This window comes from Acinetobacter sp. F16, from assembly GCF_052712855.1.
In genome coordinates this window covers 115,344-173,014 of sequence record NZ_JBRATK010000004.1, presented here as the reverse complement: position 1 = coordinate 173,014, position 57,671 = coordinate 115,344, and the positions used below count along the sequence as shown (strand labels likewise).

Below are 57,671 nucleotides of genomic sequence, written 5' to 3'. Positions count from 1 at the left end.
TGCCGTAGCGATCTACAAAACGAAAAATACTGTCATGATTAAACTTATAGCCAATCCAATACAGTATCGCGGCAGCAAGCAGTGAGCCTATACAACCCGCGATAATCACGCCAACAAGAAGTAACTGACCTTGTGATGCAGAATAGCCAGCGGACGGCATAATGATTTCAGAGGGTATGGGAGGGAAAATATTATCGAGGAACATGAGCAGGGCAATACCCCAATAGCCCAATTGTTCCATAATGGAAATAATCCATTCAGTCAGATTCATAAGCTTATAAAAATAATAATGATATCTGAGCTATCCTAAAGTTTATTTATTGCAGGGTAAAGTATAGCCAAGTAATCAAATTTGTTTATTCCTGGCTATGTACCAATGTGTGAATGTAAACCTTTCTTAAACTGTACGACAGTGCAAAAGGAATCACACTCAGCACTGCATACTCTAGCAGGTTAGGTTCTAGGTGATACGCAATAAAGATAGATAAAATGCTTCCAATGACAGCACCTAGGATCACAATAAAAAGATGTGATTCTTGTTCTAGAGCCATTTTTATTTCTTCTAGTTTTTGATGGTTTTTTTCACGAATGGTGTGAAAACGTCTTGTATAATTGGCTGAACGGCTAAGCGATCTTGGCATAATTTAATTCCTTTTCACGTTATAAATGAATAAGTTAGCTATTTATTTTACCTTGAGTGTCAGATTATCAAATATTGAGTGACTTAATAAGCATTAATGGTGAAACTTGGTGATCTTTTCTTATCTATTGTTTATTTTAGGTAAATAAAAAGCCCTCTAATGAGAGCTTTTATATATAACTTTACAAATTAGAAATTATAGACGTTTGCGTTTAGCCGCTGCAATTTGAGACTGACGCATACGGAAACCGGCTTTTTGTTGTTCTGTGGTTTTTTCGATGCAATATTTGCAGGATACCCCATGTTCATAACTTGACAGTTCTACTTCTTCTGGAAGTAAAGGCCATCCACATGCATGACATTTAATGTTCTGACCTTCTTCAACACCATGGGTCACTGCAGTACGGCCATCAAATACGAAACATTCGCCTTCCCACATACTTTCTTCAACCGGGGTTTCTTCGAGGTATTTTAAAATACCGCCTTTCAGGTGATACACCTCATTAAAGCCTTCTTGAAGCAATAATGAAGTTGATTTTTCACAACGAATCCCACCCGTACAGAACATTGCAATTTTTTTGTCTTTATGTTGTGCAAGGTTTTGTTTTACATATTCTGGAAATTCACGGAAAGTTTCTGTTTTAGGATCAACCGCACCTTTGAATGTACCGGCTTTATATTCGTAGTCATTACGTGTATCTACCAGAATTACATCATCACGTGCAATCAGTTCGTTCCATTCTTTAGGATCGAGGTAGTGACCCACCAAGTCACGTGGTTTAACTTCCACACCTAAAGTCACAATCTCTTTTTTGAGCTTGATTTTCATTTTACGGAAAGGTTTTTCATCGCTATGAGATTCTTTGTATTCCATAGCGTTAAAGCCTTCATTCAGAAGAAAGGCATGAATCTGATCAATCGCTTTCCGGTCCCCAGCCACAGTACCGTTAATACCTTCACCGGCTACAATTAGAGTTCCACACAAGTTAATGCTGTTGACTAGGTCTAAAAGACGTTGTTGAAGATCGGCAGGATCTTGAACTTCTTTAAATTGATATAGTGCTGCAACAACCCAACTTGTGGTCGCTTGCTGTTCTACAGGTGCAAGCTGTTCTACAGTAGCGTTCATGGATAACTCCAAATGTATTATGATAGGACAAAATTCAAGGCGCGTATTTTAACGTGAATTGTATGAATAAGCGAGAAAACCATAACTAAAATATGGTTATTAAGCGAAAGATGCCGCTATAGGCTGCCCTTTATCATATCGACCTTGAATCAAAAGCGTTTGATAGATGATTTTTATTGATTTCTCAGTTGTGTAGGAGTGTGTTTTGAATACTGACCGTCGAATTGCATCTTTGACCCCATGTGCAGGGCGTTGTTCTACGGTATTTGGTGATTCGGTATGCCGTGGCTGCCGTCGCTTTAACCATGAAGTGATTCAGTGGAATACCTACACGCCTGAACAGCACACTGCGGTATGGAAGCGTCTGGATGCGCAGCTAGATCAAATTTTAGTACCGATGTTGCCGCATGCAGATTTGCGTCATGTGGAAGGATTTGTCTTATCTAAACGCGTTCGTTTACGTGATGATGCCTCCAAAGGGCGCAAGCTTTATCACGCACTTAAAATCTGTGAGAAAAATAAAAATTTAGCTGAAGACAGTGGTTTAGGCATTCAAGATAAACAGGTAAAACCACTCTGGCAGGAATTTGAACGTCGGGTACTGGCTTTGGCTACAGCAAGTTACGATTTCGCTTTTTTACGTGCAGATGGCATTAGCCATAATTTATTACAACTGGTGGAAGAAGATTAAATACATTATTTATATTTGAAATTTAAAAAAATAAATATAATTGCTAGAGAACTGGAAAAGTGAATATCGCAGAATACCTGTTGTACTGCATGGCTGTCGTCATCATGATTGCGACACCTGGACCCGTCATGATGCTGGTCGCCAGTGCAGGGCTTAAAGGTGGCTATCGTAAAGCCTTGCAAACCATATTTGGCACCAACTTTGCCTCACTCATTTTAATTACTGTTTCCATTTTGGTTCTGAAAGGTTTTCTGGATATTGCTGAGCAGTGGTTTAACAGCATTAAAATTCTAGGCTGTTTGTATATTGCCTATTTGGGCGTTCAGATTTTAAAAGAAGTATTTTTTTCCAAACAAGAGGGATCGCCTTCACAATTAAAATCCAAGTCAATGAATGGTGGTTTTAAACAGGGATTTTTGGTCGGCATTTCCAATCCTAAAGATATTATTTTCTTTTCTTCATTTTTCCCGCAGTTTGTGCAAATTACGCCGCATTTGAATATCAGCTTGGGGATTCTGACTTTAAGTTGGATTGTCTTGGACTTTGCCACTTTATCGATGGTTTATTTAAGTTTTAATCGTTTATCCAAATCTAGGCTTTACAATAAATTGCTCGGGGCTTGTGGCGCAGTTCTTATTTTAATTGCGGGATATGGCTTGTATTCGACATTATTCTAAATATTTCATTCTATGTATTTTGAAGAATAAAAAAGCCCTAGAGTAGGGCTTTTATTTTTTAAACTTAAAGATTATGCGCTAAGCGATACTGTGCAATTTCTTCAATGGTAATCACGGTTAAATGATGCGTTTGTGCATAAGATAGAACTTGAATGCCTGATGCCATGGTGCCGTCAGGATTGGTCAATTCACACAAAACCCCTGCAGGTTTTAAGCCGGCCAAACGTGCTAAATCAATCGTACCTTCAGTATGTCCACGACGGGTTAACACACCGCCATTACGGGCGCGTAAAGGAAAGACATGACCGGGACGATTCAGGTCGCTTGCAACTGCGCCGTCTTTAATTGCAGCTTTAATTGTGGTGGTACGGTCTTTGGCTGAAACACCTGTGGTTACGCCTATCGCTGCTTCGATGGTAACGGTAAACGCAGTTTTAAACTGGCTTGAGTTATCCGCCACCATCGGTGGAAGTTCCAAATGATTGGCCAGTTCATCGGTTAAGCATAAGCAGACAATACCTGAACCATCACGAATCATACGTGCCATGGTTTCAACGTTTAGTGTCTCTGCAGCAACAATAAGATCGGCTTCATTTTCACGGTCAAAGTCATCCATCACCAAAACCGGTTTGCCTTGGCGGATATCTTCTAATGCTTTTTGAATACGTTGTTCAGCAGGAGGAAGGGCTGAAAAGAAAATTTCGGGTTGAATCAAACTAGACATTGAAACGCTCTCGTAAAATAAAAATACGGTTGAACATTTCAGGACTGATGCAGAAATGGGGTCGCAGCGATATATCAAATCTAAATATCCGTTACGTCGTCTTCTTTCATCCGGACTATACCGTCGGCTTTGGTTTCTCACCAAATCTGCGAGTCAATCTTAAACATTGACAGGCTCGTGGGCTGATTAAATCTTAGCATTTTTGCTCAGTCTAACTTACCACCGGTGGGGAATTTCGCCCCGCCCTGAAGCGATGTACAATGATTATAGACCTGTTTTTAATCTAGGACGCAGCTTTCTATAGATCAATCAGTCATATGGATATTATTTATGTGAATAATAAAGTGAAAATTGGCAGACAATAAAAAAGCCCGCATATGGCGAGCTTTTAATATCTTTAAATTTTAAGCCACTTGAACAGGAATACAGTTCGCAGTGTGATTGACAGTATTGTTTGGATTGGCATAAACCAGACGTGGTTTATGAGCATTAGCTTCAGCTTCAGTGAAATCGCCAAATGTTGCGATAATCATCAGATCACCAACATCAGCTTGAAGGGCAGCGCCGCCATTCACTGAAATAATGCCTGAGTTTTCTTCACCACGAATTGCATAAGTGGTAAAACGCTTACCATTAGTCACGTTCCACATATGAATTTCTTCATATTCGCGGATACCGGCTAAATCCAATAATACGCCGTCAATTGCACAAGAACCTTCATAATGTAATTCTGCTTGTGTAACGACACAACGGTGAATTTTAGCTTTTAATAAACGAGATAGCATGGCTAGCGTCTCCTTAGTGGGCCTAAGATTTTATCTTATGGTTAAATCAAATCACTTCTTACTGGATCAGTAATCCGCAGAAAGCGCATTTTGCTCCGAAAAAAGCAACATGGCAAGCAGGATTTTTCAACAATTTATGGAATGATCAGTTTGGTTTATAAGCATTGATTTGATTCATGGCTTGCTGTATGTCACCGTTTACCAGCAATTGAATGCGGGATAAAGCGTGTGCAATGGCATCATCCATTAAATCCTGTTCGCTGCTTGGCGCTTTGCTGAGGACATGTCCGGATACACGTTCTTTTGAACCAGGATGACCAATACCAATACGCAGGCGATGGAAATTAGAACCTAGATGTGGAACGATATCGCGTAAACCATTATGACCACCGTGACCGCCGCCTGTTTTTAGGCGAATGACACCAGGATTCATATCCAATTCATCATGCGCAATCAGCATCGTTTCTGCGGCAACTTGATAGAATTTTGCGAAGGGCACAACACTTTTGCCAGAGGCATTCATAAAGGTTGTGGGTAAAAGCAGACGAACGTCTTGACCTTCAATATTACCGCGACCGCTAATTCCGTAGAATTTAGGATCCGCTTTGAGGGAAATGCCATAAGCTTCAGCAAGGCGTTCAACAAACCAGAAGCCTGCATTATGGCGGGTTTGGGCGTATTCCTTACCAGGATTGCCCAAACCGACAATTAGCGAAAGTTTTGACACTAATTATACCGTTAACACTTATGCGCGTTTAAAGTCAGCGTGCATAGGCGTGTTTTTAGCTGGGTGACGTTGTAAAGCTTGGATTTTAACGCTTTCAACTTTGTCGCCCACTTGAATTTCAATCACTTCTTCAAAGAAAGAATTGTCTTCAAGAAATTTAACAAGTTGACGAAGTTCTAAACTAACAGTTACAGGAGCAGCTTCGCCACCGTAAATGATTGCTGGAACTTTGTTTTCTAGACGAAGGCGGCGGCTCGAACCTTTCCCTTGTACTGATTCGTCACGAGCTACTGCATTTAATACGAAGTTTGCCATGATGACATTTCCTCATTGAGTTTAATTGACTGAACCTTCGACCAGTTCAGTGATAGAAAGCCCTACCAGAGGGCAGGGCTTTTAAAATTTAGCGCTGTATTATAGATAACTATCAAACATTGCGCTAATAGATTCTTCGTTGTTAATACGACGAATTGTTTCAGCAACCATACTAGCGACTGAAACCTGGCGAATCTTACCAAGTTCTAATGCTTCTTGAGAAAGCGGAATGGTATCTGTCACGACAAGTTCGTCGAGTACAGAATTTTTCAAATTCTCAAGCGCTTTACCAGAAAGTACAGGGTGAGTTGCATAGGCAACCACACGGCGAGCACCAAATTGTTTCAGTGCATCAGCAGCTTTACACAAAGTACCGGCAGTATCCACCATGTCATCCACGATTACGCAGTCACGATCTCGTACATCACCAATCAAATGCATCACTTGTGATTCATTTGCTTTTTGACGACGTTTATCAATGATTGCCAGATCGATATCACCCATTTGCTTAGCTACAGCACGCGCACGAACTACACCGCCAACGTCTGGAGAAACAACCATAAGATTATGGTGTTGCTGTTGACGTAGATCAGCAAGTAACGCAGGAGTACCGTAGATATTATCTACAGGAATGTCGAAGAAACCTTGAATCTGGTCAGCATGAAGGTCGATCATTACAACGCGGTCAATACCTACAGTTGTCAGCATGTCTGCTACAACTTTCGCAGTGATTGGCACACGGCTTGAACGAGGACGACGGTCTTGACGAGCATATCCGAAGTAAGGGATGACAGCAGTAATACGACCTGCGCTTGCACGACGTAAAGCATCGGCCATCACGAGGACTTCCATAAGGTTGTCATTCGTTGGGGCACAAGTAGGCTGTACGAGAAATACGTCTTTACCACGAACATTTTCAGTAATTTCGACAGCAATTTCACCGTCAGAAAAATGACCTACAGATGCTGCACCTAAAGGAATGTGCAGGTGGCTTACGACTTTTTGGGCGAATTGTGGATGTGCAGTTCCACTAAAAACGACAAGATTGGGCATGAAGCACCCTTGGCGGTTGGAATGTTTGAAAATAGATGGCAGGGGTAGCTGGATTCGAACCAACGGATGCCGAGATCAAAACCCGGTGCCTTACCACTTGGCGATACCCCTAATGCGGCAGAACTTTAATATTTTTGCGGGTCTATGTCAAGGTAAATTAACAAATGAACCGGCAAACTCTGTTCTGTCTTTTTTGAGAAAATGGCAGGGGTAGCTGGATTCGAACCAACGGATGCCGAGATCAAAACCCGGTGCCTTACCACTTGGCGATACCCCTAAATTTGATCACTGTAAGGTTTATTTAAACGATGGGTTTAAATGGCAGGGGCGGCTGGATTCGAACCAACGGATGCCGAGATCAAAACCCGGTGCCTTACCACTTGGCGACGCCCCTAATACAGCAATCTACAGATGAAATGAATGGCAGGGGTAGCTGGATTCGAACCAACGGATGCCGAGATCAAAACCCGGTGCCTTACCACTTGGCGATACCCCTATCATATAACCTTGAAATGACGTAATGGTGATTCATTTAAACTATTGACCAAGTAAGCTTTACAAGGTGAATGAGCTAAAATCTCATCAATATTCATATCGACAGTTACTTCAGTAAAAACACAAGCACCTGTACCTGTAAGTTTTGCAATACCGAACTGGTCTAAATACTGCATCGCTTCATTCACTTCAGGATATAGACTTCTGGCCAAAGGCTCAAAGTTATTTCCAAAGTTAAATGGCGTTAACTGATAGGCGCAAAATTTAGTAGGCTTCGTGTCTCTTGTCAACGTTTTTTGTGAAAAAAGCAGTTGAGTGCTGATAAAACAGTCAGGTTTTAACACAATGTATTGTTTTTGATCTAAGTCTATGAATGTTAAGTGTTCGCCAATGCCTTCAGCCCATGCATTACGACCATGTACAAAAATTGGAACATCGGCACCGAGTTTTACCCCCAGCTCAGCCAGTTGTTCAATACTTAAACCACACTGCCACAATTGATTTACCACAATCAGGGTAGTGGCAGCATTGGAAGAGCCGCCTCCAAGTCCTGCACCCATCGGAATATTCTTTTCGATGGCAATTTTTAAACCCGTTAGCTTTGTGGCAAAGGGTTTTAAAATTTGTGTGGCCTTATAGATTAGATTTTGTTCTAAATCGACACTGCTCAAGCCATCAATTGAAATCGTCAAGTCATCCGTTTGGCTAAACTCCAACCAATCAGTTAAATCAATCAGTTGGAAAATGCTTTGCAATTCATGATAGCCATTGTCACGACGACCTGTGATATGCAAAAAAAGATTGAGCTTGGCAGGAGAGGGAACACGAATCATAGAATTTTAAACTTTTTGAAAATTTAGCGATTTTGAATGACCATTGTAATACGGTTTTCCTGAGCGGATTCAAATGTCTGCTTTAAAACCAGTTTATTCGGTAATTGCGCTTGATCGTTATAGCTTAAATCAACAGTCCAGCCGTCTTCCACAAACTGAATTGGACGGTTTTGCCCATCTTTACTGATTTTTGCTTGTGTGGTTGCCGGTTTGGCTTGAACCCAATCCACCAGATGGGTGATCGGTGCTTGCCAGCCAGTGGCGCGTTGCAATAATTCTTCTGGGGTAGCAGCTTGAATGAGTCCGGTTTTGGCACTGTTTAAGGTGACCTGACCTGGCGTACCTGAGATTTGCGTTTTACCCACACCCAAAATTCCGCTTAACTCGATGTCAAATTCATCCTGCTGTTGTACCCAGGTGAAGAACGCACTACCAGACTGTCCCGGTGTTTTTACCCCGATTTTACCTTGCAGGCTGAAATTATTTGCAGCTTCTGGAGTTTGGGAAACGCTTGGAGCTTGAGGCTGGGTATAGCGTTGGCAACCTGTCAGCACTAATGTGCTTGTGGCAATCAGGATTAAGCTGAATTTTGAAAAAATACGCATAAAGATCATTAACTCTTTTTCAGGTGTGGCGGTAACAATAACGATTTCAGTTGTTCTAATTGAGGATCATTGGGGTGTTTTTTTTGTAATTGTTGTAACACATGATTAAATTTTGTCACATCGCCTTGCATGTAGAGGGCTTTTGCATAACGCACCCCAATTTTAACACTTTGACTCATCTCATATGCTTTTTCTAATACCCGCGCGGAGGTTTTAAAGTCATTCTGTAAAAAGGTGATATAGCCGAGCGTATCCAAAATGGACGCCTGTTCTGGTGCCAACTCCAAGGCATGTTCAACATACTGTCTAGCTTCATCCAAACGTCTATTTTGTAGCGCCAGCGTATAGGCATAGGCATTCAGGTAGGTTGGACTGTTTGGCTCAATTTCGAGTAATCTTTTCAATAGTTTATCAAGCTTATCCTGATCCTGATAAGCGTCGAGCAAAAGTACTTCTGAATAGATCAGTTCAGGGTCATCAGGGATGTTTTTGATGGCCTCATCGAGCAGGCGCATGGCTGCTTTTTTATTGCCCATACGTTTTAAAATATCGGCCTGAGCCTGATAGAGAAAACTGGCATGTTGCGGATAATTCACGCGTTCCTGGGTTAAAAACCGCAGTGCATCACTCAGCTGTTTTTGCTCTGAAAAAATATTAATCATGTTGCGGCGTGAAACCGTGTACAGGCTGCCATCTACCAAACGATAATAGGCTTTCGCTGTTTCAAAATGCTGTTTTCTTTCGGCATTCACAGCCAAGTAATAATAGGCTTCATTTTGATATTGGTTAGAATATCGAAGCTCAACCAGGAACTTTTCTGCCTTGTCGTATTCTTCTAAATCAATACTGGTTAAGCCTGCAATGAAAAGGGCTTCTTCCTCATGCGGCCATTTCTTTAAAATATTTTCGAGTTTATCCAAAGCTTCTTTAGATTTGTTCAGTTTAATCAGATATTTAATTTCGGCCAAGCGAACTTCTAGATTGGATTTATGTTTACGACTGGCTTTGTCATACCATTTAAACGTGGCTTCTTCATCGCCTAAGGCACTGAGCAAATTAGCTTTCATCAAGATAAAGCCAGTGACTTTGGGGCGTTTTCTAAGTGCACGATTAACCGTACTCAGTGCTTGCTCGAGCTGCCCATTTTGTGCTTCTAAGCCTGAAATCAGTACCAGGACAGAGGGGTTGTCCCGTTCTTTACTGTTGCTTAAAGCATCCAGTAGAATTTCTCGGTCTTCCGGTTGTTCCGGCACAATTCCGACTAGAATCTTTTCCAGGTCTGCATCAGGATCAATATTTAAAATTTTATCTAACGTTTCGGATGCCAGTTCATATTCATGCGATTTCAGGGCAATATGTGAAAGATAAAATAACGCCGGAACATCTGTAGGCTCCTGAACCACCCAGTGTGTCGCAATATCCAGTGCAGCTTTCAGGTCATTTTGTTCCAGTGCAACATTTAAAGCACGTTGTTTAACCGTGGTCGAACTGCTTTTAATTGCAAGCACGGTGTAGTTATGTAATGCTGTTGGAATGTCGTGATAGGCAAGTGCAAACTCGGCAATCATGCTTTGTTTTATGGCATTATAGTTTGAATTGACATGATAAATTTCTCCGGATGCTCTAATATGAGCACTCGAAGCCATGCTACCCACAAGTAAGAATGTGGTAGAATATTGCTTAATTGTCGCGCCGCTTATTCGGCTATTTGTTTGACGCAATTTTTCTTGATCCAAGTAATGCTTTTTATGACACCAATATTGCACAATAGCATAAATTTAGCGAAATGATGATCTGATATGTCTTTCTTTGCACTGGGTGTCAACCATCAAACCGCTTCTGTAGAACTGCGTGAACAGATTGCATTTAACCCTGAAAAGTTAACGCAATTGCTTGCCGAGCAAAGCCAAAACCATGACTTGAATGATATGGTCGTGGTTTCTACATGTAACCGAACTGAAGTTTATGCGATGTCTGAAAATGCAGACATGGTAATGAGTTGGCTCGCCCAGGCAAATGGCCTGGATACTAAACAATTATTAAATCATGTCTATCGCTATGAAGATGCACAGGCTGTAACACATCTGATGCGGGTCGCCAGTGGTCTTGATTCCTTGATGCTCGGTGAGCCGCAAATTTTGGGACAGGTAAAGTCTGCGCTTTCTATGGCGAAAGATGCCCATACTGTTTCTCCCAATTTAAACCGAATTTTTGAATATGCTTTTTACGCAGCCAAGCGCGTCCGCTCTGAAACTGCGGTAGGTAGTCATGCGGTTTCCATGGGTTATGCGGTTGCACAACTTGCACTTCAAGTCTTTAGCAAACCTGAAAAATTGACCGTAATGGTGGTTGCGGCTGGTGAAATGAATAGCTTGGTCGCGAAGCATTTAGCTGAAATGGGTGTCGGGAAAGTGCTGATTTGCAATCGAACTCGTGCTCGTGCTGAAACACTGGCGCAGGAACTTGCCCATCGTGTAGATGTTGAAATTATTGATTTTTCCGAGTTGGCTGCAAATTTATACCGTGCCGATGTGATTTCAAGCTGTACCGGAAGTTTGCATCAGGTCATCGCTTATAGTGATGTTAAAATAGCATTAAAAAAACGTCGTTATCAGCAAATGCTGTTGGTGGATTTGGCTGTTCCGCGTGATATCGATCCGAAAGTTGAATCATTAGATGGCGTGTATTTATATGGCGTTGATGATTTACAAAGAGTAATTAATGACAACCTTGCCCAGCGTCGCCAAGCGGCTGTTGAGGCTGAAGTGATGGTCAATCAGTTGGCTACAGAATTGCTGACCCAGCAAAAAATCAACAAAGCGGGCAGTACTATTCATGCGTATCGTGAGCAGGGTGAAATCTTAAGACAGGAAGAGTTGGCTTTGGCGATGTCCCGAATTGCAGCGGGTGAAAATGCCGAGCAGGTTCTACAAGAGTTTTCACATCGCTTAACTCAAAAACTCCTCCATCCGACTTCTATCTTATTACGACAAGCAGCCAAAGCTGAAGATCCAAGCTGTTTTGAATGGATGCGTGATGATCTGGACGAGATTTTTGCCAAGCGTCGTAAAACCAAACAAGAAAAATAAGGTCTTGATTTTTAAGGTCTTGGTTTTTAAGGTGTTGGTTTTTAAGGTCTTAGTTTTTAGCGCTTGATTATTCGTCGATGAGGGTCAGTGAGCGTTTGCGGTCAATTTCATAAATTCGCTGTTTCAAGTTTCGCATTTCAGCAATACTGGTAAATTTCTTCGATTTTAATTTTTGCTGCAAGCATTGGTATTGCAGTTTAATCGAGAAATCTTCCGCCAGTTTATCTGCCTGCTCGGGAGATGAGGTGTAATCACTAATATTGGTTTGCAGTAAAATATGCTGTAAATCATGGTGATAGTTTGCACATGCACCCAAGACATAATATTGCGATAATTCAGGATCATCTGGTAAATCATCAAAAATCGTATTGAAGATATTTAGAATCTTAAACAGCAATTGATCATGCAGAATCAAGGCGCGTAACGGTTCAAAATGAATATACAGATAAGGATGATTCATTAGAATCGCAACCACATATTCTTCAGCATCAATTTTGGTACTAAAGCTTAAAGAAGCGTCATTGTTGACTTGCGGTTGCCACTTGCGACTGTAACCGAGCTTTTCACGGAAATATTGCTGCAGTAAATAACGGTAAGAACCATGTTTCGGCAATAGTTCAGTGAGCTGTTTTAACTCGCCCATGACCTGACTTTTACCTTCAGGCGATGTGCTGTTATGATTTTGAGTTAAATGGGCAAAAATAAACTCGGACAATAAAGGCGCGGCTTGCAACATGCGCTGGAAGCTTTCTAAACCTTCACGGCGAATCAGGGAATCCGGATCGTGGTCATTGGGTAGTACAAAGAACTTGAGTTCGCGGCCGTCATTTAGTAAGGGCAGGGCAATTTCTAAAGTACGACGCGCTGCTTTCTGACCGGCAGCATCGCCATCGAATGCCACAGTAATGCGACTATTTTGCTTAAATAAAATATTCAGATGGTCAGTATTGCTGGCCGTACCCAAGGTCGCCACAGCACCGAAAACGCCATATTGCTGTAAGGCAATGACGTCCATATAGCCTTCAACCATCAGCCAGTCTTGTGCTTTTTGCTTGCGGCCTTCGTATAAACCATACAGCAACTGGTTTTTATGAAAAACTTCAGAGTCGGGTGAGTTGATGTACTTGGGTTTGATTTCGTCATTTAAAGCACGACCGCCGAAGCCAACCACACGACCTTTAGGATCACGAATCGGGAAAATCACCCGGTCACGCAGCAGATCGAAATCTCGACCTTTGTCACTGGTACGAATTAAACCCAGTTGTCTTAAACCTTCAATATCTTGAGGGAAGGCTTTTTCAAGATGCTGCCAGTCTTCAGGCGCATAACCCAAACGCCAGTATTGAATAGTTTCAGCACTTAAACCACGCTGTTTGAAGTATTGCTGAGCAGTCTGACTATGCGGTAATTGCTGTTCATAATACAGCGCAATATTTTCCAGCAAGTCGTATAAATTGCCGTCTTGAGGCATATCTTCAAATGCTGCTGTCGCTTGATCAAATGCTGCAAATGGATCATTGCCATAGAAGGCATCTTCTTGCATTTGAAATTCTGCAAAAGGGTCATGATCCATAGCCATCGGTGCAGGGGCATTGGTATTGACATTAGCATTTTGCGCTAAATTCGCTGCAGCATTTTGAGTATTCGGTTCACTTTTTTTCGCAACCGGCTGAGGCTTTACTGCTTCATTTTTTTTATATTTGATTTTATTTGAATCGTGATTGTCTTTGGGCAGTTCAATACCGCTTCGACTCGACAGGTCTTTCATCACATCGACAAAATTACGGCCGTCGATATCCATTAAAAAGCGAATGGCATTACCGTTGGCTTGGCAACCAAAACAGTGGAAGTACTGTTTGTCTCGATAGACATGGAACGATGGCGATTTTTCCTGATGAAACGGGCAGCAACCTGAGTAGGTGCGGCCAGTTTTCTTAAGTTTCACGCGCTGACCAATCAGATCGACAATATCTGTGCGATCTAATATTTGATCAATCGTGTGTTGAGGAATAGCCATAGGTATGCAATCGGGTTGTGATCTATCTATTAAAAAATGGCTGACAAATAGGCTGTCAGAAGTTAGCTATGTTAAAAGTGCATCAGCTGTTAAAAGTTAATTTGTATACCTTTTGCACAAAATGATCAATATGATCCGTTAAAATAACAAAAGGGCAAGTATGATAACTTGCCCTTCATGAAAATGCGACCAGTAAGCTTGGCTTATTTGGTTGCAGGTGCTTCTTCTATCGTCGGTTCTTCAATGCTTTCCTGATTCGGTGCAGGAATGCTGCTTTCAGTTTGTGGTCGATCTAACAAACCAAAACTTAAACGATTGGTGATGCTGCGTTTTTCACCATCTTCAGCGTTTTGTTGCTGCTCTGCTTCTGTTGAAGTCTGCGCTTCACGTCCAAACACACCCAAAGTTGCGCGGTTAATCCAGCTGCCTTCACTGCGTGCAGCACGAAGATTCACGCTGCCATCCGCTTTCACCAGGTTTGGATAATTGAGTTTTAACACTTCAATATATTGCTGTGAAGTTTGCTTGTCACCCAATTTGTCATAACCATAGGCAATCGTGGCTAAAGCTTCAGGCACTTGCGGGGTTTGTGGATAATGTTCCACCACCCATTGTGAGCGTTCAACCGCAGCTAACCATGCCTTACGTTTGATATTGAAACGCGCCGCATTCATCTCGGCTTCAGCCAGCTCGGTGCCAATAAACTTCATGCGCTGTGCTGCATCGACTGCATAGGTGCTTGATGGGAAGCGACGGATGAAATCGACAAAGTTCTGATAAGCCACTTTTAGATAGCTGACATCACGATGTGCCTGTTTTAACGAGGTATAACGTAATAAACCATCATAGTTTTGTTCCATATTCGCCACGCCACGAACATAGTAGGCATAGTCCACATTTGGATGCTGTGGATTTAAACGAATAAAACGTTCGGCAAGGGCAATTGCACCTTCATAATCTTTTTGTTGAAATTTAACATACAACAATTCTAATTGTGCTTGTTGCGCATAATCACCTGTAGGGTAATAGGTATCTAGCGCTTCAAGATGCTTAGCCGCGTCGGTATATTGACCACGTTCAAGGGCTTTTTCAGCTTTTTGAATATAAACTTGCTCGCTAGATTGCGGTCCTGTGTCCACAACATCTTTCTTTGGATTACTGCTACAGCCCGCTATTGCCGACGCAACGCCTAACGATAAAGCAAGCATTGTCATTTTATAACGTGGTAACGACATAAAAATTCCTCTGTTAATACGGGCAATGAGCTACAATTGCACTATTAAACCACTTTTGTCTGAATGAGCAAATGAGTCAAGCACAATCTTCTAATTCTAATTTCCCTGAAACTGATTTCAATTTACTTGAAGATTCTGAGGATGCAGATAACCATACTTCAGACTCAACTGCAACACGTTTATCGTTGCAATTTCAATTGGATGAAACCTATTTGGGACAACGTATCGACCAGGTTGCAGCGCTGGTTTGGAACGATTTTTCTCGTGAAAAACTGAAGCAGTGGCTGAAAGATGGCCATTTGTTGGTAAATGGTAACACTGTCAAACCCAAGTATAAATGTGAAGGCGACGAGCTTTTAACCCTCAATGTTGAGTTGGAAGTTCAAACCAAAAGCTTGCCTGAAGATATTCCATTGAATATTGTTTATGAAGATGACGACATTATTGTCATCAATAAACCGGTAGGCATGGTCGTTCATCCAGGCGCGGGCAATAGCTCGGGTACTTTGGTCAATGCCTTGTTGCATCATTATCCTAAGTCGGCTGAGTTGACCCGTGCGGGCCTGGTACACCGTATTGATAAAGACACCAGCGGCTTGCTGGTGGTTGCGAAAAATCTGGAATCTCAGTTTTCATTAAGCAAGCAATTGGCCAAGAAAAGCGTCTACCGCGTTTATGATCTGGTGGTGTACGGCAAAATTATTGCCGGTGGCACCATTGATGAGCCCATTAAACGTCATCCGGTGGATCGCGTGAAAATGGCCATCTTGCCGGGCGGGAAAGATGCGGTAACACATTACAACGTCAAAGAGCGCTTCCAGCATTTCACTCGTGTGCAAGCACGTTTGGAAACGGGGCGTACCCACCAAATTCGTGTGCATTTTAGTTATTTGGGCTTTGGCCTGGTTGGTGATCCGGTCTATATGAGCCGTATCCGCGTGCCTGCAGGGGCATCGGACTTGCTCAATGACACCTTGCGTGGCTTTAAGCGCCAAGCTTTACATGCATCGAAACTTGGTCTGGTTCACCCGCGTTCAGGTGAAGAAATGATGTTTGAAGCACCTTGGGCAGATGACTTTGCGCAACTGGTTGAAGTGTTACGTAGCGAAAATAGAGCCTACTAAGCTGTTTTATCACTTGCTATGAATCATAAGGAAATAGACATGCAATTTGTTCAAGGACTTCCACAAGGCGTATTTGTTGGGCAGACACGAGTGCATCATCAAAAAACTCAACCTTCTGCCCAGCCTGAACTTGCAGGATTTAACCTGGCATTGCATGTCCATGATGATGCAAAGCGTGTACAACAGCATCGTATGGCGTTACTACAGGAGTTTGCTGAATTCGGCGTCGATAAAGTCACCTGGATGACGCAAACCCACAGTACCATTTGTCATACCATCAATGAAGAAATTCCTTTTCAGGCACTGGAAGGTGATGGTCTGGTCACTCAGCGTAAAGCGCATGTCTTGATGATGATGACTGCGGATTGTTTGCCTGTCGTGCTTGGCAATGCAGATGGAACGGAAATCGCGAATCTGCATGCCGGCTGGCGAGGACTGGCGGGTGGTATTGTTGAAAATACCATTGCGAGCATGCAAACTCAGCCGACTTGGGCATGGTTAGGTGCTGCGATCAGTCAGCCATGTTTTGAAATTGGTGAAGAAGTTAAATTGGCTTTCTGTCCAAAATATCCTGAACTGGAAAGTGCTTTTAAAAACAGTGAAAAAGCCACCAAGTTTTATGCCGACTTATATGCCATTGCCCGTTTCATTCTGAAGCAACAGGGGGTTGAGCTTGTACTTGGTGGTGACCAGTGTAGCTACCAGCAAGCGGAAGAGTATTTTTCCTATCGCCGTGAAGCAAAAACAGGACGCATGGCTACATTCGTGTTTATGGCTTGAAACTGTTAAACTCGATTAAAATTTACTGCTTTTATTGATATGTCTTTATCTTCGAAATCTCTTGCTATCGTTTATCACAGCCCCTATGGACATACTGCAAAAGTTGCCTCTTTTATTGCACAGGGTGCGAAACAAACAGGCGTTCATGTGCACTCCATGGACATCGAACATGTGGACTGGGATCTATTAGATCAGGCTGATGCGATTGTTTTTGGTTGCCCCACTTATATGGGAAGCCTGACTGCTGCTTTGAAGTTGTTTATGGAGCAGTCTTCCAAACGCTGGTTGGCACGCACATGGCAAGGCAAAATTGCAGCGGGCTTCACCAATGGTGGCGGGTTAAGCGGAGATAAGCTGGCGGTGTTGCAGCAGATCAATTTGTTTGCCATGCAGCATGGCATGTTGTGGACAGGCTTACCGATGATGCCTACAGGGCGTAGCACGCAGGATTTGAACCGGATGTCGAGCTTTTTAGGCTTAATGACCCAGTCGGATAATGCACCAGTTGAAACAACCCCGCCACAAGGTGATCTGGATACCGCAATCTGGTTTGGAGAATATATCGGCTTATTGCTGGGTAAACTAAAATAAGCACAGATTGATGTAAATATTAAAAATTGATGTAAGTATTAAAAAACCTCCAGATGGAGGTTTTTTGTTTTATACATAAAAATTTATTTATGGAAAATTCGGGCTTTATCTCGTTGCCAGTCACGGTCTTTTTCTGTGGCACGTTTATCGTGAAGCTGTTTACCTTTTACCAAGGCAATTTCAAGCTTGGCCTTTGGTCCTTTCCAGTAACACGCCAGTGGAACACATGAATAACCTTTCTGGTTAATCGCGCCCATCAGCTTTTCAATTTCACGTTTGTTCAACAAGAGTTTACGTGTACGCGTCGCTTCAGGAACCACATGGGTCGACGCGCTCAGCAAAGGCTGAACCTGTGCACCAAACAAGAAGGCTTCACCATTTTTAAAGGTAATATAGCTTTCTACGATGGTCATACGACCCGCACGCATTGATTTGACTTCCCAGCCTTGTAACGAAAGGCCAGCTTCAAATTTCTCTTCAATAAAATAATCGTGGCGGGCACGTTTGTTGAGTGCAATAGTTCCGCCGTTATTTTTTTTAACTACAATACTTGCTTTCGCCATAATCTAATACTTCCAATCTTATTACTATTGTACCGCAACTCGAACCAAGATGAAGTTTTTTAAATTTATGAGGATTATTCACTAAAAAAACAAGTTTTTGTTAAAATAACCATCTACACAATAAACTAGAGTACAAATGGATGTCTAAAACTCGCGTTATTTATCCGGGCACATTCGATCCAATCACCAATGGTCATATCGATTTAGTGTCACGTGCAGCGAAAATGTTTGATGAAGTGGTGGTTGCCATTGCCATTGGTCATCATAAGAATCCAGTGTTTAGTTTAGAAGAGCGAGTGGATTTGGCACAAAATTCCTTAAGTCACTTGTCCAATGTAGAATTTGTTGGCTTCGATGGTTTGCTGGTGAATTTTTTCCGCGAACAAAAAGCTACAGCAGTGCTTCGTGGTTTACGTGCAGTATCTGACTTTGAGTACGAGTTTCAATTGGCCAATATGAATCGTCGCCTTGATTCAAATTTTGAAGCGGTGTTTTTAACCCCTTCAGAGCAATATTCTTTTATTTCGTCTACATTAGTACGTGAAATAGCACGTTTAAATGGTGATGTGACCCAGTTTGTACCGCAAGCTGTGGTTGAAGCCTTTAAACGGAAACAGCAACAAGGTTGGTAGCGTGTCTTTATTTATTACCGATGAATGCATCAATTGTGATGTGTGTGAGCCGGTGTGCCCGAATGAGGCCATTTTTATGGGTGAAGTCATTTATGAAATTCACCCGAATTTATGTACCGAATGTGTCGGGCATTTTGATGAACCCCAGTGTCAATTATTCTGTCCAGTCGATTGTATTCCGCATGACCCAGAGCATGTGGAGTCAAAAGATCAATTGATGGATAAGTATAAAAAACTGATTGCTCAAAAAAGCACAAGCAATTAGTGCTGAAGTTTGATAAGATGCGCCCCGAAGTGAGCTAGACGATCGCTGCTGTGTAGATCTTCGTGATTGAAACAGGGGAGGAAAGTCCGGGCTTCATAGGGCAGGGTGCCAGGTAACGCCTGGGCGGTGAAAGCCGACGGCAAGTGCAGCAGAGAGTAGACCGCCATCTTTGCAATTTTCCTTCGGAAAGACCAAGAGAGATGGTAAGGGTGAAAGGGTGCGGTAAGAGCGCACCGCGTGTCTGGTAACAGTTCACGGCAAGGTAAACCCCACCAGAAGCAAGACCAAATAGGAATCCTGAGGCACGGCCCGTGCTGGATTCGGGTAGGTCGCTTGAGCGTACGAGTGATTGTGCGCCTAGAGGAATGATCGTTCACGACAGAACCCGGCTTATCGGCTCACTTCACTTATTTTTTTACAATTATTGTGTGATATTTCTTGACATAAAGCATGTTGGAATAGATAATACGCGCACAGTTTTGGCTATGTAGCTCAGTTGGTTAGAGCACCGCACTCATAATGCGGGGGTCACAGGTTCAAGTCCCGTCATAGCCACCATTTTCATAGGTCACGCTTCTATAAGCGTGACCTTTTTTTATGCTTAAAATTTATATTTAAAAATAAGTTATTCACACTGAATGGCGCTTGCTGCCAATTTAATTTGCGGAAATTCTTGATCGTATTTTTCTAAAATAGCGTCTTTCTTGTCTTGACCGAACACCATGACTTGTAATTGGCTAATTTTAGCTTCGGTTAGATGCTGATATGCGCAGTGCAATGCAATCTGGTTTTGTTTGGCAACCGCCAATTTTTGATTCTCTGGAATCTGTTCAATTCGATACAATTTTTGCTGTGCTTTACTGAGCTGTGCCAGACTGCGTTTTTGTTGCATGCTGAGCAGTTGCTGGTTGTTGATCCAGCGTGCGACATCCATGCGTACGCCATTGTAGTCTACAAATAGAGGGGAAATCACTTGGCAGCCTGTAATCACAATAGCAACCAGGCTTATAGCTGTTAATTTGAATGGGTTCATATGCTTCTCGCTCTATTGAGACTGTTATTTGGAGAGAATAATAGGAAAAATATCATGAATAAAAGCAGGTTTTGTTTAAATATTAACTGAAGTTTTTTAAATCGCTTAAAGTCTGAACACTTGTAAAATAAAGGGCTTGACGCTACCCATTGAAATTTAGATAATGCGCACACAGTTTATGGCTATGTAGCTCAGTTGGTTAGAGCACCGCACTCATAATGCGGGGGTCACAGGTTCAAGTCCCGTCATAGCCACCATTTTTATAGACCACGCTCTCAGCGTGGTCTCTTTTTTTTGTGGGTCAAGAATTTTGGCTTAGATAAAAATAAGAAAAAATATGAAACAAGAATTACAAATTATCTTGGATATACTGCTCAATAAATTGATGTGTGCTTTCACTTAGATAAAAAGGCGAGATCAGTTGCTTTAGAATCCCGTCTAATAGACCTTGTTGTTCTAGCGCCTGAATGGTATGCGGCAAGAAGCGCAGCGCTTCCTGATGCAAGTCAGCTTCATTTAGTCCAACAGACTGCAATAATTCTTGTAGGCTATAGTCGGCAAAATAATCATAAAAAACGGCGACCACATCCAAAATAAGCTGTTGTAAATATTCGCCTTGTCGCAACTGTCGCCATGTTTCATAAACCAGGATGAAAAATTCTTCAAAGTCGATCGCCTGGAATTGGGAAAAGGTTTCTTTCAGGGTTCTTTGCTTAATGTCATCCCATAAATGCAGGCTGATATCGGCCAGTTCTTCATTGGGCAATAAAATGATGTTGCCCAGTTGTTTAACCAGAGCTTGAGCTAGCTGTTGCTCAAGTTTGAGTTCAATGTTTTGTTGTTGATCTTGAATAAAACTGAGTATTTTAGAACCCAGACCATATTCATGGCTATTGAGTTTACGCAGGTGATCAAGCCAAGGGGTATTACTTTCAAGGATTTGATTGGCCAGTTGCAAACTGACATGCTGCACTTGAGGGGCATGCAGTAAATTGCTGTGGATGTAATCACGTAACTGGTCTAATTCAAGGATCTTGTACATCCACAATTCAAAAGATTCATCTGACAGCAGCTCGCTAATTTGAGTCTGGCTATTGAGGGCAAGATGATGAATTCTTTGAGCAGCCATCCCTATAAACTCTAGAATCTCCGCACCTAAATTCAATTCAAAGGCATATTTTTGTACCACATCTTGTAATGCTTCAAGCTGAATACATTGTTTTAATGAAACTTGATCTGAATGGGTATAAAGATGATGAATAAATTGTTCAATATAGGGATTATTTTGTTCTGCTAATAATTGTTTTTTAATAAAGCGAGTCTGCTCAAGCATAAGCGCTTGAGCAAACTGTTGAGCAAAGTCCTGCTTAGGCACCCGGTGTCCATCCATTCACGATTGGATAGCGACGTTCGCGGCCAAATGAGCGTGAACTAATACGCGGGCCAATGGCAGCTTGACGTCGTTTATATTCGTTACGATCCACCAGACGAATGACTTTCTCCACCACTTCTTTTTTAAAGCCTTTGGCAATAATGTCATCTTGACTGCAATCTTCTTCAATATAAGCATAAAGAATTGCATCTAGAATGTCATAAGCAGGTAAAGAGTCTTGGTCTTTTTGATCGGGACGAAGCTCTGCAGAAGGTGGACGGGTAATAACACGTTCAGGAATCACTGGAGTTTCTGAAATGCTGTTACGGTACTTAGCCAGTTCAAATACAATCGTTTTATAAACGTCTTTGAGCACTGCATAACCGCCGACCATATCGCCATACAGCGTACAGTAGCCGACAGAAAATTCTGATTTGTTACCGGTAGACAAGACCAGATTACCGAATTTATTCGATAATGCCATCAACAGGGTACCACGTGAACGGGCCTGTAAATTTTCTTCAGTAGTATCTGCAGGGCTGTCTCCAAAGAATGGATACAGGGTTTGCATGAAGCCGTTTACAATTGGATTAATTTCGGCAATCCCGAAAGTTACACCCATATTCTTCGCTTGTGCAGCGGCATCTTCCACACTGATTTGAGCAGTATAAGTATATGGCATCATCACAGCCTGGACTTTATCTGCACCAATCGCATCAACTGCAATTGCAAGCGTCAATGCCGAGTCAATTCCGCCAGACAAACCTAAAATCACGCCAGGAAAGCCAGAACGTTGAATATAGTCACGCGTTGCTAGAACCAGACCTTGGTAAATTTCAGCCATGGTGTCTAAAACAGGCGTTACTGTTGCAACTTTATAAGCCTGTTGTTCAGCTTCATATTCAGCGTAATAAACATCTTCTTTAAAGCTTGGCGCCTGTAAGGCAATATTGCCATCTTTATTGATGACGAAACTGGTGCCGTCAAAAATAAGATCATCCTGGCCGCCGACCTGGTTGGCATACACCAAATTAATCTGCAACTGTTTAGCAAGCTCGCTCATGGTGGTAAGACGATGTTGCGGTTTACCTACTTCATAAGGCGAAGCATTGAGGACTAAAGCAGTTTCAACATTCAATTGCGATAATTGTTGTACAGTAGTGAGCGACCAAATATCTTCACAAATCAAAACGCCAAATTTATGACCTAAATATTCAAACACGAGGTGCTGATGTCCTTCGCTGAAATAGCGTTTTTCATCAAATACACCATAGTTTGGCAAGTTTTGCTTGTTATAAATACCCAGCACTTGACCATCTTTCATGACGGCTGCAGCATTATAGCGGTGACCATCTTCAGTTTGATTGACAAAACCAAAGACCATCACAATATCTTTCACTTGGCTGAGTTGCTCAAATGCTGTTTGAGTACGTTTAGCAAGACTAGGACGGAGTAATAAATCTTCCGCAGGATAGCCAACAGTTGAAAGCTCAGGAAAGATAATTAAATCAGCTTTTTGTTTTTTGGCTTCATTTACCTGTTCAAGCATTTTTTGAGCATTTGCTTCGATATTGCCAGTATGCGGAGAGAATTGAGCAAGGGCAATTTTAAAACTTTTCATTCCAACTTAATCCTATACCTATAGGGATATATACACAGACTTATGATTTATTATGGCTATTGGTTCAACGCTGTGTACGCGACGACAAACAAATAGATGTTTAATCAATAATTAGCAATTCGATACTATATACGAATTGCGGAATTAATTGAGAAAAAAACAAAAAAAAGTCCGAATTTAGACAAAAAAACTACAGCATTAATGGGAGAATAAGAACGCTAAAATGCATGATTATTGCCTGATCAGATGACATTATTTATGAAACCTCTATTGCATGCTTTGAATCAGTTTTTTGAAATTAAAAATCGCAAATTAACCCCGGGGGAAAGGCAGCTTGCGCAGTCTGTTTTTGGTGCGCATTTGCAGCTGGATGCGATCAGTATTGTGGCGCATCGTGGAGTGATGAAAAATTATGCCATTAGCCCGAATGGCAATATTTATTTTCATCCTCAAAGCTGGAGCGAAGACTTTTCAAAACTGACATTGGCCAAGCAGTCATGGCTAATTCATGAGCTGACCCATGTCTGGCAAATACAGCAGGGTTTGGCTGTGGTGCGTAAAGCACTATTTGACCGTAAATATCGCTATGTCTTGGAGCGGGGTAAGCTGTTTTTGCAGTATGGCATTGAACAGCAGGCACAGATGGTGCAGGACTATTTTATTAAAAAAGCGCGTGGTCAAGAGTGTCAGGCCTATGAGGACTGTATTCCTTTCTTGTCTCAAAAAGCGTAATTTTATGCTGAGCTTAAAGCGACAAAGTAATTCATTGGGGTATTTTGAATAATGAAAGTATTTTTGAGCCATAAAAAAACCGCCCAAAGAGGCGGTTTTTTTAAATCATTAAATTCTTAAAGAATTAACGACCTTGGATGTCACGTTGAACTTCACCAGTGTAAAGTTGACGTGGACGACCGATTTTGTAAGGGCCGCTGTGCATTTCTAACCAGTGGCTGATCCAGCCAACTGTACGTGCAAGAGCGAAGATTACAGTAAACATTTCAGTCGGGATACCAATCGCTTTAAGAATGATACCTGAGTAGAAGTCTACGTTAGGGTATAGGTTGCGTTTGATGAAGTATTCGTCAGATAACGCAATACGTTCAAGTTCCATAGCCAAAGCAAGTTGTGGATCGTTGATGCCTAGAGCAGCAAGAACTTCGTCACAAGTTTCTTTCATTACTTTCGCACGTGGATCGAAGTTTTTATAAACTCGGTGACCGAAGCCCATAAGTTTAACTTCTTTAGTTTTCACTTTTTCCATGAAGCCAGCAACGTTTTCTACAGAGCCGATTTCATCAAGCATCTTAAGAACAGCTTCGTTCGCGCCACCGTGAGCAGGACCCCAAAGTGCAGAAATACCCGCAGCGATACATGCGTAAGGGTTAGCACCAGTAGAACCAGCTAGACGTACTGTAGAAGTAGACGCATTTTGTTCGTGGTCAGCATGAAGCGTAAAGATACGGTCCATTGCTTTCGCAAGAATTGGGTCAACTTTGTAATCACGGTCTGCAGGAGTAGCAAACATCATGTACAGGAAGTTTTCTGCGTAAGTCAAATCGTTGCGTGGGTAAACGAACGGTTGGCCAACTGTGTATTTGTAGCTCCAAGCTGCAAGCGTAGGAACTTTAGCAATCAGGCGGATTGCTGTAATTTCACGGTGATCAACATTTTCGATGTCTAGGTTGTTGTGATAGAACGCAGAAAGCGCACCCACTACACCAACCATGATTGCCATCGGATGAGCATCACGACGGAAACCATTGAAGAAGCGGCTAACTTGATCGTGAACCATAGTATGGTTACGAACTTTAGCATCAAATTCTACTTTTTGTTCAGCTGTTGGAAGTTCGCCGTTTAACAATAAGTAGCAAGTTTCTAAGTAGTCTGCTTTAGTTGCTAACTGGTCGATTGGGTAACCACGGTGTAAAAGAACACCTTTACCGCCATCGATGAATGTGATTTTAGATTCACATGCAGCTGTTGCCATAAAACCAGGATCAAAAGTAAAGTGACCTGAGGTCAACACATCTTTAACGTCGATTACATCTGGGCCCAATGTGCCGCTGTAAATTGGTAATTCAATTTCTTTGCCATCAAGCTGTAAAACGGCTTTTTTGCCAGTTGCTTCAGACATTCAATAGATCTCCTGTCCTGGTGAATGTTTTATCCGACTCGTAGTACTAATCTTTTAATGCGCGAATCAGATGGATCAAAAATTTGCTATAAGATTAGTGAGTACTGAAATTTTGTCAATTATACTTATGGATAAAAAATGACGTTTTCACATGGATTTGGTCAAAAAATAATCCAATAATGATGAGGAAAATTACAGCACCGACACACTATAATAAGTCAAATTGTGACTGAGGTGCAGAAAAAAATAATGCTACCGCCTTAATTGTAAGCAAGTTCTAATTCTTAAAAACTCTAGGTGGTTTAGGTTTCCCAAAGGGTCTTTATGACTAAACTATTATAATTTTCGCAACTTACCGATATTGCTTTAAAGAAAGTGTCGCTTTCTTATTCATAATAAAAAGCGATTAATCATCTCCAAAAAAGCGTGCGTTTGTATAGAAAATAGCTTATTTCCCCCAGTTAAAATGCTACTTTATTGATCAATTGTGTAATAAAAAGCCAGCTTTTGGCCTATATAGTGAGCTAGATAAGGAGAGGGTATGGAGTTATGCACAGACTAAGTTGTTATTTCGTTTCATGATGTTACTAATATGTACTTTTGTATAAATACCTTATATTTATTTAATAAATACAGGAGCTATTCTTGCAATTACGCATTATATAAAAAGATAGCAACACATCAGGATGATTTGTTCATCTTTAGTCTAAATATATTGATTTAATTATCAAAGCAAAAAGCGATCAATCAAATAATGTTTTAATTAATAAAAACCAAGCATATAGCTATGTTTTCTTAGATCTATTATGTCTACTTTAGTAAGATAATTTATGTTAATGATTCTTATTTAATACTTTTTTGCAGAAAAGGTAAATGTGATTGTTTGTATTTTGATAGTTCACGTTTTATAATTCCCTGTCGTTTTAAGTTTAGGTATTGCTGGATAGTGCAAATACCTAACAATGCTAGCTTTCCTTCGAATTAATTCCAACAAACTCCGGATGGAGTTTTTACTTACAGGATGCCCGCTGTGAAAAGCAACAGACCTGTCAATTTGTCCATGGGTCAAGTTTTAGAAGTAAACTTAAAATCCCCTGTGGCTATTGCATCAATTCTACACCGTCTTTCTGGTGTCATCGTATTTTTACTCGTACCGGTACTTTTGTGGCTTTTAGACAAATCATTGTCTTCGGCTGAAGGTTTTGCTCAAGTTCAGGCAATCTTCGGTAGCTTCATTGTGCGTTTCATCGTATGGGTATTTGTAGCCGGTTTAATATTCCACTTTATTGCGGGTGTTAAACATTTACTTGCAGACATCGGTATTGCCGAAGAACTGCAAAGTGGTCGTATAGCAGCTACTATTTCATTGATCTTGTCTGCAATCGGTATTGTTGCAGCATTTGTATGGATTGTTCTCTAATGAAAAGTGCTACAGGTTTTACGGGTTCAGGTTCTCGCGATTGGTTTATCCAACGTATCAGTGCTGTGGTATTAGCTGTTTATACTGTTGTGGTATTGGGTTGGATCCTCATTAATGGCGGATTTAACTACGAACAATGGTTTGGCTTTATGATGACATTACCAATGAAGGTTTTATCTTTGTTGGCAGTCTTATCTCTTGTCGCACACGCTTGGATTGGCATGTGGCAGGTATTCACTGACTATGTGACTACCCGTCAAATGGGTCCTTCAGCTTCAGGTTTACGCCTAGTGCTGACATCAGCAGTAATTATTGCTGTATTTGCATATGCAATCTGGGCGATCCAGATTTTTTGGGCGAATTGATAGGAAAATATCATGGGCGCGATAACCCCTAAAGAAGATTATACAAACATTCAACACCTCACTTTTGATGCAGTCATCGTTGGTGGTGGTGGTTCAGGTATGCGTGCTTCTTACCAACTTGCTCAAGCTGGTTTGAATGTCGCAGTGCTGACTAAAGTATTCCCAACACGTTCGCACACTGTTGCAGCGCAAGGTGGTATTGGTGCATCTCTTGGTAACATGCAAGAAGATAACTGGCACTACCACTTCTATGACACCGTAAAAGGTTCGGACTGGTTAGGTGACCAAGACGCAATCGAATTTATGTGTCGTGAAGCGCCTAAAGTTGTTTATGAACTTGAACACATGGGTATGCCATTTGACCGTAATGCGGACGGTACAATTTACCAACGTCCATTCGGCGGTCACTCTGCAAACTATGGTGAAAAACCAGTTCCACGTGCATGTGCTGCTGCCGACCGTACAGGTCACGCATTGCTTCATACGCTTTATCAAAGTAACGTGAAAATGGGTACTCAATTTTTCGTAGAATGGATCGCACTTGATCTTGTTCGTGCGGAAAATGGCGATGTACTTGGTGTAACGGCAATTGACCAAGAAACTGGTAATATTGCGGTATTCCAAGCAAAAGCTACATTGTTTGCAACTGGTGGTGCGGGTCGTGTTTACCGTGCATCTACAAACGCTTATATCAATACTGGTGATGGTCTTGGTATGGCTGCTCGTTCTGGTATTCCATTGCAAGATATGGAATTCTGGCAGTTCCACCCTACAGGTGTAGCGGGCGCAGGCGTATTGTTGACTGAAGGTTGTCGTGGTGAAGGTGCAATCCTTCGTAACAAAGACGGCGAACCATTCATGGAACGTTATGCACCGACTTTGAAAGACTTGGCGCCACGTGACTTCGTATCACGTTCTATGGACCAGGAAATCAAAGAAGGTCGTGGTTGTGGTCCTAAAGGTGATTATATCTTACTTGATATGACACATCTGGGCGCTGACACCATCATGAAGCGTCTTCCATCAGTATTTGAAATTGGTAAGAAATTCGCGAACGTGGATATCACTAAAGAACCAATTCCTGTAGTGCCTACAATCCATTACCAAATGGGTGGTATCCCTACAAATATTCATGGTCAAGTGGTTACTCCAGTTCCAGGTACAGACAACTATACTCAACCCGTAAAAGGCTTCTATGCTATTGGTGAGTGTTCTTGCGTATCTGTACATGGTGCAAACCGTTTAGGTACCAACTCACTGCTTGACTTGGTAGTATTTGGTAAGGCTGCTGGTGAACACATCATTGACTACGTGACTAAACACCACGGTGATGAATATGTTGCGTTGCCTACAACTGTACTTGAAAACACCATGAAGCGTGTTCGTCACCTAGATGAAACCACTGAAGGTGAAAACGCTCAAGACGTTGCTGATGCAATTCGTGACATCGTTCAAGACCATGCTGGTGTATTCCGTACATCTGCACTGCTTGATGAAGGTGTAAAACAGATTCTTGCAATTGAGCCACGCGTTCGCAACATTCACTTGAAAGACAAATCTAAAGTCTTTAACACTGCACGTGTTGAAGCGCTAGAAGTTGAAAACTTGTATGAAGTTGCTAAAGCGACCTTAATCTCGGCTGCTGCACGTAAAGAATGTCGTGGTGCACACACAGTTGTAGATTTCGAATTGCCAGCAGATCACCCAACTTATTCATACGGTCGTCGTGATGATGAGTGGATGAAACATACCTTGTGGTATTCAGCAGATAACCATCTTGAATATAAACCGGTACGTTTCCAACCATTAACGGTTGATCCAATTCCACCTAAACCACGTACATTCTAATCAGGAGAATCCAGATGAGTAGAGGTATCCGTACATTCCATATCTACCGCTATGATCCTGACAAGGATAAAGCACCATACATGCAAACTTTTAAACTTGAGTTGACTGACAAGCACCGTATGTTGCTTGATGCTCTTCTTGCGTTGAAAGTACAAGACGAATCTTTAACGTTCCGTCGTTCATGTCGTGAAGGTATTTGCGGTTCTGATGGTGTAAACATCAACGGTAAAAACGGTTTGGCTTGTTTGTGGAATCTTAACGATTTACCAAATGAAATCACCATCCGTCCTTTACCAGGTTTACCTGTGATTAAAGACTTGGTTGTAGACATGAATCAGTTCTACGATCAATTCCATAAAATCCAGCCATTCCTGATTAACAACCAGCCTGCGCCAGCGAAAGAACGTTTACAGTCTCCTGAAGAACGTGAGCACTTGAACGGTCTTTATGAATGTATCCTTTGTGCATGTTGTTCAACAGCATGTCCATCATTCTGGTGGAACCCGGATAAATTCTTGGGTCCTTCAGCATTGTTGAATGCATACCGCTTCATTATCGACTCGCGTGATTCTGCAACTCAAGATCGTTTGGCTCGTCTTGACGACCCATTCAGCTTGTTCCGTTGTAAAGGCATCATGAACTGTGTATCAGTCTGTCCTAAAGGTTTGAATCCAACTAAAGCGATTGGTCACATTCGCAACATGTTGTTAGACCAAGCAGGTTAATCTGTAGCAGTCAAAAAAAGCACGCCTTAGGGTGTGCTTTTTTTATGCTTTGAATATCAGGGTGATTGATAGAATCATGCAAAAAATGTATGGGGCGGGTAAGTATATTTGCCATTTGTGCCGATTCAAAGCAGTGGATTACTTAAAATGGGCGCTAAATTGAATTGTGGTTTCGTTGAATTGTAGTTAAGTTGTTCGAATTGATAATTAAAGCGCCAATCTCAAGCTTGAGTCTGCAAAGTTGAGATTAAAATGTTAAGATATGAGTTAAATAAAGAGGGCCAATTTAAATGTTGCGCTCTCTTTTGTTGTATTGGAATTGTTGGCTTGGGACTATGGTCTACATTGAATCCAATTATTAAATAAAGCACCATAGCTTAGATGAAAATAGTCACTATGTATTTCGCTAATTTATGAGAGGTATGTGTCAAAAAAATCAATTGTAACGAGATATCATGTTACGATTTGATACATCGTTATATTTAAAAAAAGAGCCTTGTTTATGTACATTTTTTCAACATTTTAGAAGGTGTATAAGGTTTATAACTAGAGAACAATCGTTTTAGAAAAAACAGGTCGCGTAGTTGTTTTTTCTAAGTCGATTTGCAAAAAAATTGCTCGGTTTCGGTCGAGTATTTAAATGAGTGATGATGCCAATAAGGGCGTTATGATTCATTATTTACATTAGGTTATTCCTGATGTAGTGATAACGCCTCATGGCTTATGCCTGCTGGGGACTAATGTCATGTTACCAATTTGACATTATTAATCATGGGTTCGCTTAAAAAGCATCCTGAAAATGTTTTTGCAATAGGAAATGGGTCCACAAATGCAAGAAGTTGCTGACGCACTGCGTCTTGACACTGAACTAAGCGCTGACAGTGCAGCGTATATTGAAGAACTTTATGAACATTATTTGACGTCACCAGACTCTGTTGGAGCTGACTGGCGCGAATATTTCGATAAATTCCCTAAAGGTGATCAACCACATAGCAATGTACGTGAGCAATTCCTTTTATTAGGTCGCAATTCAAGCCGCGTACAACCTGTTGTTCAAAGTTCTGTAAGTTCTGAGCATGAACGTCGTCAAATTGGCGTTTTACAACTGATTGCTGCTTATCGTAACCGTGGTCATCAAAAAGCAAAACTGGATCCATTAGGTTTGGCAAAACGTGAAGACGTGCCTGATCTTGATCTTGCTTCGCACGGTTTAACTAAATCTGATCTTGATACTGTATTTAATACAGGCAACCTTGCACTGGGTAAAACACAAGCGACGCTGGGTGAAATGGTTGAAGCAATGGAAGCCGTTTATTGCGGTTCTGTTGGTACTGAATACATGCACATTGTTGACACCAAAGAGAAACGTTGGATTCAACAACGTCTTGAAGGTGCGAAAGGTCAATTTAACTTTAATGCAGAACAGAAAAAACACGTTCTTGAGCGTTTAACTGCAGCTGAAGGCCTGGAAAAATTCCTCGGTAACAAATACGTTGGTGCTAAACGCTTCGGTGTTGAAGGCGGTGAATCATTTATCCCGATGGTAAATGAAATTATTCAACGTGCAGGTTCTGTAGGTTGTAAAGAAGTTGTGATTGGTATGCCACACCGTGGTCGTCTCAACCTTCTAGTTAACATCATGGGTAAAAACCCGGCAGATCTTTTTGGTGAGTTTGAAGGTAAATCAATTCATAAAAAAGGTTCTGGTGACGTTAAATACCACCAAGGTTTCTCATCTAATGTAATGACTCCAGGTGGCGAAGTTCACTTGGCATTGGCGTTTAACCCATCACACTTGGAAATTGTTGGACCTGTAGTCGAAGGTTCTGTACGTGCTCGTCAAGTGCGTCGTAAAGACATTGGTGGTGATGATGTATTGCCAATTATCGTACATGGTGATGCAGCATTTGCAGGCCAAGGTGTAAACCAAGAAACCTTCCAGATGTCACAAACTCGTGGTTATACAGTGGGTGGTACAGTTCACATTGTGGTAAATAACCAGGTGGGCTTTACAACATCTGATCCACGTGATGCACGTTCTACAGAATACTGTACTGATATCGCAAAAATGATTCAGGCACCGGTATTCCATGTGAATGGCGATGATCCTGAAGCTGTGATTTTCGTGACTCAATTGGCGCATGACTTCCGTCACACTTTCCGTAAAGACGTTGTGATTGATATGTTCTGCTACCGTCGTCGTGGTCATAACGAAGCGGATGAGCCAGCAGCAACCCAACCAATGATGTATCAAGTGATCAACAAAAAAGTCACTACACGTGCACTTTATGCAGATCAACTGGTTAAAGAAGGTGTGGTTGATCGTGCCGCTGCAGATCAAATGGTTGAAAATTACCGTTCAGATCTTGAAGCCGGCAAACATGTTGCCAATGCATTGGTACTCGAGCCAAATACAAAAATGTTTGTGGACTGGAAACCTTATTTAGGCCACGAATATACAGATGTTTGGGATACCACTTTCCCAATCGAACGCTTGAAAGAACTTGGCACAAAAATGCGCGAGCTTCCTGAAGGTTTCGTGATGCAACGTCAAGTCTCGAAAGTGATTGATGAACGCTTGAAAATGCAAACCGGTGAAATGCCATTAAACTGGGGTGCGGCTGAAACTTTAGCCTATGCAACCTTGCTTGATGAAAGTTACATGGTTCGTATTACCGGTGAAGACGTGGGTCGTGGTACCTTCTCGCATCGTCATGCAAAATTGCATAACCAGGTAGATGGTTCAACTTACATTCCATTATGTAACTTGAAAGAAAACCAACCACGTACTGCAATTTATGACTCATTGTTGTCAGAGATGGCGGTGCTTGCGTTTGAATATGGTTATGCAACTACAATTCCGCATGGTTTGATCGTTTGGGAGGCGCAATTTGGTGACTTCGCGAACTGTGCACAGGTTGTAATCGATCAATTCATCGCTTCAGGTGAAACCAAATGGGAACGTGTATGTGGTTTGACCATGTTGCTTCCACATGGTTATGAAGGTCAGGGTCCAGAGCATTCATCTGCACGTTTAGAGCGTTTCTTACAGTTATGTGCTGAAGACAACATGCAAGTGATTACACCGACTACACCTGCACAGATTTTCCATGCATTGCGTCGTCAAGCGATTCGTCCAATCCGTAAACCATTGATCGTGACTTCACCGAAGTCATTGCTTCGTCACAAACTTGCAACCTCTACTTTAGATGAGCTTGCTAGCGGTACATTCCAAACCGTGATTGATGAAGTAGATCAAATCAACAAAGCTGACGTAACTCGTTTAGTTCTTTGTGGTGGTAAGGTTTACTACGATTTACTTGAAAAACGTCGTGCAGAAAACCTAGATAACACTGCAATCGTTCGTATTGAACAATTGTATCCATACCCAGAACAACGTATTGCTGAAGTACTTGCTTCTTATCCGAACCTCAAAGAAGTGGTCTGGACTCAAGAAGAGCCGAAAAACCAAGGTGCTTGGTTGTTCATCGCACCACGTCTATATGACGATGTGATGAAATCTGCTAAACAAGTCCGTATCAGTTACGCAGGCCGTCCAGCTTCTGCTGCGCCAGCTTGTGGTTCACCATATTTGCATGCAAAACAACAAGCTCAGCTAGTAAATGACGCATTGGCGATCGTAGCTGAACAATCAGGAGATTCTAAATAATGGCAACCGAAATTAAAGCACCGGTATTCCCAGAGTCAGTTGCAGACGGTACGATTGCAACTTGGCACAAACAACCAGGTGAAGCTGTATCACGTGATGAAGTGATCTGCGATATCGAAACTGATAAAGTTGTTTTAGAAGTTGTTGCTCCTGCTGACGGTACAATCGCAACCATCATTAAAGGTGAAGGCGAAACTGTTCTTTCTAATGAAGTGATTGCACAGTTTGAAGAAGGTGCTGTTTCTGGCGCTGCTCAAACTCAAGCAGTTCAGTCTGAAGGACAAGTTGAACAAGCTGCGTCTCAAACTGAAGCGGGTGCTGCACCTGTGGTTGAACGTGCTCAACCTGTTGCTGACCAAGCGCCTGCGGTACGTAAAGCATTAACTGAAACTGGTATTGCAGCTGCTGATGTTGCGGGTACTGGTCGCGGTGGCCGTATTACTAAAGAAGATGTTGCAAGCCATCAAGCTAAACCAGCGGCTCCTGCTGCTGCGCCATTAAGCGTGGCAATTGGCGAACGTATTGAAAAACGTGTTCCAATGACTCGTTTACGTAAACGTGTTGCTGAACGTCTGCTTGCTGCTACACAAAACACTGCAATGTTGACTACGTTTAACGAAGTGAACATGAAACCAATCATGGAAATGCGTGCTCAATACAAAGATGCATTCGAGAAGCGTCATGGTGCGCGTCTTGGCTTTATGTCATTCTTCGTTAAAGCTGCAACTGAAGCACTTAAACGCTACCCAGCGGTAAATGCTTCAATTGATGGCGATGACATCGTGTATCACGGTTACTATGATATCGGTGTTGCAGTTTCTTCTGAACGTGGTTTAGTGGTTCCTGTACTTCGTGATACAGACCGCATGAACTATGCTGAAGTTGAAAACGGCATTCGCGGTTTTGCTGCTAAAGCACGTGACGGTAAATTGGGTATTGAAGACATGACTGGCGGTACATTCACCATTACTAATGGTGGTACTTTCGGTTCATTGTTATCTACACCTATCTTGAACACACCACAAACTGCAATCTTGGGTATGCACAAAATCCAAGAGCGTCCTATGGCTGTAAATGGTCAAGTTGAAATTTTACCAATGATGTACTTGGCACTTTCTTATGACCACCGTTTAATCGATGGTAAAGAAGCTGTAGGTTTCCTTGTAGCAATTAAAGAATTGTTAGAAGAACCAGCTCGCCTTATCCTTGACCTTTAATTCTAAAGAATAAATCCATGGGCTTAGGGCGATCCTCTAAGCCCATTTTTGGAGAGAATAATGTCTCAACAATTTGATTTAGTTGTAATTGGCGGTGGACCAGGTGGTTATGAAGCGGCGATTCGTGCTGCTCAACTTGGTTTTAAAGTTGCTTGTATTGAAAAACGTATTCATAAAGGCAAACCCTCTTTAGGCGGTACTTGCTTAAACGTGGGTTGTATCCCTTCTAAAGCTTTACTTGATTCTTCACATCGTTATGAAGATACCGTTCAGCATTTAGATGACCATGGGATTACCACAGGTGAAGTTAAATTTGATCTTTCTAAAATGCTTGGTCGTAAAGACAAAGTTGTAGATCAGTTGACTGGCGGTATTGCTCAATTGCTTAAAGGCAATGGCATTGAATGGTTACAAGGTACAGGTAAATTACTTGCGGGTAAAAAAGTTGAATTCACGCCATTTGAAGGTGAAGTTCAAGTTTTAGAGCCTAAATATGTGATTCTTGCGACGGGTTCTGTTCCTGTAAATATTCCTGTAGCTCCTGTAGATCAAGACTTAATCGTTGATTCCACTGGCGCGCTTGAGTTCCAAGAAGTACCTAAGCGTTTAGGTGTGATTGGTGCTGGCGTAATCGGCCTTGAGCTTGGTTCAGTATGGCGTCGTTTGGGTGCAGAAGTTGTTGTATTTGAAGCAATGGATGCATTCTTGCCAATGGCTGATAAAGCTTTGGCAAAAGACTTCCAAAAACTGTTGACTAAACAAGGTATGGATATCCGTATCGGTGCAAAAGTTGCAGGTACTGAAATCAATGGTCGTGAAGTAACGGTTAAATATAACCAGGCTGGCGAAGACAAAACTGAAACTTTCGATAAGTTGATCGTTTGTGTAGGTCGTCGTGCCTATGCTGAAGGTTTATTGGCTGATGATTCAGGCATTAAATTGACTGAACGTGGTTTGGTTGAAGTAAACGATTGGTGTGCAACTTCTGTTGAAGGTGTATACGCGATTGGTGACTTGGTACGTGGTCCAATGCTTGCTCATAAAGCAATGGAAGAAGGCGTAATGGCAGTTGAACGTATTCACGGTCATGCTGCTCAAGTGAACTACGACACAATCATCTCTGTAATCTATACACACCCAGAAGCGGCTTGGGTAGGTTTAACAGAACAGCAAGCGATTGATAAAGGTCATGAAGTTAAAACCGGTCAATTCGGTTTTGCGGTAAATGGTCGTGCCTTGGCTGCTGGTGAAGGTGCTGGTTTCGTTAAGTTTGTTGCTGATGCGAAAACTGACCGCCTACTTGGTATGCACGTGATTGGACCTGCTGCGTCTGATATTGTTCACCAGGGTATGATTGCACTTGAATTTGTATCTTCAATTGAAGATTTGCAGTTGATGACGTTTGGTCACCCAACATTCTCTGAAGTGGTGCATGAAGCTGCACTGGCAGTGGATGGACGAGCGATTCACGCGATCCAACGCAAGCGTAAGTAATTCTTGAAAGAGCGGCTCCGGCCGCTCTTTTTACATTTGGTGGTTGTTTTTAAGTGAATAATCATCTAAAAATAAAGATAAGAAAGATTTTAAAAAATGCCAATACTGCTTTGATGGATGTCTGGGTATTGGTGGGCCATAACAAAGCGAAGAAGTAATAAAAGGTTATTCGATGAATTTACATGAGTATCAAGCAAAAGCGTTATTAAAAAAATATGGTATGCCTGTTCAGGAGGGTGTACTTGCAACGAATGCAGCAGAAGCAGTAGCAGCGTTTGAGCAACTCGGCGGTAAATTTGCCGTGATGAAAGCTCAAGTTCATGCTGGGGGACGCGGTAAAGCCGGCGGGGTAAAAGTCGTAAAATCAAGCGATGAAGCTGCCGAATATGTAAATGGTATTATTGGTACCCGCCTAGTGACCTATCAGACCGATGCCAATGGGCAGCCGGTAAATAGTGTTTTGGTGTGTGAAGATGTCTATCCGGTTGAACGTGAATTGTACCTTGGTGCAGTGGTAGATCGTTCAAGTCGTCGCGTGACCTTTATGGCATCGACTGAAGGTGGTGTCGAAATTGAAAAAGTCGCAGAAGAAACTCCTGAAAAAATTATCAAAGTCGAAGTTGACCCACTAATCGGTCTTATGCCGTTTCAGGCGCGTGAAGTCGCATTTGCACTTCATTTAAAAGATGGACAAATCAACCAATTTGTTAAAATTATGACGGCTGCTTATCAGGCGTTTATTGAAAATGATTTTGCCCTGTTTGAAATTAACCCACTTTCAGTTCGAGAAAATGGAGATATCCTTTGTGTTGATGCCAAAGTAGGCATCGATTCAAATGCACTTTATCGCTTGCCTGAAATTGAAGCAATGCGTGATAAATCTCAGGAAAATGAGCGGGAGTTGAAGGCTTCAGAATTTGATCTGAATTATGTTGCACTTGAAGGTAACATTGGCTGTATGGTCAATGGAGCAGGTCTTGCCATGGCAACCATGGACATTATTAAACTCTATGGTGGCCAACCTGCGAACTTCCTGGATGTAGGTGGTGGTGCAACCAAAGACCGGGTCATTGAAGCATTTAAAATCATCCTTTCAGATTCTTCTGTGCAAGGTGTATTGATCAATATCTTTGGTGGAATTGTACGTTGTGACATGATTGCAGAAGCAATTATTGCAGCGGTTCAGGAAGTACATGTCAATGTACCTGTAGTTGTTCGCCTGGAAGGCAACAATTCAGAGTTAGGGGCAAAATTACTCGATGAATCAGGTTTGAAATTAATTTCTGCGAATGGTCTGGCCGATGCTGCAGAAAAAATTGTTGCTGCAGTGAAAGCATAAGGGAGTATCGATCATGAGCGTATTAGTAAATAAAGACACAACCGTGTTGGTACAAGGGTTTACCGGTAAAAATGGAACTTTCCATTCAGAACAGTCAATTGCTTATGGAACTAAAGTGGTTGGTGGAGTAACACCCGGTAAAGGTGGTCAAACACATTTAAGCCTGCCAGTTTTTAATACCATGAAAGAAGCGGTACGTGAAACGGGTGCGACTGCAACCTCTATTTATGTGCCTGCACCTTTTGTACTTGATTCAATTATTGAATCGATTGATTCGGGTATTGAACTGATTGTAGTGATCACAGAAGGCGTACCAACTCTGGATATGCTAAAAGCTAAACGTTATTTAGAAACTTATGGTAATAACGCACGCTTAATTGGTCCAAACTGTCCAGGAATTATTACACCGGGTGAATGCAAAATCGGCATTATGCCGGGCCATATTCATCAGCCAGGTAAAATTGGTATTATTTCACGTTCAGGAACTTTGACTTATGAAGCTGTGGCGCAAACCACTAAGCTTGGCCTAGGCCAGTCGACTTGTATCGGAATCGGAGGTGACCCAATTCCAGGTATGAACCAGATTGACTGCTTAAAACTGTTCCAGGAAGATCCTCAAACTGAAGCCATTATCATGATTGGTGAGATTGGTGGTACGGCTGAAGAAGAAGCTGCGGAATATATTCAATCGAATGTGACCAAGCCTGTCGTAGGTTATATCGCAGGTGTAACTGCACCTAAAGGTAAACGTATGGGACATGCGGGTGCGATTATTTCCGGCGGTAAAGGTACAGCAGAAGAAAAATTTGTTGCCTTTGAAAAAGCTGGAATGGCATATACCCGTAGTCCAGCAGAATTGGGTTCGACGATGTATCAGTTGCTGAAGGATAAAGGTTTAGCTTAATTCTTAGTAAAATAAAAAAGCTCTCATTAGAGGGCTTTTTTATTGAGTTGTATTTTAAAATTATAGAAAATAAATGATGAACAGTTGGAAATTAAATCTGGTAGTCATTTGAAAAATTTAATTTAAAGTTATCGAATTGATAAGTAAATATAAATCGGAAAATTTATTAGAATAGAAGATGCTCTTATAAAAAAAATATTAGATATTTCACGGTTATTATAAGGTGATAAATATCACATTAATAGTTAAAAACACAAAATTAAACACAAATAATTTTGATCTGATTAGGTTTGAGGGTATTGTTTATGGCATTGCAATAATTAATAACAATGAATTGTGAATATTTTGAAAATGAATAAAATAAATTTTAAATTAAACCTACTTGCACTCTCTTGTGGAACTTTACTTTTTTCTACATTCTTGCATGCAGAATTATTGTATAGGGACTCTATAGATCCGCAACGTGAAAAAACAGTAGGGTTGATTAAGCAAGGACAAGTAGATGCGGGCTTGCAAAAACTCAGACAATTATTGCGTCTCCAACCCAACAATCAGAAACTGATTGCTGATTTTGTAGTGATGTCATATGAACATCAAAAATTTACTGAGCAAGATATTAAGTATCTTGCTGGGATACAAAATAAACAATTTCCGGAATATGCAAAGATTGATGTCCTTAAAGCACTACGTGATTTAAGAAAATTTGAATTGGCAGAACAATGGGCAAAAAAATTCGCTCAGACCGATCAAAATCAGAAGTGGGTGGTGTGGATAGGTGTATTACAAGCAGAAGCTGGAAAAATGCTTGAATCGAAAAAAACATTATCTTCGCTTGATATCAACTATATTGACTCGGATTATTTAGCACAGCTCTCTTATGCATATCGAATGTTAGATATGCCGGTTGAAGCATTGAATGCAGCCAGCCTAGCCTTTGAAAAAAATCCGGATAGCAATACGCAGGAACAGTATGGATTGGCACTTATGGCAAATGCGGATTATGCTCGGGCTGAAAAATATCTTCAAAATAATGAAATACTCAAAAGACAACCTCAACTTAGAGCAAATGCCAAAATTAGCGAATTTACCCAACGCATTCAAAATGCTGAGCAGTATTCTAAATTATATACTTATCAAGATCTTGGGACTAACCAACCTTATCAAAAACTTGATCAAGTCATTGCAGATATGGAAAAGTATGAATCCCAGTTGCCAAATAATCCTAGCATAAAGCGACAATTTTACTATGAATATATTTATGCATTAAATGCGAAAAATAGTTCCAAAAAATTGCTTGAACAGATACCAAAAATTGGATTACCTATTGAGCAAATGCCACCTTATGTGCGCCAATCGATTGCAGATGCATATTTAAATGTTCAACAACCCAAAGTGGCTGAAAAGCTCTATAAAAATTTGTTGCAAGAAAAAAACTATCCAAGTTTTAGGCTCTACTCAAGCTTGTATTATTCCTTAATTGAACAGGAAAAATTTAAGGAAGCCCAACAATTATTATTAGATATGGACAAATTACTGCCTACTTTTCGTTATAGCAATGCAAAAGGAGTAGATAAAGTGCCACATGATGATCGCAGTGAATATTTATCACTAGTTGGTCTTAATTATGTGTATCGAAATGAATATGCTAAAGCGGAAAATTACTTTGAAAACTTGGTTGCTAAAGCACCTAATAATGTGGTTTATCAAAATAATCGTGCATTTGTTCAACGCTTGCGTGAAAAGCCGCAAAGCTCAGAATGGATACTAGCTCAGTGGGATGGGATCGAGCCTGTAGATAATGGGATGCAAATTAGTCATTTAGAGAATATGCAAGCCTTAGGGGATATCCAGCAATGGCGTACCCAAAATGCTTATCTTATGCAAACAATGCCTGAAGATACGGGATTAATAAAAAGTAAAAAAGAACTCGAAGATCGTAATCATGCATCTATTCAACATCAAAGTACTTTTTCAGAAAGTGAGTCTGATAACTCAGCTTTGCTCAACCGTTTGAAAGGGAATCGCGAACAGGATCACTTAACCCGGATTAATAGCCCGTGGTTTTTTGATAATTTCCGCAGCTATGTCGATCATAGTATTCGTTCAGCTGAATATGATACAGGCAAAATTGATGATCAACGCATAGGTCTTGGACTTGAATGGGAGTCTCGCCGTAAAAATGCAAATATTATGTTGTCTCAAAGTATAGACAATGAACAAGATCAAGATCGTTTTGGGGTACAGGTAAGCTGGTCGCAATGGCTAAGCGATCATTGGCAGTATGGCTTAGGATTTAATAGTCAGGCGGATATTCCATTACAAGCGATTAAAAATGGAAATGAAGGTCAGTCATATACTTTTGGTGTTCATTGGCGACAACATGAATCTCGTGAAGCGAATGTGATTTATCAACTGACTGATATTGACGATGACAATATGCGTCAAGAGATTACAGCATTCTTCAGACAACAGATTTTTCAGGCACCCCATCATATTACCAGTTTGACTTTAGCAGGGTATTACAGTCAAAACGATGATGTGACGGTAGATTATTTCAATCCTGAAGAAAGTTATAGCGCCGAACTTACTTTACTGCATGACTGGACGACTTGGCGCAGATATGAGAAGGATTTCACACAACATTTTGAAGCAATGATTGGCACTTTTGGACAAGATGGAGTTTCTTCAAAGCCAATTTATAACGTTTTCTATCAGCATGATTGGCAATTCTCTAGAACATGGAGTTTGAACTATGGCATAGGGTGGGGTACACATCCTTATGATGGTGAAGATGAAGAAAAAACTTATGCAACAGTGGGCTTTAAAGGAATTTTTTAATGAAACAAGTTATAAAAACTTTACTTTCTGTTGTAATGATGACTGCTCTGGTTATTCCAGCGGAAAGTTTTGCTCAGAATGTAACTAAAACAACAAATGTGACTAAAACAACAAATGAAGTAGCTGATAAATTATTTGTCACTGTGACTTTTCATGATGTGCGAGATGATGTTGCCCAAGTGGGTGACCGAGATATTTATGCAATTAGTACTAAAAATTTAGGACGTTATTTTGCCTGGCTTGAGCAAGAGGGATGGCATCCCATTCGTTTGCAAGATGTGTGGAATGCACGACAAAAGAAAAAAAGTTTACCTGAAAAATCAGTATTATTAACATTTGATGATGGTGCATTAAGTAGTTACACGCGGGTTTTCCCTTTATTGAAACAATATAATTTCCCTGCAGTATTTGCGATTCCAACGAGCTGGATTAATGGGAATACCAAAGACGCTTATGAAGCTTATGGTAAAAATAATCTGATGAACTGGGATCAAATGCGTGAAATGCAACAGTCAGGTTTAGCCGAATTTGCTTCACACTCAGACAATTTGCATAAAGGGATACTTGCTAATCCACAAAAAAATATGCAACCTGCTGCAATTACACGCCAATATTTGCCTAAATATCAACGTTATGAATCAGATCAAGTCTATCAGAAACGGATAATATCAGATTTAAAAAAATCTAAGGGAACTTTAGACACTGAGCTAGGAATAAATACCATGGCTGTATTCTGGCCCTATGGTGCTGTGACTAAGGAAAGTGAATTACTTGCAGCAAAAGCTGGATTTCCTATGTCATTTAGCTTAGGTAGCATGTCGACCCTTGCTGATTCTGGAGCAACCTACCAACGTGCTCTTGTAATGGGTAATCCAACCCCTGAAATATTGCATGCGGAAATGGTAAATTTTTTGACTTTTGCACGTGATGAATACAAAAAAAAGCGCAATATTATCCGTTTCGATTTAACTGAAATGGTGAGTCCAAACAACCAAATTTTTAACCAAAAATTGGGACAATTTTTAGATCAAGTTAATGCATTGAAAACAGATACTATTTTATTAAAAGTGGTAGCTGATGAGAATGGTGATGGGAAAATTGATGTTGCGTATTTCCCCAATCGCCAATTGGGAATGCGCCAAGATTTGTTGAATCGTACAGTGTGGCAGGCACGTACGCGTATTGATAATAGTGTATATGTTGAATTGCCGATTAGTTTGGAAACAAAACAAGGGATAAATCTTGCGGAATTAACAGTTGAATTAGCCAAAAATAATTCTTCAATTAAAGGTTTAATGTTAGAAACAGGTGATGAATTCGTATGTGCGCTAAAAAATAAAACTTGGGATGCTGCCTGTACCCAGAAAGTAAAGAAAATTCTTGAAATTAAAGAGCGTACTAAAGAAAAAAGTAAATATCACACAAACATTAGTTATAACTATCAAACTGCTTTAAAAATGAGTTTGACAGATAAACATGTAGATGGGTTAAAACCATTAATTGAACAGAGCTTAACTGCGAGTGATTTACTTTATATTGAGTTTGATCCGGTTAAATATCCTGAAATATTTAAGGCTGTGCAAAAACAATTGCAACAGTTGAGTGATGCACAAAAGCAGCGTTTAATTTTTAGTTTCACAGTAAATCAAAATGCCAAAAAAGGTGATTGGAAAGAATATCAGCAGTATTATCAAACTTTAAAAAAATCAGCCATACAAAAAATTGGTATTAACAATTATCACTTGGAAACTGGACAGCAGGTTCAGGAACATCTTTATCAGGAACTCAGTACCAATAGTAGTCCTTTAACTTATCGTAATCCTTATGAAAATAATACTGCAAAGGGGACGAAATGATGGAAGGCTTAAGTTTACTTCAAATCAGTGATTTTTATTTTGGTTTTGCTTTTTTCTATCCCTTATTTATGGCATGGATTTGGATAGTAGGTGGTATATGGTTTTATTTAAAGCATGAGTTTAAACAACCTGAATTACCACAACCGAGTGAACATGCCTGCAGTATTATTATTCCCTGTTTTAATGAAGAAGGACAGATTCGAGAAACGATTAAATTTGCAATGCAATCGCAGTATCCAAATTTTGAAGTGATTGCAGTGAATGATGGCAGTCAAGATAAAACTGCTGAAATTTTAGATGTACTTTTACAACAATACCCACAACTGAGAGTCGTGCATTTGGCTGAGAACCAGGGTAAAGCATATGCACTACGCGCGGGTGCAATGGTTAGTCAAAATGAATATTTGGTTTGTATTGATGGCGATGCCTTGTTACATCCGCATGCTGTGTTATGGATGATGCACCATTTAACCCGATTCCCGAGAATTGGAGCTGTAACAGGCAATCCTCGTATTGTGAACCGTTCTAGTATCCTCGGTAAAATTCAAGTGGGCGAATTCTCTTCCATTATTGGATTGATCAAACGGGCACAACGAACCTATGGCCGTATTTTTACCGTGTCGGGGGCGATTGCAGGTTTTCGTAAAACTGCCCTGGACCGCATTGGTTATTGGCGTGATGACATGATTACAGAGGATATCGATGTGTCATGGCGTTTGCAGTTCGATCACTGGGATCTGCAGTATGTCCCCAAAGCACTATGTTATATCTATATGCCAGAAACCTTGAAGGGTCTATGGAAACAACGCTTACGTTGGTCACAAGGTGGAATTGAAGTATTAGGGGCTTATTTCCATAAATTATTTAAATGGAATTTGCGCCGGATGTGGCCAATCGCACTGGAATCCATAATTAGTGTGGTGTGGGCATATGTGATGTTTGGCATTATTGTTTTGTATTTATATGGTCTATTTTTTTCTTTACCAGGCGAGTGGGCAATTCAATCTCTCTTTCCTCAATGGTATGGGGTCATTCTAGGAATGACCTGTCTTGTTCAATTCTTTGTCAGTTTGTGTATTGATAAACCTTACGATAAAGACCGAATCTTCAGGAACTATTTTTGGGTCATTTGGTATCCTTTGTTCTTCTGGATTCTCACTATGCTGACTACGGTCGTTGCATTACCTAAAACAATTTTCAAAACTCAAAAACGTGCGCGATGGATCAGTCCAGACCGTGGATTTAGAGGAGAAGCGGAAAATGACTAATGTAAACAAATATTATCTTATTGAAGATGAGTCGAAGTTAGAAATTCCTGAATATATTGACCGACCAGAATATGTGCGAAATAAGAGTATGGGTTACAGCTTGCAAATTGCGGGGTGGTTCATTTTTATGTGGCTGTTTATGCCAGTGCTGACAATGTTTTTTTGGTGGGTTGAAGGCAAAACAATTTATCAGCAAATGGTGATACAGGCCGCACCCAATAGCCAGTTAAGTCTAATGAATATGATCATTATGATTGCTATCTTTACTGGTGCGCTGCTGCTTTGGGCAACTTATAACTGGATTCGCTTTTATAACCGTGAACGCCGTAGTACTCCTTTAGCTATAGATGAACAGCAGCTTGCATCAAGTTTTAAAGTCAATAAAACAGATATTTTAAATATGCAACAGGCAAAGAACCTAACCCTTTATTATGACAACCAAGGGAATTTAGAATTTATTGGGATTAATCATCAGTTGAAAAAACGGATTTCAGCCTAGCTGTTTGAGGATGTTCAGTGACAAAATCATCGGGGTAATAACCAATGTGTTTTACCCCGTGTTTTTCTAAAAACTGCATAGTCTCAATAATTTCTTGGGTTGAAAGTTTCTGATTGTTTTTCCAGTTTACGGCTTGCAGTTCAAAAATAGTACGATCTAATTCTGGATCGTATTTTTTTGACTGTTGAATTAAGTCTAAATAGAATTGCTGGTGATCATCTGCTTCTTCCATATAAGGCATCGCCATGATGGCATTATAGTCATAATGTTGATAAGTACTTGGCATTGACTGACTAAACCAGTTTTCGCTGATTGGATTTAAGACTACCGGTGCATACATATTCCGAGCGGTGAGGATGTTCGGCTGTTGCTGCTTAATAATTTTGGTTATCCCTTCTGCAAACTGGTCCAGATAAGCAGTCTTTAATTGAGCCAATTGGGATGGTTTGGGATATTTAGGCAGTTGTGATACCTGTTCTGAATCAAATCCCCAAGATTGGTACATGCTTAAGGCAGGAGTAGATATATCTTCATAATCACTCATAGTGATATCATCATGATAAAGCACCCCATCGACTGAATTGGATTTCATAAAATCTAAAAAAATTTCAGAAACGTATTTAAGGTTTTTTTGATTAAATGGGGAAACCCGAATATAGCCTGGTTTTCCGCCTTCACTATGTGAAATATAAGGAATCTGGTAGCTTTTGGGAAACTCCCAAGCCATTAAAGGCAGCCAAGCATATATATGTTTCACGCGAGTCTTGTTCCGAATCTGCTTTACTAATAGTGGAAAAAGATTGTCTCTTAAGGGAATATGGCGATTTTTAAAATAAACCTGATCTGCCGAGCCATTCGCATCTGGATCTGCAAAAGCCTGTAAGAAAATGGTATTGGGTTGGATCTGTTGAATTCGTTCTATTAAAGCTTGAATATTTACTTGTTGCTGTTTCTTATTTTTGTCATAGACATAATCTATATCAATATGCATAATCCGCATCTGATCAATTTTGGTGATTTTCTTTGCAGATGGAATGGGTTTTTTGACGGCATTCTGCTGAACAATCTCATCAATGGGATGATGTTTAATTTGAGTTAGCTCTGCAGAGTTTGCAGAGAAAGGTAGGCCACCTAAACTTATATAAAGGCAGGAAGTAAAAAATTTTTTAAAATCTCTCATTTTTTATACTCATTTTTAGCGGATTGTTCACTGTATAGTCCATTAGTGTTTTGAAAAATCAGAAACCCGTTGTGACTATATTGTTATTAAATTTTGGTTGATCAAAGTCATTAAACTTGGCCCAAATCTTGAATCGAAAACTTTTTTAATCAGTTTTTTTTTTATTTGAATATAAGATTTAAATTATATACTAGCTAAAACTATATAAGTCTTGTCGCTAGCCTTAATAATTAATCCATAGATATGGATTTAATTCTATGAGTGTAGAATCATAATCAATCACTTCCAAAATTCGTCAATTTCAGAACACCTTCCGCAAATCACCCTAAAAAAATAGAAGGATGGGGTGGAAGCAGAACCACCATTAATACCAACGAATGGTACACCTGCAAATTGTGCTTTTAGCGCAGTGTCCTGTCGTTGAATAATTTTGCTATTTTGGAAAGTGGAACAAGTGGAACAATGCCATTCCAAGACGGCTTTGATGATTTCCTTAAACCGCAAAGCGAAGTAAATAGAGTGAGTCATTATTATGCTTTATATATTTAATATCAAAAGATAATGTAACGTTTTATAGACCTAACTCAAGTGAGTTTATGCAGATAAATTGTATAAAATTTATTCGAATTAAAATAAAAATGCAGCCGACCTAGACTGCATTTTTTAGATTTTAAATATTTACTTAGATGAAGTTAATTAAGGCTTCAAACTCTGCGTTAAACCATTAATATCTCTACCTTGAATACCTAGTTCATTCATCAAACTATCAATGAGTGGGGCTTGAGTGCGATAACGTAAGGCCCTGTTCACCACTTGATCAGACAAGGCAATCTGCTTCGGTTTTTACCGCTTCTGCACGGGCACGGTCAGTTGAAGCTTTGGCTTCCGATTCCTCGCGAGATTTTTCGGCAATGGCGATGGCGCGAATCTGTTCAGCCAGTTCGATGGTTTTCTTTTGTGCCACTTATGCTTGTTGAATAATTTGCGATTTTTGAATGTTTTGATTTTCAACATTACATGCCGCAGTAATCCGTTTTAAATCAACTTCACGTTCAGCCGCAATTTGTACTTCTTCTGCTTCACGCTTGTTGGGAGCTTCTTGCATTGCAATTTCTGCCTGTTTTTCGGCTTTACAAATTGAATTCACGCTCTTGCTGCATTTTTGCATATTCTTCCCAGACGCAAAATGTTCATGTTGACTGGAATAATTTCATGCAGCACAGGCAATACGATGGCACCACCCCCAAAACCGGTACGGACAAAAGAAATTTCTTTACTGGAACGACGATAAAGTCGGGCAATAATAATGACGGTAATCACCAGAGCGGCAAAAATTACGCCTGCAATGATTAAGATGTTATATAAAATCGACATTGGCATTGTTATCTCAGTTATTTCAATTGTTTTATTAAAAGTAAAAATTTAAAGGGTAATGGCTTGAAAGCCAATTTTGGTTCTTTGGGTCAAGACCACGGACTGACCTTGAGTAAATATTTCGTCTTGTTCGGGTTTAACCAGAACATAATGCATTTGTCCAAGCTGATCTTGAACTTTGGGTTGTGCAGGTAAGTTGATTTTGGCTTTCCCTAAAACCACCGTGCGTCCAATCAATTCTTCACTATAAATAGCTGTGGTTTCATCTTGCGGTAAAATTTTTGCAATGATCATGGCGCTATAACGGACTAAGGGCATGCTCAAGAACAGGCAGGTGCAATAATCCAGGCGCTAAAAATTGTGCGGTAAAATGATGGAAAATACTTTGGATGATAAATCCAGTTAAACCATAAATGGTTAAGAAAATAATCAGCCAGACAAAGAGTGGCACATGACTCAAATATAACCAGTCTAAAACTTGGGTAAAAATACTCTGATCGGCATCGATGCCAATTTCCGCATGTTGTGCATTGCTTAAATCATCCGGTAAAAACTGCTCCAAGAATCCTTGAGAGCCACCACCCAGTAAAAGCAAAATCAGTTCTAAAATACCCAATAGCAACATTAGGTAAATACAAACGCTGAAAATGAGGTTGGAAGGATGAGTGAGAAGTATCTACATTATTTTTATCTCTATATATTTGTTCGCGTAAATTATTCAAGTTATTGGTTTTTTGTTTAAAAATTAAACTTAATTAAAGATAGTATTGAAGGATAAATTTGTCTAAAAAAATAAATGAATTCATGCTGATATAAACGTCATCTCAGTGCTTGAGCAGGCTCTTTATTTTATAAAGGCATATTTTTAATAAAGTAGATATAGGATGATTTAAATTCCCCATTCTGTAAAAAAACCGAAATGCGGTAAAAGCTTAGGAGATACTGATCATCAATATTTTAAGTATGTTATTTAAATGAAGGGTATCTCAAAATAAGCAGATTTTAATTCAAACAGATCTTGATATCAGCAGAGCTTAATTAAAACAGGTCTGAATCCGGACTTTCATGTCCAAGGCTTGTTGCACAATAAAGCTTTTCATCCAGTTGACTTGTTGACCCATTGGATTGGTTTTAATGGCTGTATTCAGAAAATCTAACTGAGGCTGATTGAATAACTGGTTTTCAATAGCTTCTTCAAGTTGTATGCTATTGGCTGCAAGGGGAAGACTGACCAAATAGAATGCTTTGGGGAAGTTATAAAATGCATAGAGTAAGTTAAAGGCTTTTTGATCTGCCTTTAAATTTCCCGCACTAATTTCATAGCTCCGATCTTGATTGCTATGAGTTACGCCTATCAAAAAATCAAATTTATCGTCCAAAAGTCGTAGACCAAATTGTAGTCCGATTTGATCAGCGGTAAGTTCATGCTGAACAAAGTTATTCAAGATAGAGCCATCATCATTTAAGGGTTCTTGAAGCACCAGTAATTGTGGATTGTGTTGATAGATAAAGCCGGCGAGTTGTGCGTGTTCTAGGCTGGATTTAACAGTGTCGATAGTATGGTCTAGCTTAGGCATAATTCAAAACAACATAGGAGATGGAAGAAAGTTTGGCTACTGTATGAAATTTACAAGCTGAATAAAATATATGTTTTAGATAAAAAATCGATCAGCTTAGAATTTGTACATTTTAATGTTGGGTTGTTGTAGCCAGTATGTCTGGATAAAATAATAGAACAGGATTTAAGTGAATCATTAATAAAAACTTATACTCGTTATTAGTTAAGTTCTATATGACAAATATGCATATTAATATAATAAAACAAGCAATAGTTGGGATAACTAAATCTTTATAATGAATATATATATTTTTAAAAGTGTAATAGTACACGTTGATCTGAGCTGGTGTTGTCAATGTCCATAAATGAGGAAAGACTTACTCATCTTAAACAGCTTGAAGCTGAGAGTATTCACATTATCCGTGAAGTGGCTGCCGAATTTGAAAATCCGGTCATGTTGTATTCCATTGGTAAAGATTCTGCAGTAATGCTGCATCTTGCTTTAAAAGCATTCTATCCCGCAAAACTCCCATTCCCGCTACTGCATGTAGACACGGGCTGGAAGTTCAAAGATATGATCAAATTTCGTGACAACATGGCTAAAACCCATGGTTTCGATTTGATCGTGCATCAAAACAAAGAAGGTAAAGACGCTGGGATCAACCCGTTTGATCACGGTAGCTCTAAATATACCGACATCATGAAAACCCAAGGCTTAAAACAGGCTTTGAATAAATACAAGTTCGATGCTGCTTTTGGTGGCGCGCGCCGTGACGAAGAAAAATCACGTGCTAAAGAACGTGTATATTCATTCCGTGACAGCAAGCACCGTTGGGATCCTAAAAACCAGCGTCCTGAACTTTGGAATCTTTACAACGGTAAAGTGAACAAAGGCGAAAGTATTCGTGTGTTCCCATTATCAAACTGGACTGAGCTTGATATCTGGCAATACATCTACTTGGAAAGCATTCCATTAGTACCACTTTATTTGGCTGCAGAACGTCCTGTGGTTGAACGCAGTGGCACCTTGATTATGGTTGATGATGAACGTATGCCTTTAAAAGAAGGTGAAGTTCCACAAATGAAATCGGTACGTTTCCGTACTTTAGGTTGTTACCCGTTAACGGGTGCGGTTGAATCAACTGCCAACACCTTGCCGGAAATTATCCAAGAAATGCTTTTAGCCACAAGTTCTGAACGTCAAGGTCGTATGATTGACCATGATGAAGCAGGCTCGATGGAAAAGAAAAAGCAAGAAGGTTATTTCTAAGAATCTCTCCCCTTGCGCAGCAGCGCTGCTCATCTTTTAAAAAAAGAGGAGATTTCCCACTTTGTTAAAGGGGGATAAAAGGGGGATTCAACCAAACCGATTTCTAAAGAATGTGTGGAGTTTGAGCGATGTCTCATCAATCAGAATTGATTAGCCAGGATATCTTGGCGTATTTAAAACAGCACGAAAATAAAGACTTATTGCGTTTCCTAACTTGCGGTAACGTGGATGATGGTAAATCGACTTTAATTGGTCGTTTGCTTTACGATTCAAAATTGATCTATGAAGATCAATTGCAAGCCGTAACCCGTGACTCTAAAAAAGTCGGTACGACTGGCGATGCACCTGACTTGGCGTTACTTGTAGATGGTCTGCAAGCTGAACGTGAGCAGGGCATTACCATTGACGTGGCTTATCGTTATTTCTCTACAGAAAAACGTAAGTTCATCATTGCCGACACGCCGGGACATGAGCAGTACACACGTAACATGGCTACAGGTGCATCTACCTGTGACCTTGCGATCATCTTGATTGATGCGCGTTACGGTGTGCAAACCCAGACCCGTCGTCATACTTATATTGCAAGCTTGCTCGGTATTAAGAACATTATTGTTGCAATCAACAAAATGGACTTGGTTGAATTCTCTGAAGCACGCTTCAATGAAATTCAAGCAGATTATGCAAACTTCGTGAGCCAATTGGGCGATCGTAAGCCAAGCAACATCATCTTTACGCCTATTTCTGCATTGAATGGCGATAACGTGGTGAACAAGTCTGAAAATACACCGTGGTATACCGGTCAAACTTTAATGGGTTCACTTGAATCTGTTGAAATTAACCGTGATACCGCGAAGCGTGATTTCCGTTTCCCTGTGCAATATGTAAACCGTCCTAACCTTGATTTCCGTGGTTTTGCAGGTACGATTGCGCTTGGTGAAATCAGCGTGGGTGATAAAGTTGTCGCGTTACCATCGGGTAAATCTTCAACTGTTAAAGAAATCGTGACTTATGATGGCAACCTTGAGCATGCCTTTGCAGGTCAAGCGGTGACATTAACGTTAAACGATGAAATTGACGTATCACGCGGTAATATGCTGATTCGTGCGGATCAGGGTATTCCTGCCATTTCACGTTCGGTAAAAGCGACTGTGGTATGGATGGCGGATCAACCGCTTGTACTTGGCAAGTTGTATAACATCAAAATTGGTACGCAAACTGTTCCTGCCAAAGTGACTGGCATCAACTTCCGTACCAATGTGAACACGCTTGAGCAAATGCAAGTGGATCACCTTGAGCTGAATGCGATTGCCAATGTTACTGTTGAATTTGATGCGCCAGTGGTATTTGACCGTTATCAAGACAGCCGTTACACCGGTTCGTTTATCTTTATTGATCGTTTAAACAACGTAACGATTGGTGCGGGTATGGTGGAAGACACTGTTGAATGGTCTGCACATAGCAACCCTGTAACTGCAGAAGACCGTGCTGCTCGTTTAGGTCAAAAACCTGCATCTATCACTGTGTCGAACAAAGCACTGGAAAATGCTCAAGCGCTTGAAAACTTGTTGCTTCAACAGGGCATTGTAGCGATTGCGAAAGCTGACCTTGATGCTGCTCAAGTTGCACTTCTTCGTGAAACTGGTATTGCAGTCATTACGACTGTTGCAGAAGCGACAGATGTAACTTTCGCGCAAGAATCTGTTGAAGAATTGGCTGAGAAAATTGTGGAATTGGTTCGTCTGTAAGACTGAGCTGATTTAAAAGAAAACCCGTCTTTATGGCGGGTTTTTTATTTGGGTAAATTTTAAGTGGGTGAATACTATACAGTCATTTGAAAGTTGAACTTTCACTTAAATTGCTTCTCGATACAATACAGATATTGAGGGGTATTTATGAAAAAATTATTTGTTTTAATGGGGCTGTGTTTAGCTTTTGGGGTTGAAGCCAAACAAAATAGTGAAAGTACAGAAGCGATTAAGCAAAAAATTATTAAGCAGTCGATTGAAAGCTATCCTGGAAATTGTCCCTGTCCTTATAACACAGCGCGAAATGGCAGCCGTTGCGGTAAGCGGAGTGCATATAACCGTGCAGGTGGATATTCACCGCTTTGTTATCCTGAAGATGTGAGTGATCGGATGGTTAAAGAATTTAACACAAGGGTTTAAATACGCTAATTTTTTCCAAAATTCTTTTTGAGTTTATTTATATATTTTTTGAATGGCCAAGTGAATTGTTTAACAAAACTATTTGGAATTTTATAACCTACTGTACCGTAAACACTTGCTAAATGATTTGGCATGTAAACTGATTTGAAAATAACATCATAAAGTGGAATGAAGGCAGCATAGTTTTTATCTATAGCGGGCTTTTCAGATGAATGATGCCAATGATGAAATTCGGGTGTTGCAATGATCCAACGCAAGTATGGAAAACGGAATCGTACATTTGAATGAATGAAAATTGCATGGAATGAGATAAATACCAAATAGATAAAAACTGCTGAAGTGTGAAAACCCAAAATAAAAATAGGCAGTGTTGCTATAAGGCGTGTCATAACAACTTCTACAATATGTAAACGAGAAGACGCAAGCCAGTCCATTTGTTCTGTTGAATGATGTATAGCGTGAAAGCGCCATAAAAAGTTGATTTCATGCATTGCTCGATGTAGCCAGTATGTTGTGAAATCGACAACAATTAAGAGTTCAATAAACTGCAACCAGATGGGTTGAGATTGAACATAAGGAACAATCGGGTTATGGGGAATATGTGTAATCCAATATTGAATAGGCATTACAGTTAAAAATGAAAAGAGTTGAATGCCAACATGACTAAACATGAAATATTTTATGTCTGTTACCCATCCTAAACGTAGAATTTTTTGATCAGGATTTTTAGCAAAGAATCCCTCCAGAGGAATAAAAACCAAAGCTAAAATAATCAGGGTAATAACAAAATAATCAAAACCTGCATAAAAAGGCAAGTCTGGTAATGTTGGAGCTTGTATTAGTCCACAACCTAAAATTGCAGCTAAAATGGCAAAACATAAACCATAAAATCCATATCTATTCTGTTTTATAGTTGCGCTATACGTACCAAATAAAGCGCTGATGACAATTCCACTGAGTAGGCTATAGTAAAAAATATTATAATATTTACTATAAAATGGTCTTAATTCAGGTGTAGTTAATATATTGGGAAATAAGAAGCATAAGGCTGCAAAAACACCCAAAAGACCTAAAGTCATGGATAAAAAAGCACTAACTTTGCCTTGACCCGCATTTAATTCTAAATTTTCAAATTTTTGTCTAAGTTGGTCTGTCATATTTATTCTTAATTGTAATTTTATAATTGATTGTTTGGAATGCTGGACGAATTATATACATATATGTTTAAAAAGTATTCTTTAAGCATATATAAAGGATTAATAAAGAGTAGGGATTAGATTAATAAGTTAAGACATAAGTCAGATGTAGCTTCATTCCTTTCTCTTAATTTTATCGATCAGCAAAATAATTTATCACTAACGAATTGAGTCAATAATATATTTTAATTCATGCAGAGTTTTAACACCTGCAATTCGCTTTACAATTGCTCCATTCTTAAAAATTAAAGTAGATGGCAAGCCGTAAACATTATAGCGCAAGGTTAAAATTGGGGATTGATCAATATTGACCTTGCCGAATTTGATTGCAGGATTAATCTGTGCAAAATGTTCTGCAACTTTTTTAAATACAGGAAAATTTTGTATACAAGGCGCACACCAGTTGGCATAAAAACGAATGACTGCCAGACCTTCATACCACTCAAAATCGCTGTAATTATTTTCTGTGTACTCAATGATCTCACTCATATCAAGTTTAATATCAATTTGCTGAATAGTACTTTGATTATACATAAGTCCATTGTTATTCATTCCTGTGTAGGTTTATGTTCAAATACATAAAACTTGAAAAGTATTGAATAGATCAGGAAGACACTATGTCACAAGCCAACATGCAGCAAGTCATCATCACAGAACCGGGCGGGGTGGATAAACTTGCCTATGAAACTGTTGCAGTACCCACAACAAAAGCAGATGAAGTCTTAGTTAAAGTCCATGCTTTTGGCATTAACCGCCCAGACATCTTGCAACGCCAAGGCTTGTATCCAATGCCTAAAGGCGTAACACCTGTACCGGGTCTGGAAGTAGCAGGTATTGTTGAATCGGTAGGTGGCGATGTCACTAAATTTAAAGTTGGTGACAAGGTTTGTGGCTTAACCAATGGTGGTGGTTATGCAGAATATTGCGTTGTACCTGAAAGCCAAACATTGACCATTCCTGAAGGCGTAAGCTTTACTCAAGCGGCAGCCATTCCTGAAACCTTCTTTACCGTATGGGCGAATGTGTTCCAGATGGGTAAAGCCAAAGCAGGGGAAACGGTACTGGTTCATGGCGGTGCAAGCGGGATTGGAACCACTGCGCTGATGCTGTGCAAATCACTTGGCATCAAAACGTTTGCAACTGTGGGTACTGATGAAAAAGTTGCGGCTATTTCAGATTTAACCACAGCCATTAACTACAAGACTCAAGACTTTGAACAGGTCATCAATGAAAAAACCGACAATGGCGGTGTAGATGTCATTTTGGATATGGTCGGTGCGCCATACTTGGAACGTAATTTGAATTTATTACGTCGTGATGGTCGTTTGGTCTATATTGCCTTCCTAGGTGGTCGTAAAGCGAAAGAGATCAATCTGGGTCATATCATGATGAAACGCTTGACCATTACCGGTTCGACCATGCGTGCACGTAGCACCGCTGAAAAAGCAGAGATTGCACAAGGCTTGCATGAAACTGTTGCACCATTATGGGCAAAAGGTGAATGCCTGCCGATGATTTATAAAACATTTAAGTTTGACCAGATTCAGGAAGCGCATGCCGCTATGGATACGGGTGAGCATATAGGTAAAATTGTGGTGGAAATCATCTAAATTTTCTCCTATTAAATAAGATGAGCCAACATATGTTGGCTTTTCTTTTGCATAAAAAAAGATAAGTAATTCAAATTAATTGGTTGAAAAATAGTGAGGATATTTTAAAAAATGGTAAAAAGTGTCGAATGTTCGACACAACCTGTCAAAACCAAGGCGTACATTAGCAATTAAATTTAATCTGACTAAATTGTTGGGTTTTAGTTGAAAATTCACGCAATAGAGGGAATGTATGATGAAAATAGTGTCAGCTCCATATACCCGTGCCCATAGCTTCCGTGCGTTAAAGCGCCTGCATAAAGCGATTATTCGTAATCAGGTGCTGAATTCCGATTTGCATAAGCTTTATCAAGCCATGCTTCATTTAGAGCGTTATGTAGAACGCCTCAATCGTAAAAGTCATAAAAACCGTTCAGCGCAACGTGTTAAAGCGTGATTTAAACTTTCTCTATTAGCCTTAAGTTGAAGTAAATATTTGAAATCTCATTTTTGTTAGGCTGTATAATTTTTTTATAATTTAAAAATTTTAAGCATTTTATGCACTGTGCTGAAAAGCACAAAGAGGGGATTTATGAAGGGCATTCCTTCAACACATGAGCGCCTTGCAGAGCGTTTGGCATGTATTTTAACTAAATTAAATGGAGGGTATCAGCTAAGCGTGCAGGAGCTGGCACGTGAGTTTCAGGTCAGTAACCGAACCATTGAGCGCGATTTTGACCGGCTAAATTCCTATCTCCCTTTAATACAGGATGCAAAAACCAAAAAATTCTATCTGGAATCTTCTTATCTTGGGCGGTTCAAATTACAGGACATTAAAAATTTTGCACAATTGTCAGGAATCAATGACCTTTATCCATCATTAGATATCTCCTTTTTAAGAGAACTGTTTGATAACCGCGCCAATCTGGTCTTTTCTGCCAAAGGCTATAATTTTGAAGACGCGACGCAGTATGCTGAACATTTTAAGGTACTAACAGGAAGTATTCAAAAAAGACAGCAAATTGCTTTGCTTTACAGAGATCAAATACGGGTGGTCAAACCATACCGGTTAATTCATCACATGGGTAACTGGTATTTGGCAGCTGTGCGCAAGCAGGAGCTGCGTGTTTACCGTCTGGGCCGTATCGAGAAAATTATCTGTAGCTATCGGCTTGCACAATTCAAACATGATCAGGCTGTTCTGCAGCAATTAAAAGATGAAGATGGCATTTGGTTTCAGCACGAAAAACAGGAAGTGATTTTATCTGTGCATCCCGATGCTGCGATTTATTTTAAGCAACGCAGAATTTTTCCGGAACAGGTGATTCTGGATGAATCGGAAACTGGGGGATTATTGATTAGCTGTCAGATTCGGCATCAGAAAGAGTTGAATCCACTGGTACGTTACTGGATTCCTCATCTGAAAATTGTTAAGCCTGAACATTTGCAGCGAGAGCTGGATAATAGCTTGCAAGGTTATTTAAAAGTAGGTCAGTAAAATAACTGCAAAAATCAAATAGAGAGAAGTCGGGAAGAAATTCCAGACATAAAAAAACCAGCATTAAGCTGGGTTTTTTATTGCACCATTTTAAGAAGTATTAAAATGGTGCCCGAGGCCAGACTCGAACTGGCACGCTTTGTGGGCGGGGGATTTTAAATCCCCTGTGTCTACCGATTTCACCACTCGGGCATTTTACAAGATTGGAGGCGGAGGTCGGAATCGAACCGGCGTACACGGAGTTGCAGTCCGCTGCATGACCACTCTGCCACCCCGCCATCTCTTGGTGATGCACATATTAGCAATCTTTCAAAAAAAAACAATACTATAAATAGTGTATATGCGCATAAAATCGGCATATAGAATAAAATTGGCGAAATAATCATGTATTATTTGCAAAATTGATTCATATCAACACTTGGAGATGTGCCGTGGCATTAGTTTTAGATGGTCGTGCATTGGCGAAGCAAATTGAAGCAGACTTGTTAACTCGCGTTGAAGCATTAAAAGCGAAAACAAATCGTACCCCTATTCTTGCGACTATCTTAGTCGGTGACGATGGTGCATCTGCAACGTATGTACGTATGAAAGGCAATGCTTGCCGCCGTGTCGGTATGGATTCATTAAAAGTTGAGCTACCTTCAGAAACCACAACTGAACAGTTACTTGCTGAAATTGAAAAATTAAACGCAAATCCAGATGTTCACGGTATTTTGTTGCAACACCCGGTACCTGAGCAAATTGATGAACGTGCGTGTTTCGATGCAATCTCACTAGCAAAAGATGTGGATGGTGTTACTTGCCTTGGCTTTGGCCGTATGGCGATGGGCGAAGCAGCTTATGGTTCTGCAACTCCTGCAGGCATCATGACGATTCTTAAAGAAAACAACATTGAAATTGCAGGTAAACATGCGGTGGTTGTTGGCCGTTCTGCGATTTTGGGTAAACCAATGGCTGCAATGCTGCTTGAAGCCAATGCGACCGTAACGATTTGCCACTCACGCACACAAAACTTAGCTGACTTTGTGAAACAAGCGGACATTATTGTGGGTGCGGTAGGTAAAGCTGAATTGATCCAAAAAGACTGGATTAAACCAGGTGCAGTGGTTGTAGACGCGGGTTTCCATCCACGTGATGGCGGCGGTGTAGGTGACATTCAACTTGCAGGTATTGAAGAAGTTGCTTCTGCGTATACACCGGTTCCAGGTGGTGTAGGTCCAATGACCATTACCACGTTGATTCGTCAAACTGTTGAAGCTGCTGAAAAA

At 40.5% G+C, this 57,671-nt stretch carries 52 protein-coding genes, 8 tRNA genes, 1 other RNA gene, 2 pseudogenes and 1 riboswitch (2 of these 64 cut by a window edge); of the genes and pseudogenes, 32 read left to right on the top strand and 31 right to left on the bottom strand.

Going from position 1 to position 57,671, the window contains the following annotated elements; genetic code table 11:
• The 3 genes from ACU0NF_RS04210 to trhO all read right to left on the bottom strand — a co-directional run.
• On the bottom strand, window positions 1-271 hold the beginning of the coding sequence (locus tag ACU0NF_RS04210; RefSeq protein ID WP_445660230.1) for a DedA family protein. Its footprint begins 347 nt before the window's first position; the window shows 271 of its 618 coding nt (coding positions 1-271); the start codon lies at window positions 269-271; its stop codon lies off the left edge, out of view.
• 85 nt (window positions 272-356) lie between these two features.
• Entirely contained in the window at window positions 357-641 is a 285-nt protein-coding gene (locus ACU0NF_RS04205) for an FUSC family protein (protein WP_370983645.1), read from the bottom strand.
• 195 nt (window positions 642-836) lie between these two features.
• Window positions 837-1,769, bottom strand: coding sequence for an oxygen-dependent tRNA uridine(34) hydroxylase TrhO (trhO, locus tag ACU0NF_RS04200; protein WP_445660229.1), 933 nt, complete (start codon window positions 1,767-1,769; stop codon window positions 837-839).
• Window positions 1,770-1,974: 205 nt separating this feature from the next.
• On the opposite strand from trhO, the gene ACU0NF_RS04195 reads away from it, so the two are divergent.
• Together ACU0NF_RS04195 and ACU0NF_RS04190 are read left to right on the top strand one after the other, a co-directional pair.
• Window positions 1,975-2,460, top strand: a complete 486-nt coding sequence (locus tag ACU0NF_RS04195; protein WP_445660228.1) for a DUF1289 domain-containing protein — start codon at window positions 1,975-1,977, stop codon at window positions 2,458-2,460.
• Window positions 2,461-2,519: 59 nt separating this feature from the next.
• Window positions 2,520-3,137 carry a LysE family translocator gene (locus ACU0NF_RS04190; RefSeq protein ID WP_370983648.1) on the top strand — a complete coding sequence of 206 codons (618 nt, stop codon included), beginning with the start codon at window positions 2,520-2,522 and terminating at the stop codon, window positions 3,135-3,137.
• A 64-nt stretch (window positions 3,138-3,201) separates the two neighbouring features.
• Here ACU0NF_RS04190 and ribB read toward each other — a convergent pair whose 3' ends face one another.
• The 12 genes from ribB to ACU0NF_RS04130 all read right to left on the bottom strand — a co-directional run bounded on the left by ribB (window position 3,202) and on the right by ACU0NF_RS04130 (window position 10,395).
• Complete coding sequence (gene ribB / locus ACU0NF_RS04185; RefSeq protein ID WP_131383055.1) at window positions 3,202-3,861, bottom strand: 3,4-dihydroxy-2-butanone-4-phosphate synthase; 660 nt, start codon at window positions 3,859-3,861, stop codon at window positions 3,202-3,204.
• Window positions 3,862-3,955: 94 nt separating this feature from the next.
• A riboswitch (FMN riboswitch) is annotated at window positions 3,956-4,117 on the bottom strand.
• 148 nt (window positions 4,118-4,265) lie between these two features.
• Window positions 4,266-4,646, bottom strand: coding sequence for an aspartate 1-decarboxylase (panD, locus tag ACU0NF_RS04180; RefSeq protein ID WP_067723997.1), 381 nt, complete (start codon window positions 4,644-4,646; stop codon window positions 4,266-4,268).
• 145 nt (window positions 4,647-4,791) lie between these two features.
• Window positions 4,792-5,373, bottom strand: a complete 582-nt coding sequence (pth, locus tag ACU0NF_RS04175; protein ID WP_445660227.1) for an aminoacyl-tRNA hydrolase — start codon at window positions 5,371-5,373, stop codon at window positions 4,792-4,794.
• Window positions 5,374-5,391: 18 nt separating this feature from the next.
• A complete protein-coding gene (gene rplY, locus ACU0NF_RS04170; protein WP_131266865.1) occupies window positions 5,392-5,688 on the bottom strand; it encodes a 50S ribosomal protein L25 in 297 nt (98 codons plus the stop codon).
• Between the two features lie 99 nt (window positions 5,689-5,787).
• Window positions 5,788-6,741 carry a ribose-phosphate pyrophosphokinase gene (locus ACU0NF_RS04165; protein ID WP_131383054.1) on the bottom strand — a complete coding sequence of 318 codons (954 nt, stop codon included), beginning with the start codon at window positions 6,739-6,741 and terminating at the stop codon, window positions 5,788-5,790.
• Between the two features lie 36 nt (window positions 6,742-6,777).
• A tRNA-Gln gene (locus ACU0NF_RS04160) sits at window positions 6,778-6,852 on the bottom strand.
• 91 nt (window positions 6,853-6,943) lie between these two features.
• A tRNA-Gln gene (locus ACU0NF_RS04155) sits at window positions 6,944-7,018 on the bottom strand.
• 42 nt (window positions 7,019-7,060) lie between these two features.
• A tRNA-Gln gene (locus tag ACU0NF_RS04150) sits at window positions 7,061-7,135 on the bottom strand.
• A 27-nt stretch (window positions 7,136-7,162) separates the two neighbouring features.
• Window positions 7,163-7,237: transfer RNA gene (locus tag ACU0NF_RS04145), tRNA-Gln, on the bottom strand.
• Between the two features lies 1 nt (window position 7,238).
• Window positions 7,239-8,069: a 4-(cytidine 5'-diphospho)-2-C-methyl-D-erythritol kinase gene (ispE, locus tag ACU0NF_RS04140; protein WP_445660226.1), complete on the bottom strand. Its 831-nt coding sequence runs from the start codon at window positions 8,067-8,069 to the stop codon at window positions 7,239-7,241.
• Window positions 8,070-8,092: 23 nt separating this feature from the next.
• Window positions 8,093-8,674, bottom strand: a complete 582-nt coding sequence (lolB, locus tag ACU0NF_RS04135) for a lipoprotein insertase outer membrane protein LolB (RefSeq protein ID WP_445660225.1) — start codon at window positions 8,672-8,674, stop codon at window positions 8,093-8,095.
• A gap of 8 nt (window positions 8,675-8,682) precedes the next feature.
• Window positions 8,683-10,395, bottom strand: coding sequence for a tetratricopeptide repeat protein (locus tag ACU0NF_RS04130; protein WP_445660224.1), 1,713 nt, complete (start codon window positions 10,393-10,395; stop codon window positions 8,683-8,685).
• 78 nt (window positions 10,396-10,473) lie between these two features.
• On the opposite strand from ACU0NF_RS04130, the gene hemA reads away from it, so the two are divergent.
• Window positions 10,474-11,763 (top strand): glutamyl-tRNA reductase, encoded by a 1,290-nt coding sequence (gene hemA / locus ACU0NF_RS04125; protein ID WP_445660223.1) that lies wholly within the window; start codon window positions 10,474-10,476, stop codon window positions 11,761-11,763.
• A gap of 67 nt (window positions 11,764-11,830) precedes the next feature.
• Here the strand turns inward: hemA and ACU0NF_RS04120 are convergent, their stop codons facing one another.
• Window positions 11,831-13,780 (bottom strand): DNA primase, encoded by a 1,950-nt coding sequence (locus ACU0NF_RS04120; RefSeq protein WP_445660222.1) that lies wholly within the window; start codon window positions 13,778-13,780, stop codon window positions 11,831-11,833.
• A gap of 203 nt (window positions 13,781-13,983) precedes the next feature.
• Window positions 13,984-15,015, bottom strand: a complete 1,032-nt coding sequence (locus ACU0NF_RS04115) for an outer membrane protein assembly factor BamD (RefSeq protein ID WP_445660221.1) — start codon at window positions 15,013-15,015, stop codon at window positions 13,984-13,986.
• A gap of 71 nt (window positions 15,016-15,086) precedes the next feature.
• Here ACU0NF_RS04115 and rluD point away from each other — a divergent pair, with 71 nt between their 5' ends.
• Genes rluD through ACU0NF_RS04100 form a run of 3 tightly spaced genes read left to right on the top strand, consistent with a single transcriptional unit; the run spans window position 15,087 to window position 17,510 of the window.
• On the top strand, window positions 15,087-16,139 hold the full coding sequence (gene rluD, locus ACU0NF_RS04110; RefSeq protein WP_445660220.1) for a 23S rRNA pseudouridine(1911/1915/1917) synthase RluD: 1,053 nt from the start codon (window positions 15,087-15,089) through the stop codon (window positions 16,137-16,139).
• Window positions 16,140-16,178: 39 nt separating this feature from the next.
• A complete protein-coding gene (gene pgeF / locus ACU0NF_RS04105) occupies window positions 16,179-16,919 on the top strand; it encodes a peptidoglycan editing factor PgeF (RefSeq protein ID WP_445660219.1) in 741 nt (246 codons plus the stop codon).
• 39 nt (window positions 16,920-16,958) lie between these two features.
• Entirely contained in the window at window positions 16,959-17,510 is a 552-nt protein-coding gene (locus ACU0NF_RS04100) for a flavodoxin family protein (RefSeq protein ID WP_445660218.1), read from the top strand.
• Between the two features lie 83 nt (window positions 17,511-17,593).
• On the opposite strand, the gene smpB is transcribed toward ACU0NF_RS04100, so the two are convergent.
• Window positions 17,594-18,073, bottom strand: a complete 480-nt coding sequence (smpB, locus tag ACU0NF_RS04095; protein WP_131383044.1) for an SsrA-binding protein SmpB — start codon at window positions 18,071-18,073, stop codon at window positions 17,594-17,596.
• 140 nt (window positions 18,074-18,213) lie between these two features.
• On the opposite strand from smpB, the gene coaD reads away from it, so the two are divergent.
• The 4 genes from coaD (at window position 18,214) to ACU0NF_RS04075 (ending at window position 19,528) form a co-directional block, all read left to right on the top strand.
• Window positions 18,214-18,705, top strand: a complete 492-nt coding sequence (gene coaD, locus ACU0NF_RS04090; protein WP_445660217.1) for a pantetheine-phosphate adenylyltransferase — start codon at window positions 18,214-18,216, stop codon at window positions 18,703-18,705.
• A gap of 1 nt (window position 18,706) precedes the next feature.
• Window positions 18,707-18,970 (top strand): YfhL family 4Fe-4S dicluster ferredoxin, encoded by a 264-nt coding sequence (locus ACU0NF_RS04085; RefSeq protein WP_445660216.1) that lies wholly within the window; start codon window positions 18,707-18,709, stop codon window positions 18,968-18,970.
• A gap of 26 nt (window positions 18,971-18,996) precedes the next feature.
• Window positions 18,997-19,379, top strand: an RNA gene (gene rnpB / locus ACU0NF_RS04080) — RNase P RNA component class A.
• A gap of 72 nt (window positions 19,380-19,451) precedes the next feature.
• Window positions 19,452-19,528 (top strand) — tRNA-Met (locus ACU0NF_RS04075).
• A gap of 67 nt (window positions 19,529-19,595) precedes the next feature.
• Here ACU0NF_RS04075 and ACU0NF_RS04070 read toward each other — a convergent pair.
• On the bottom strand, window positions 19,596-20,003 hold the full coding sequence (locus ACU0NF_RS04070; RefSeq protein ID WP_445660215.1) for a hypothetical protein: 408 nt from the start codon (window positions 20,001-20,003) through the stop codon (window positions 19,596-19,598).
• A 180-nt stretch (window positions 20,004-20,183) separates the two neighbouring features.
• On the opposite strand from ACU0NF_RS04070, the gene ACU0NF_RS04065 reads away from it, so the two are divergent.
• Window positions 20,184-20,260, top strand: a tRNA-Met gene (locus ACU0NF_RS04065).
• 92 nt (window positions 20,261-20,352) lie between these two features.
• Here ACU0NF_RS04065 and ACU0NF_RS04060 read toward each other — a convergent pair.
• Both ACU0NF_RS04060 and ACU0NF_RS04055 read right to left on the bottom strand, forming a co-directional pair.
• A complete protein-coding gene (locus ACU0NF_RS04060) occupies window positions 20,353-21,378 on the bottom strand; it encodes a hypothetical protein (RefSeq protein ID WP_445660214.1) in 1,026 nt (341 codons plus the stop codon).
• On the bottom strand, window positions 21,371-22,996 hold the full coding sequence (locus ACU0NF_RS04055) for an NAD+ synthase (protein WP_445660213.1): 1,626 nt from the start codon (window positions 22,994-22,996) through the stop codon (window positions 21,371-21,373). The genes ACU0NF_RS04060 and ACU0NF_RS04055 overlap by 8 nt, the downstream gene beginning before the upstream one ends.
• A 246-nt stretch (window positions 22,997-23,242) precedes the next feature.
• On the opposite strand from ACU0NF_RS04055, the gene ACU0NF_RS04050 reads away from it, so the two are divergent.
• A complete protein-coding gene (locus tag ACU0NF_RS04050) occupies window positions 23,243-23,728 on the top strand; it encodes a type IV secretion protein Rhs (RefSeq protein WP_445660212.1) in 486 nt (161 codons plus the stop codon).
• Between the two features lie 124 nt (window positions 23,729-23,852).
• Here the strand turns inward: ACU0NF_RS04050 and gltA are convergent, their stop codons facing one another.
• The gene (gene gltA / locus ACU0NF_RS04045; RefSeq protein WP_131266836.1) at window positions 23,853-25,130 is read right to left on the bottom strand and encodes a citrate synthase; all 1,278 of its coding nucleotides are present in this window, start codon (window positions 25,128-25,130) and stop codon (window positions 23,853-23,855) included.
• 1,021 nt (window positions 25,131-26,151) lie between these two features.
• Here gltA and sdhC point away from each other — a divergent pair.
• The 13 genes from sdhC to pgaD all read left to right on the top strand — a co-directional run bounded on the left by sdhC (window position 26,152) and on the right by pgaD (window position 44,573).
• A complete protein-coding gene (sdhC, locus tag ACU0NF_RS04040; RefSeq protein ID WP_165492581.1) occupies window positions 26,152-26,550 on the top strand; it encodes a succinate dehydrogenase, cytochrome b556 subunit in 399 nt (132 codons plus the stop codon).
• Window positions 26,550-26,915 (top strand): succinate dehydrogenase, hydrophobic membrane anchor protein, encoded by a 366-nt coding sequence (sdhD, locus tag ACU0NF_RS04035; protein WP_131266831.1) that lies wholly within the window; start codon window positions 26,550-26,552, stop codon window positions 26,913-26,915. The genes sdhC and sdhD overlap by 1 nt, the downstream gene beginning before the upstream one ends.
• A 12-nt stretch (window positions 26,916-26,927) precedes the next feature.
• The gene (gene sdhA / locus ACU0NF_RS04030; RefSeq protein WP_131383038.1) at window positions 26,928-28,763 is read left to right on the top strand and encodes a succinate dehydrogenase flavoprotein subunit; all 1,836 of its coding nucleotides are present in this window, start codon (window positions 26,928-26,930) and stop codon (window positions 28,761-28,763) included.
• Between the two features lie 14 nt (window positions 28,764-28,777).
• Entirely contained in the window at window positions 28,778-29,488 is a 711-nt protein-coding gene (locus ACU0NF_RS04025; RefSeq protein WP_131383037.1) for a succinate dehydrogenase iron-sulfur subunit, read from the top strand.
• An 829-nt stretch (window positions 29,489-30,317) separates the two neighbouring features.
• Window positions 30,318-33,158, top strand: coding sequence for a 2-oxoglutarate dehydrogenase E1 component (locus tag ACU0NF_RS04020; RefSeq protein ID WP_445660239.1), 2,841 nt, complete (start codon window positions 30,318-30,320; stop codon window positions 33,156-33,158).
• The gene (odhB, locus tag ACU0NF_RS04015) at window positions 33,158-34,375 is read left to right on the top strand and encodes a 2-oxoglutarate dehydrogenase complex dihydrolipoyllysine-residue succinyltransferase (RefSeq protein ID WP_131266824.1); all 1,218 of its coding nucleotides are present in this window, start codon (window positions 33,158-33,160) and stop codon (window positions 34,373-34,375) included. Before ACU0NF_RS04020 ends, odhB begins: the two co-directional genes overlap by 1 nt.
• 60 nt (window positions 34,376-34,435) lie before the next feature.
• Window positions 34,436-35,869, top strand: a complete 1,434-nt coding sequence (lpdA, locus tag ACU0NF_RS04010; protein ID WP_370983659.1) for a dihydrolipoyl dehydrogenase — start codon at window positions 34,436-34,438, stop codon at window positions 35,867-35,869.
• A gap of 172 nt (window positions 35,870-36,041) precedes the next feature.
• Complete coding sequence (gene sucC, locus ACU0NF_RS04005) at window positions 36,042-37,208, top strand: ADP-forming succinate--CoA ligase subunit beta (RefSeq protein ID WP_370983660.1); 1,167 nt, start codon at window positions 36,042-36,044, stop codon at window positions 37,206-37,208.
• Between the two features lie 13 nt (window positions 37,209-37,221).
• Window positions 37,222-38,112, top strand: coding sequence for a succinate--CoA ligase subunit alpha (gene sucD / locus ACU0NF_RS04000; RefSeq protein WP_445660211.1), 891 nt, complete (start codon window positions 37,222-37,224; stop codon window positions 38,110-38,112).
• Between the two features lie 351 nt (window positions 38,113-38,463).
• Window positions 38,464-40,950: a poly-beta-1,6 N-acetyl-D-glucosamine export porin PgaA gene (gene pgaA, locus ACU0NF_RS03995; RefSeq protein ID WP_445660210.1), complete on the top strand. Its 2,487-nt coding sequence runs from the start codon at window positions 38,464-38,466 to the stop codon at window positions 40,948-40,950.
• Window positions 40,950-42,806, top strand: a complete 1,857-nt coding sequence (pgaB, locus tag ACU0NF_RS03990; RefSeq protein WP_445660209.1) for a poly-beta-1,6-N-acetyl-D-glucosamine N-deacetylase PgaB — start codon at window positions 40,950-40,952, stop codon at window positions 42,804-42,806. The genes pgaA and pgaB (ACU0NF_RS03990) overlap by 1 nt, the downstream gene beginning before the upstream one ends.
• Entirely contained in the window at window positions 42,803-44,074 is a 1,272-nt protein-coding gene (gene pgaC, locus ACU0NF_RS03985) for a poly-beta-1,6-N-acetyl-D-glucosamine synthase (protein WP_445660208.1), read from the top strand. Before pgaB (ACU0NF_RS03990) ends, pgaC begins: the two co-directional genes overlap by 4 nt.
• Window positions 44,067-44,573 carry a poly-beta-1,6-N-acetyl-D-glucosamine biosynthesis protein PgaD gene (gene pgaD / locus ACU0NF_RS03980; protein ID WP_445660207.1) on the top strand — a complete coding sequence of 169 codons (507 nt, stop codon included), beginning with the start codon at window positions 44,067-44,069 and terminating at the stop codon, window positions 44,571-44,573. Before pgaC ends, pgaD begins: the two co-directional genes overlap by 8 nt.
• Here the strand turns inward: pgaD and pgaB (ACU0NF_RS03975) are convergent.
• The 5 genes and pseudogenes from pgaB (ACU0NF_RS03975) to ACU0NF_RS03955 all read right to left on the bottom strand — a co-directional run bounded on the left by pgaB (ACU0NF_RS03975) (window position 44,539) and on the right by ACU0NF_RS03955 (window position 48,704).
• Window positions 44,539-45,753: a poly-beta-1,6-N-acetyl-D-glucosamine N-deacetylase PgaB gene (gene pgaB, locus ACU0NF_RS03975; protein WP_445660206.1), complete on the bottom strand. Its 1,215-nt coding sequence runs from the start codon at window positions 45,751-45,753 to the stop codon at window positions 44,539-44,541. The two genes, pgaD and pgaB (ACU0NF_RS03975), sit on opposite strands and share 35 nt — an antisense overlap.
• 696 nt (window positions 45,754-46,449) lie before the next feature.
• Window positions 46,450-46,563 carry a hypothetical protein gene (locus ACU0NF_RS03970; protein ID WP_445660238.1) on the bottom strand — a complete coding sequence of 38 codons (114 nt, stop codon included), beginning with the start codon at window positions 46,561-46,563 and terminating at the stop codon, window positions 46,450-46,452.
• A gap of 19 nt (window positions 46,564-46,582) precedes the next feature.
• Window positions 46,583-47,133: pseudogene (locus ACU0NF_RS03965) on the bottom strand (hypothetical protein); the annotation flags it as partial.
• 42 nt (window positions 47,134-47,175) lie between these two features.
• Window positions 47,176-47,752 (bottom strand): annotated as a pseudogene (locus ACU0NF_RS03960) (OB-fold-containig protein).
• Between the two features lie 409 nt (window positions 47,753-48,161).
• Window positions 48,162-48,704, bottom strand: coding sequence for a hypothetical protein (locus tag ACU0NF_RS03955; protein WP_445660205.1), 543 nt, complete (start codon window positions 48,702-48,704; stop codon window positions 48,162-48,164).
• 342 nt (window positions 48,705-49,046) lie between these two features.
• Between ACU0NF_RS03955 and cysD the strand changes: the two genes are divergently transcribed.
• The 3 genes from cysD (at window position 49,047) to ACU0NF_RS03940 (ending at window position 52,120) form a co-directional block, all read left to right on the top strand.
• Entirely contained in the window at window positions 49,047-49,955 is a 909-nt protein-coding gene (cysD, locus tag ACU0NF_RS03950) for a sulfate adenylyltransferase subunit CysD (RefSeq protein WP_171458486.1), read from the top strand.
• A gap of 128 nt (window positions 49,956-50,083) precedes the next feature.
• Entirely contained in the window at window positions 50,084-51,700 is a 1,617-nt protein-coding gene (gene cysN, locus ACU0NF_RS03945) for a sulfate adenylyltransferase subunit CysN (RefSeq protein ID WP_445660204.1), read from the top strand.
• A 147-nt stretch (window positions 51,701-51,847) separates the two neighbouring features.
• Entirely contained in the window at window positions 51,848-52,120 is a 273-nt protein-coding gene (locus ACU0NF_RS03940) for a hypothetical protein (protein WP_445660203.1), read from the top strand.
• A 5-nt stretch (window positions 52,121-52,125) separates the two neighbouring features.
• Here the strand turns inward: ACU0NF_RS03940 and ACU0NF_RS03935 are convergent, their stop codons facing one another.
• Together ACU0NF_RS03935 and ACU0NF_RS03930 are read right to left on the bottom strand one after the other, a co-directional pair.
• Window positions 52,126-53,277 carry a sterol desaturase family protein gene (locus ACU0NF_RS03935; protein WP_445660202.1) on the bottom strand — a complete coding sequence of 384 codons (1,152 nt, stop codon included), beginning with the start codon at window positions 53,275-53,277 and terminating at the stop codon, window positions 52,126-52,128.
• A gap of 198 nt (window positions 53,278-53,475) precedes the next feature.
• Complete coding sequence (locus ACU0NF_RS03930; protein WP_445660237.1) at window positions 53,476-53,805, bottom strand: thioredoxin family protein; 330 nt, start codon at window positions 53,803-53,805, stop codon at window positions 53,476-53,478.
• Window positions 53,806-53,933: 128 nt separating this feature from the next.
• Here ACU0NF_RS03930 and ACU0NF_RS03925 point away from each other — a divergent pair, with 128 nt between their 5' ends.
• The 3 genes from ACU0NF_RS03925 to ACU0NF_RS03915 all read left to right on the top strand — a co-directional run bounded on the left by ACU0NF_RS03925 (window position 53,934) and on the right by ACU0NF_RS03915 (window position 56,403).
• Window positions 53,934-54,926: an NAD(P)H-quinone oxidoreductase gene (locus ACU0NF_RS03925; protein WP_445660201.1), complete on the top strand. Its 993-nt coding sequence runs from the start codon at window positions 53,934-53,936 to the stop codon at window positions 54,924-54,926.
• A gap of 235 nt (window positions 54,927-55,161) precedes the next feature.
• Window positions 55,162-55,362 (top strand): hypothetical protein, encoded by a 201-nt coding sequence (locus ACU0NF_RS03920; protein WP_131267046.1) that lies wholly within the window; start codon window positions 55,162-55,164, stop codon window positions 55,360-55,362.
• 135 nt (window positions 55,363-55,497) lie between these two features.
• The gene (locus tag ACU0NF_RS03915) at window positions 55,498-56,403 is read left to right on the top strand and encodes a helix-turn-helix transcriptional regulator (RefSeq protein ID WP_445660200.1); all 906 of its coding nucleotides are present in this window, start codon (window positions 55,498-55,500) and stop codon (window positions 56,401-56,403) included.
• 106 nt (window positions 56,404-56,509) lie between these two features.
• Here ACU0NF_RS03915 and ACU0NF_RS03910 read toward each other — a convergent pair.
• Window positions 56,510-56,595 (bottom strand) — tRNA-Leu (locus ACU0NF_RS03910).
• Window positions 56,596-56,607: 12 nt separating this feature from the next.
• Window positions 56,608-56,681: transfer RNA gene (locus ACU0NF_RS03905), tRNA-Cys, on the bottom strand.
• 153 nt (window positions 56,682-56,834) lie between these two features.
• Here ACU0NF_RS03905 and folD point away from each other — a divergent pair.
• Window positions 56,835-57,671, top strand: partial view of a bifunctional methylenetetrahydrofolate dehydrogenase/methenyltetrahydrofolate cyclohydrolase FolD gene (folD, locus tag ACU0NF_RS03900; RefSeq protein WP_445660199.1) — the 5' portion only. It continues 12 nt past the right edge of the window; only the first 837 of its 849 coding nucleotides appear in the window; the start codon lies at window positions 56,835-56,837; its stop codon lies beyond the right edge, outside the window.

Bases quoted from the DNA above. Each gene is read 5' to 3' on its own strand.
- ACU0NF_RS04205 (WP_370983645.1), bottom strand. From the start codon at position 641: ATGCCAAGATCGCTTAGCCGTTCAGCCAATTATACAAGACGTTTTCAC.
- trhO (WP_445660229.1), bottom strand. From the start codon at position 1,769: ATGAACGCTACTGTAGAACAGCTTGCACCTGTAGAACAGCAAGCGACC.
- ribB (WP_131383055.1), bottom strand. From the start codon at position 3,861: ATGTCTAGTTTGATTCAACCCGAAATTTTCTTTTCAGCCCTTCCTCCT.
- panD (WP_067723997.1), bottom strand. From the start codon at position 4,646: ATGCTATCTCGTTTATTAAAAGCTAAAATTCACCGTTGTGTCGTTACA.
- rplY (WP_131266865.1), bottom strand. From the start codon at position 5,688: ATGGCAAACTTCGTATTAAATGCAGTAGCTCGTGACGAATCAGTACAA.
- ACU0NF_RS04165 (WP_131383054.1), bottom strand. From the start codon at position 6,741: ATGCCCAATCTTGTCGTTTTTAGTGGAACTGCACATCCACAATTCGCC.
- ispE (WP_445660226.1), bottom strand. From the start codon at position 8,069: ATGATTCGTGTTCCCTCTCCTGCCAAGCTCAATCTTTTTTTGCATATC.
- lolB (WP_445660225.1), bottom strand. From the start codon at position 8,674: ATGCGTATTTTTTCAAAATTCAGCTTAATCCTGATTGCCACAAGCACA.
- hemA (WP_445660223.1), top strand. From the start codon at position 10,474: ATGTCTTTCTTTGCACTGGGTGTCAACCATCAAACCGCTTCTGTAGAA.
- ACU0NF_RS04120 (WP_445660222.1), bottom strand. From the start codon at position 13,780: ATGGCTATTCCTCAACACACGATTGATCAAATATTAGATCGCACAGAT.
- ACU0NF_RS04115 (WP_445660221.1), bottom strand. From the start codon at position 15,015: ATGTCGTTACCACGTTATAAAATGACAATGCTTGCTTTATCGTTAGGC.
- rluD (WP_445660220.1), top strand. From the start codon at position 15,087: ATGAGTCAAGCACAATCTTCTAATTCTAATTTCCCTGAAACTGATTTC.
- pgeF (WP_445660219.1), top strand. From the start codon at position 16,179: ATGCAATTTGTTCAAGGACTTCCACAAGGCGTATTTGTTGGGCAGACA.
- ACU0NF_RS04100 (WP_445660218.1), top strand. From the start codon at position 16,959: ATGTCTTTATCTTCGAAATCTCTTGCTATCGTTTATCACAGCCCCTAT.
- smpB (WP_131383044.1), bottom strand. From the start codon at position 18,073: ATGGCGAAAGCAAGTATTGTAGTTAAAAAAAATAACGGCGGAACTATT.
- coaD (WP_445660217.1), top strand. From the start codon at position 18,214: ATGTCTAAAACTCGCGTTATTTATCCGGGCACATTCGATCCAATCACC.
- ACU0NF_RS04070 (WP_445660215.1), bottom strand. From the start codon at position 20,003: ATGAACCCATTCAAATTAACAGCTATAAGCCTGGTTGCTATTGTGATT.
- ACU0NF_RS04055 (WP_445660213.1), bottom strand. From the start codon at position 22,996: ATGAAAAGTTTTAAAATTGCCCTTGCTCAATTCTCTCCGCATACTGGC.
- ACU0NF_RS04050 (WP_445660212.1), top strand. From the start codon at position 23,243: ATGACATTATTTATGAAACCTCTATTGCATGCTTTGAATCAGTTTTTT.
- gltA (WP_131266836.1), bottom strand. From the start codon at position 25,130: ATGTCTGAAGCAACTGGCAAAAAAGCCGTTTTACAGCTTGATGGCAAA.
- sdhC (WP_165492581.1), top strand. From the start codon at position 26,152: ATGCCCGCTGTGAAAAGCAACAGACCTGTCAATTTGTCCATGGGTCAA.
- sdhD (WP_131266831.1), top strand. From the start codon at position 26,550: ATGAAAAGTGCTACAGGTTTTACGGGTTCAGGTTCTCGCGATTGGTTT.
- sdhA (WP_131383038.1), top strand. From the start codon at position 26,928: ATGGGCGCGATAACCCCTAAAGAAGATTATACAAACATTCAACACCTC.
- ACU0NF_RS04025 (WP_131383037.1), top strand. From the start codon at position 28,778: ATGAGTAGAGGTATCCGTACATTCCATATCTACCGCTATGATCCTGAC.
- ACU0NF_RS04020 (WP_445660239.1), top strand. From the start codon at position 30,318: ATGCAAGAAGTTGCTGACGCACTGCGTCTTGACACTGAACTAAGCGCT.
- odhB (WP_131266824.1), top strand. From the start codon at position 33,158: ATGGCAACCGAAATTAAAGCACCGGTATTCCCAGAGTCAGTTGCAGAC.
- lpdA (WP_370983659.1), top strand. From the start codon at position 34,436: ATGTCTCAACAATTTGATTTAGTTGTAATTGGCGGTGGACCAGGTGGT.
- sucC (WP_370983660.1), top strand. From the start codon at position 36,042: ATGAATTTACATGAGTATCAAGCAAAAGCGTTATTAAAAAAATATGGT.
- sucD (WP_445660211.1), top strand. From the start codon at position 37,222: ATGAGCGTATTAGTAAATAAAGACACAACCGTGTTGGTACAAGGGTTT.
- pgaA (WP_445660210.1), top strand. From the start codon at position 38,464: ATGAATAAAATAAATTTTAAATTAAACCTACTTGCACTCTCTTGTGGA.
- pgaB (WP_445660209.1), top strand. From the start codon at position 40,950: ATGAAACAAGTTATAAAAACTTTACTTTCTGTTGTAATGATGACTGCT.
- pgaC (WP_445660208.1), top strand. From the start codon at position 42,803: ATGATGGAAGGCTTAAGTTTACTTCAAATCAGTGATTTTTATTTTGGT.
- pgaD (WP_445660207.1), top strand. From the start codon at position 44,067: ATGACTAATGTAAACAAATATTATCTTATTGAAGATGAGTCGAAGTTA.
- pgaB (WP_445660206.1), bottom strand. From the start codon at position 45,753: ATGAGAGATTTTAAAAAATTTTTTACTTCCTGCCTTTATATAAGTTTA.
- ACU0NF_RS03955 (WP_445660205.1), bottom strand. From the start codon at position 48,704: ATGCCTAAGCTAGACCATACTATCGACACTGTTAAATCCAGCCTAGAA.
- cysN (WP_445660204.1), top strand. From the start codon at position 50,084: ATGTCTCATCAATCAGAATTGATTAGCCAGGATATCTTGGCGTATTTA.
- ACU0NF_RS03940 (WP_445660203.1), top strand. From the start codon at position 51,848: ATGAAAAAATTATTTGTTTTAATGGGGCTGTGTTTAGCTTTTGGGGTT.
- ACU0NF_RS03935 (WP_445660202.1), bottom strand. From the start codon at position 53,277: ATGACAGACCAACTTAGACAAAAATTTGAAAATTTAGAATTAAATGCG.
- ACU0NF_RS03930 (WP_445660237.1), bottom strand. From the start codon at position 53,805: ATGAGTGAGATCATTGAGTACACAGAAAATAATTACAGCGATTTTGAG.
- ACU0NF_RS03925 (WP_445660201.1), top strand. From the start codon at position 53,934: ATGTCACAAGCCAACATGCAGCAAGTCATCATCACAGAACCGGGCGGG.
- ACU0NF_RS03920 (WP_131267046.1), top strand. From the start codon at position 55,162: ATGAAAATAGTGTCAGCTCCATATACCCGTGCCCATAGCTTCCGTGCG.
- ACU0NF_RS03915 (WP_445660200.1), top strand. From the start codon at position 55,498: ATGAAGGGCATTCCTTCAACACATGAGCGCCTTGCAGAGCGTTTGGCA.